Annotated in this window: 54 protein-coding genes and 1 other RNA gene (1 of these 55 only partly in view); 26 read left to right on the top strand and 29 right to left on the bottom strand. The window is 43.3% G+C overall.

The annotated features are described in order from the left end of the window. Positions 1 to 243: 243 nt before the first annotated feature. From L4D20_RS15385 to recR, 6 genes are all read left to right on the top strand, one after another. On the top strand, positions 244 to 1,347 hold the full coding sequence (locus L4D20_RS15385; RefSeq protein ID WP_428802485.1) for a response regulator: 1,104 nt from the start codon (positions 244 to 246) through the stop codon (positions 1,345 to 1,347). 374 nt (positions 1,348 to 1,721) lie between these two features. Continuing rightward, the gene (locus tag L4D20_RS15380) at positions 1,722 to 2,129 is read left to right on the top strand and encodes a YbaN family protein (protein WP_428802538.1); all 408 of its coding nucleotides are present in this window, start codon (positions 1,722 to 1,724) and stop codon (positions 2,127 to 2,129) included. Between the two features lie 269 nt (positions 2,130 to 2,398). Further along, the gene (gene apt / locus L4D20_RS15375; RefSeq protein WP_428802484.1) at positions 2,399 to 2,944 is read left to right on the top strand and encodes an adenine phosphoribosyltransferase; all 546 of its coding nucleotides are present in this window, start codon (positions 2,399 to 2,401) and stop codon (positions 2,942 to 2,944) included. A 56-nt stretch (positions 2,945 to 3,000) separates the two neighbouring features. Beyond that, the gene (gene dnaX, locus L4D20_RS15370) at positions 3,001 to 5,328 is read left to right on the top strand and encodes a DNA polymerase III subunit gamma/tau (protein WP_428802483.1); all 2,328 of its coding nucleotides are present in this window, start codon (positions 3,001 to 3,003) and stop codon (positions 5,326 to 5,328) included. A gap of 146 nt (positions 5,329 to 5,474) precedes the next feature. Further along, positions 5,475 to 5,804, top strand: a complete 330-nt coding sequence (locus L4D20_RS15365; RefSeq protein ID WP_295895826.1) for a YbaB/EbfC family nucleoid-associated protein — start codon at positions 5,475 to 5,477, stop codon at positions 5,802 to 5,804. Between the two features lie 49 nt (positions 5,805 to 5,853). After that, positions 5,854 to 6,453 (top strand): recombination mediator RecR, encoded by a 600-nt coding sequence (recR, locus tag L4D20_RS15360; RefSeq protein WP_428802482.1) that lies wholly within the window; start codon positions 5,854 to 5,856, stop codon positions 6,451 to 6,453. 79 nt (positions 6,454 to 6,532) lie between these two features. Here the strand turns inward: recR and L4D20_RS15355 are convergent, their stop codons facing one another. Together L4D20_RS15355 and L4D20_RS15350 are read right to left on the bottom strand one after the other, a co-directional pair. Further along, on the bottom strand, positions 6,533 to 7,186 hold the full coding sequence (locus tag L4D20_RS15355) for an outer membrane protein (RefSeq protein ID WP_428802481.1): 654 nt from the start codon (positions 7,184 to 7,186) through the stop codon (positions 6,533 to 6,535). Between the two features lie 191 nt (positions 7,187 to 7,377). Further along, positions 7,378 to 8,445, bottom strand: coding sequence for a PLP-dependent cysteine synthase family protein (locus L4D20_RS15350; RefSeq protein ID WP_428802480.1), 1,068 nt, complete (start codon positions 8,443 to 8,445; stop codon positions 7,378 to 7,380). Positions 8,446 to 8,570: 125 nt separating this feature from the next. Between L4D20_RS15350 and L4D20_RS15345 the strand changes: the two genes are divergently transcribed. Continuing rightward, on the top strand, positions 8,571 to 9,029 hold the full coding sequence (locus L4D20_RS15345; RefSeq protein WP_428802479.1) for an Lrp/AsnC family transcriptional regulator: 459 nt from the start codon (positions 8,571 to 8,573) through the stop codon (positions 9,027 to 9,029). A 73-nt stretch (positions 9,030 to 9,102) separates the two neighbouring features. On the opposite strand, the gene tesB is transcribed toward L4D20_RS15345, so the two are convergent. Further along, a complete protein-coding gene (tesB, locus tag L4D20_RS15340) occupies positions 9,103 to 9,963 on the bottom strand; it encodes an acyl-CoA thioesterase II (RefSeq protein WP_428802478.1) in 861 nt (286 codons plus the stop codon). Positions 9,964 to 10,127: 164 nt separating this feature from the next. Between tesB and L4D20_RS15335 the strand changes: the two genes are divergently transcribed. Next, positions 10,128 to 10,556 (top strand): YbaY family lipoprotein, encoded by a 429-nt coding sequence (locus L4D20_RS15335; RefSeq protein ID WP_428802477.1) that lies wholly within the window; start codon positions 10,128 to 10,130, stop codon positions 10,554 to 10,556. Between the two features lie 69 nt (positions 10,557 to 10,625). On the opposite strand, the gene L4D20_RS15330 is transcribed toward L4D20_RS15335, so the two are convergent. Further along, positions 10,626 to 10,928, bottom strand: a complete 303-nt coding sequence (locus tag L4D20_RS15330; RefSeq protein WP_428802476.1) for an MGMT family protein — start codon at positions 10,926 to 10,928, stop codon at positions 10,626 to 10,628. Positions 10,929 to 10,979: 51 nt separating this feature from the next. On the opposite strand from L4D20_RS15330, the gene L4D20_RS15325 reads away from it, so the two are divergent. The 3 genes from L4D20_RS15325 (at position 10,980) to ffs (ending at position 14,149) form a co-directional block, all read left to right on the top strand. Continuing rightward, positions 10,980 to 11,720 (top strand): VP0952 family biofilm-associated protein, encoded by a 741-nt coding sequence (locus L4D20_RS15325; RefSeq protein ID WP_428802475.1) that lies wholly within the window; start codon positions 10,980 to 10,982, stop codon positions 11,718 to 11,720. A gap of 128 nt (positions 11,721 to 11,848) precedes the next feature. Continuing rightward, on the top strand, positions 11,849 to 13,858 hold the full coding sequence (locus L4D20_RS15320; protein WP_428802474.1) for a GGDEF domain-containing protein: 2,010 nt from the start codon (positions 11,849 to 11,851) through the stop codon (positions 13,856 to 13,858). 194 nt (positions 13,859 to 14,052) lie between these two features. Further along, positions 14,053 to 14,149, top strand: an RNA gene (gene ffs / locus L4D20_RS15315) — signal recognition particle sRNA small type. A gap of 81 nt (positions 14,150 to 14,230) precedes the next feature. On the opposite strand, the gene L4D20_RS15310 is transcribed toward ffs, so the two are convergent. After that, the gene (locus L4D20_RS15310; RefSeq protein ID WP_428802473.1) at positions 14,231 to 15,166 is read right to left on the bottom strand and encodes a universal stress protein; all 936 of its coding nucleotides are present in this window, start codon (positions 15,164 to 15,166) and stop codon (positions 14,231 to 14,233) included. 520 nt (positions 15,167 to 15,686) lie between these two features. Further along, the gene (locus L4D20_RS15305; protein WP_428802472.1) at positions 15,687 to 16,595 is read right to left on the bottom strand and encodes a LysR substrate-binding domain-containing protein; all 909 of its coding nucleotides are present in this window, start codon (positions 16,593 to 16,595) and stop codon (positions 15,687 to 15,689) included. Between the two features lie 388 nt (positions 16,596 to 16,983). Here L4D20_RS15305 and L4D20_RS15300 point away from each other — a divergent pair, with 388 nt between their 5' ends. The 3 genes from L4D20_RS15300 to L4D20_RS15290 all read left to right on the top strand — a co-directional run bounded on the left by L4D20_RS15300 (position 16,984) and on the right by L4D20_RS15290 (position 19,947). After that, positions 16,984 to 17,523: a CBS domain-containing protein gene (locus tag L4D20_RS15300; RefSeq protein ID WP_428802471.1), complete on the top strand. Its 540-nt coding sequence runs from the start codon at positions 16,984 to 16,986 to the stop codon at positions 17,521 to 17,523. Positions 17,524 to 17,631: 108 nt separating this feature from the next. Further along, positions 17,632 to 19,161: a hypothetical protein gene (locus L4D20_RS15295; RefSeq protein ID WP_428802470.1), complete on the top strand. Its 1,530-nt coding sequence runs from the start codon at positions 17,632 to 17,634 to the stop codon at positions 19,159 to 19,161. Between the two features lie 231 nt (positions 19,162 to 19,392). Then, a complete protein-coding gene (locus tag L4D20_RS15290) occupies positions 19,393 to 19,947 on the top strand; it encodes a putative adhesin (RefSeq protein ID WP_428802469.1) in 555 nt (184 codons plus the stop codon). 86 nt (positions 19,948 to 20,033) lie between these two features. On the opposite strand, the gene L4D20_RS15285 is transcribed toward L4D20_RS15290, so the two are convergent. Then, on the bottom strand, positions 20,034 to 21,428 hold the full coding sequence (locus L4D20_RS15285; protein ID WP_428802468.1) for an MATE family efflux transporter: 1,395 nt from the start codon (positions 21,426 to 21,428) through the stop codon (positions 20,034 to 20,036). 52 nt (positions 21,429 to 21,480) lie between these two features. On the opposite strand from L4D20_RS15285, the gene L4D20_RS15280 reads away from it, so the two are divergent. Further along, complete coding sequence (locus tag L4D20_RS15280; RefSeq protein ID WP_428802467.1) at positions 21,481 to 22,371, top strand: AraC family transcriptional regulator; 891 nt, start codon at positions 21,481 to 21,483, stop codon at positions 22,369 to 22,371. Between the two features lie 8 nt (positions 22,372 to 22,379). On the opposite strand, the gene L4D20_RS15275 is transcribed toward L4D20_RS15280, so the two are convergent. From L4D20_RS15275 to L4D20_RS15250, 6 genes are all read right to left on the bottom strand, one after another. Then, positions 22,380 to 23,042 carry an HAD family hydrolase gene (locus L4D20_RS15275; protein ID WP_428802466.1) on the bottom strand — a complete coding sequence of 221 codons (663 nt, stop codon included), beginning with the start codon at positions 23,040 to 23,042 and terminating at the stop codon, positions 22,380 to 22,382. Positions 23,043 to 23,108: 66 nt separating this feature from the next. Next, entirely contained in the window at positions 23,109 to 24,128 is a 1,020-nt protein-coding gene (locus L4D20_RS15270) for an ABC transporter ATP-binding protein (protein WP_428802465.1), read from the bottom strand. Beyond that, the gene (locus L4D20_RS15265) at positions 24,125 to 24,946 is read right to left on the bottom strand and encodes an ABC transporter permease (RefSeq protein WP_428802464.1); all 822 of its coding nucleotides are present in this window, start codon (positions 24,944 to 24,946) and stop codon (positions 24,125 to 24,127) included. The genes L4D20_RS15270 and L4D20_RS15265 overlap by 4 nt, the downstream gene beginning before the upstream one ends. Beyond that, on the bottom strand, positions 24,933 to 25,841 hold the full coding sequence (locus tag L4D20_RS15260; RefSeq protein ID WP_428802463.1) for an ABC transporter permease: 909 nt from the start codon (positions 25,839 to 25,841) through the stop codon (positions 24,933 to 24,935). The genes L4D20_RS15265 and L4D20_RS15260 overlap by 14 nt, the downstream gene beginning before the upstream one ends. Next, entirely contained in the window at positions 25,838 to 26,644 is an 807-nt protein-coding gene (locus L4D20_RS15255) for an alkaline phosphatase family protein (RefSeq protein ID WP_428802462.1), read from the bottom strand. The genes L4D20_RS15260 and L4D20_RS15255 overlap by 4 nt, the downstream gene beginning before the upstream one ends. Before the next feature lie 9 nt (positions 26,645 to 26,653). Further along, positions 26,654 to 27,718, bottom strand: coding sequence for an ABC transporter substrate-binding protein (locus L4D20_RS15250; RefSeq protein WP_428802461.1), 1,065 nt, complete (start codon positions 27,716 to 27,718; stop codon positions 26,654 to 26,656). Positions 27,719 to 27,918: 200 nt separating this feature from the next. Here L4D20_RS15250 and L4D20_RS15245 point away from each other — a divergent pair, with 200 nt between their 5' ends. Further along, positions 27,919 to 28,662 carry a UTRA domain-containing protein gene (locus L4D20_RS15245; protein WP_428802460.1) on the top strand — a complete coding sequence of 248 codons (744 nt, stop codon included), beginning with the start codon at positions 27,919 to 27,921 and terminating at the stop codon, positions 28,660 to 28,662. A gap of 72 nt (positions 28,663 to 28,734) precedes the next feature. Here the strand turns inward: L4D20_RS15245 and L4D20_RS15240 are convergent, their stop codons facing one another. From L4D20_RS15240 to L4D20_RS15220, 5 genes are read right to left on the bottom strand one after another with little or no spacing between them, the layout of a single operon-like run. After that, positions 28,735 to 29,706 (bottom strand): substrate-binding domain-containing protein, encoded by a 972-nt coding sequence (locus tag L4D20_RS15240; protein WP_428802459.1) that lies wholly within the window; start codon positions 29,704 to 29,706, stop codon positions 28,735 to 28,737. A 26-nt stretch (positions 29,707 to 29,732) separates the two neighbouring features. Beyond that, positions 29,733 to 30,731: an ABC transporter permease gene (locus L4D20_RS15235; RefSeq protein ID WP_428802458.1), complete on the bottom strand. Its 999-nt coding sequence runs from the start codon at positions 30,729 to 30,731 to the stop codon at positions 29,733 to 29,735. Beyond that, positions 30,728 to 32,263 (bottom strand): sugar ABC transporter ATP-binding protein, encoded by a 1,536-nt coding sequence (locus tag L4D20_RS15230; protein ID WP_428802457.1) that lies wholly within the window; start codon positions 32,261 to 32,263, stop codon positions 30,728 to 30,730. Before L4D20_RS15230 ends, L4D20_RS15235 begins: the two co-directional genes overlap by 4 nt. After that, positions 32,260 to 33,396, bottom strand: a complete 1,137-nt coding sequence (locus L4D20_RS15225) for a Gfo/Idh/MocA family protein (protein WP_428802456.1) — start codon at positions 33,394 to 33,396, stop codon at positions 32,260 to 32,262. The genes L4D20_RS15230 and L4D20_RS15225 overlap by 4 nt, the downstream gene beginning before the upstream one ends. Then, entirely contained in the window at positions 33,393 to 34,451 is a 1,059-nt protein-coding gene (locus tag L4D20_RS15220; protein WP_428802455.1) for a sugar phosphate isomerase/epimerase family protein, read from the bottom strand. The genes L4D20_RS15225 and L4D20_RS15220 overlap by 4 nt, the downstream gene beginning before the upstream one ends. Positions 34,452 to 34,833: 382 nt before the next feature. On the opposite strand from L4D20_RS15220, the gene L4D20_RS15215 reads away from it, so the two are divergent. Beyond that, positions 34,834 to 35,889: a LacI family DNA-binding transcriptional regulator gene (locus L4D20_RS15215; RefSeq protein WP_428802454.1), complete on the top strand. Its 1,056-nt coding sequence runs from the start codon at positions 34,834 to 34,836 to the stop codon at positions 35,887 to 35,889. Between the two features lie 256 nt (positions 35,890 to 36,145). Beyond that, positions 36,146 to 38,344: a bifunctional 2',3'-cyclic-nucleotide 2'-phosphodiesterase/3'-nucleotidase gene (locus L4D20_RS15210; protein ID WP_428802453.1), complete on the top strand. Its 2,199-nt coding sequence runs from the start codon at positions 36,146 to 36,148 to the stop codon at positions 38,342 to 38,344. Positions 38,345 to 38,437: 93 nt separating this feature from the next. On the opposite strand, the gene L4D20_RS15205 is transcribed toward L4D20_RS15210, so the two are convergent. Continuing rightward, on the bottom strand, positions 38,438 to 39,604 hold the full coding sequence (locus tag L4D20_RS15205; protein ID WP_428802452.1) for an Acg family FMN-binding oxidoreductase: 1,167 nt from the start codon (positions 39,602 to 39,604) through the stop codon (positions 38,438 to 38,440). A gap of 121 nt (positions 39,605 to 39,725) precedes the next feature. Here L4D20_RS15205 and L4D20_RS15200 point away from each other — a divergent pair, with 121 nt between their 5' ends. After that, positions 39,726 to 40,187: a MarR family winged helix-turn-helix transcriptional regulator gene (locus tag L4D20_RS15200; RefSeq protein ID WP_428802451.1), complete on the top strand. Its 462-nt coding sequence runs from the start codon at positions 39,726 to 39,728 to the stop codon at positions 40,185 to 40,187. Positions 40,188 to 40,359: 172 nt separating this feature from the next. Further along, on the top strand, positions 40,360 to 41,466 hold the full coding sequence (locus L4D20_RS15195) for a protein kinase family protein (RefSeq protein WP_428802450.1): 1,107 nt from the start codon (positions 40,360 to 40,362) through the stop codon (positions 41,464 to 41,466). An 84-nt stretch (positions 41,467 to 41,550) separates the two neighbouring features. On the opposite strand, the gene L4D20_RS15190 is transcribed toward L4D20_RS15195, so the two are convergent. The 3 genes from L4D20_RS15190 to L4D20_RS15180 form a co-directional block, all read right to left on the bottom strand. Then, complete coding sequence (locus tag L4D20_RS15190; RefSeq protein ID WP_428802449.1) at positions 41,551 to 42,156, bottom strand: NAD(P)H-dependent oxidoreductase; 606 nt, start codon at positions 42,154 to 42,156, stop codon at positions 41,551 to 41,553. A gap of 145 nt (positions 42,157 to 42,301) precedes the next feature. Then, positions 42,302 to 42,601 (bottom strand): hypothetical protein, encoded by a 300-nt coding sequence (locus tag L4D20_RS15185; RefSeq protein ID WP_428802448.1) that lies wholly within the window; start codon positions 42,599 to 42,601, stop codon positions 42,302 to 42,304. 104 nt (positions 42,602 to 42,705) lie between these two features. Next, positions 42,706 to 44,244, bottom strand: a complete 1,539-nt coding sequence (locus tag L4D20_RS15180) for an alanine/glycine:cation symporter family protein (protein ID WP_428802447.1) — start codon at positions 44,242 to 44,244, stop codon at positions 42,706 to 42,708. Between the two features lie 493 nt (positions 44,245 to 44,737). Here L4D20_RS15180 and L4D20_RS15175 point away from each other — a divergent pair, with 493 nt between their 5' ends. The 3 genes from L4D20_RS15175 (at position 44,738) to L4D20_RS15165 (ending at position 47,238) form a co-directional block, all read left to right on the top strand. Then, positions 44,738 to 45,952, top strand: a complete 1,215-nt coding sequence (locus L4D20_RS15175) for an iron-containing alcohol dehydrogenase (RefSeq protein WP_428802446.1) — start codon at positions 44,738 to 44,740, stop codon at positions 45,950 to 45,952. Positions 45,953 to 46,152: 200 nt separating this feature from the next. After that, complete coding sequence (locus L4D20_RS15170) at positions 46,153 to 46,659, top strand: DUF3087 domain-containing protein (RefSeq protein ID WP_428802537.1); 507 nt, start codon at positions 46,153 to 46,155, stop codon at positions 46,657 to 46,659. A gap of 189 nt (positions 46,660 to 46,848) precedes the next feature. Next, positions 46,849 to 47,238 carry a VOC family protein gene (locus L4D20_RS15165; RefSeq protein ID WP_428802445.1) on the top strand — a complete coding sequence of 130 codons (390 nt, stop codon included), beginning with the start codon at positions 46,849 to 46,851 and terminating at the stop codon, positions 47,236 to 47,238. 149 nt (positions 47,239 to 47,387) lie between these two features. Here L4D20_RS15165 and mpaA read toward each other — a convergent pair whose 3' ends face one another. After that, complete coding sequence (gene mpaA / locus L4D20_RS15160) at positions 47,388 to 48,098, bottom strand: murein tripeptide amidase MpaA (protein WP_428802444.1); 711 nt, start codon at positions 48,096 to 48,098, stop codon at positions 47,388 to 47,390. Positions 48,099 to 48,242: 144 nt separating this feature from the next. Between mpaA and L4D20_RS15155 the strand changes: the two genes are divergently transcribed. Further along, positions 48,243 to 49,865, top strand: coding sequence for an ABC transporter substrate-binding protein (locus L4D20_RS15155; RefSeq protein ID WP_428802443.1), 1,623 nt, complete (start codon positions 48,243 to 48,245; stop codon positions 49,863 to 49,865). Between the two features lie 140 nt (positions 49,866 to 50,005). Here L4D20_RS15155 and L4D20_RS15150 read toward each other — a convergent pair whose 3' ends face one another. Further along, complete coding sequence (locus tag L4D20_RS15150) at positions 50,006 to 51,130, bottom strand: M14 family metallopeptidase (protein WP_428802442.1); 1,125 nt, start codon at positions 51,128 to 51,130, stop codon at positions 50,006 to 50,008. Positions 51,131 to 51,336: 206 nt separating this feature from the next. On the opposite strand from L4D20_RS15150, the gene L4D20_RS15145 reads away from it, so the two are divergent. Beyond that, positions 51,337 to 51,756 carry a VOC family protein gene (locus tag L4D20_RS15145; RefSeq protein WP_428802441.1) on the top strand — a complete coding sequence of 140 codons (420 nt, stop codon included), beginning with the start codon at positions 51,337 to 51,339 and terminating at the stop codon, positions 51,754 to 51,756. A gap of 80 nt (positions 51,757 to 51,836) precedes the next feature. Here the strand turns inward: L4D20_RS15145 and L4D20_RS15140 are convergent, their stop codons facing one another. The 4 genes from L4D20_RS15140 to L4D20_RS15125 form a co-directional block, all read right to left on the bottom strand. Beyond that, positions 51,837 to 52,586: a VP0952 family biofilm-associated protein gene (locus tag L4D20_RS15140; RefSeq protein ID WP_428802440.1), complete on the bottom strand. Its 750-nt coding sequence runs from the start codon at positions 52,584 to 52,586 to the stop codon at positions 51,837 to 51,839. A gap of 241 nt (positions 52,587 to 52,827) precedes the next feature. Continuing rightward, positions 52,828 to 54,357 (bottom strand): hypothetical protein, encoded by a 1,530-nt coding sequence (locus tag L4D20_RS15135; RefSeq protein ID WP_428802439.1) that lies wholly within the window; start codon positions 54,355 to 54,357, stop codon positions 52,828 to 52,830. Between the two features lie 260 nt (positions 54,358 to 54,617). Next, complete coding sequence (locus L4D20_RS15130; RefSeq protein ID WP_428802438.1) at positions 54,618 to 55,556, bottom strand: patatin-like phospholipase family protein; 939 nt, start codon at positions 55,554 to 55,556, stop codon at positions 54,618 to 54,620. 176 nt (positions 55,557 to 55,732) lie between these two features. Continuing rightward, complete coding sequence (locus L4D20_RS15125) at positions 55,733 to 57,010, bottom strand: hypothetical protein (RefSeq protein WP_428802437.1); 1,278 nt, start codon at positions 57,008 to 57,010, stop codon at positions 55,733 to 55,735. A gap of 132 nt (positions 57,011 to 57,142) precedes the next feature. Here L4D20_RS15125 and L4D20_RS15120 point away from each other — a divergent pair, with 132 nt between their 5' ends. Continuing rightward, positions 57,143 to 57,319, top strand: a complete 177-nt coding sequence (locus tag L4D20_RS15120; RefSeq protein WP_428802436.1) for a hypothetical protein — start codon at positions 57,143 to 57,145, stop codon at positions 57,317 to 57,319. Between the two features lie 127 nt (positions 57,320 to 57,446). Here the strand turns inward: L4D20_RS15120 and L4D20_RS15115 are convergent, their stop codons facing one another. Continuing rightward, positions 57,447 to 57,671, bottom strand: the end of a protein-coding gene (locus L4D20_RS15115) for an ABC transporter permease (RefSeq protein WP_428802435.1). 909 nt of this gene lie beyond the right edge of the window; only the last 225 of its 1,134 coding nucleotides appear in the window; the start codon falls outside the window, past its right edge; its stop codon occupies positions 57,447 to 57,449.

Here is a 57,671-nt window from a genome sequence, read left to right as displayed (position 1 = left end):
TAGGCCACACAATTTTGCAAGTAAAGATAATCTATACGCTAATCAATCACTAAAGTTTGAGACACGTCAACAAGTGTCGCGAAATGTGATATTGGTACATATAGTATGCAACTCTGCTGAAAAGTGGAAGATTTGTATAAATCGCCTTTCAGAGCTACTTTTTATAGAGTGATGTGTATAGCTAACAAAAATAACAATAGCAATGATGACGTTAGTTTATTTGGAGATATGAGGCGAAAGCTTATGTACAAAAGTCATAATACGGCTACGGTGCATTCGGCATACCCGGCACCTAATAAGAAACTTATTTTACTCGTGGATGACGATCCTATTTTTCGTCGGATCACGAGTGGGTATCTTGAGAGCCAAGGGTACGACATCGTAGAAGCCGAAAACGGACTCGAAGGGCTGCAAAAGCTTCGAGTAGATGAACCAGATTTGATTATTTGCGATCTTGCGATGCCAATTTTAAATGGTATTGAATTTGCGGAAGAGGTGAGCCTAGAGTATCCCTCATTACCATTGATTGTGGTCTCTGCCACCGACGATATGTCGGATGTCGCTAAAGCACTTAAATTTGGTATTAAAGATTTTCTACCAAAACCAATGACCAATTTTGAGCACTTAGGTAGTGCCATTGAAAGTACGATGGAAGACAGTTCTGATCATATGTCGGATATGCGGGATTTCTCAACCCAGTGGTTTCAGGTCGATGGCGGCGGTGATATGCCAGAAGAGCAAGAGTTACACTGGCATTTAGAATACTTACAAGAGAACCCTAGTGCGGCGCGAGATCTATTGCATGCATTGCTTCCAGATAAAGATACCTCTCAAGGAATTTGGAAGTGTAATTACCGGCTACTTCAATCAACCGATGTTATGCCGTTGGTCTTTGATTATGCATGGTTAATGAACGGGCAGTTTGTTTTCTATCTGGTAGATGCATCGTCCAGTGAAGAGCACGGCGCTGCTACGACGCTTTTGGTTCGTGCGCTATTTCATGATTATCTGCGTAATCTGAAGTGCTTTAATGCCGATCTAAAAGATTTGAGTGCGATAATCGAGAAGGGCATAGAGTGCTCTGAGTGTGCAAAACCAGTCAATGCGTTATTTGGTATTGCTGACCTGTCTGAGGGCTCACTGACTATCCTGCCTGCGGGCTTAGAAGGGCAGTGGTCAAACGGTTATATATCTCAGCATATCTCTGGGGGAGTAAAGTTAGGCGAAAGTTGCAATAAGAACTTCATGACCTCTGACCTATCCATTAACAGTGCGTGTCAGCTTTCGTTAAGTAAGCTTGGCGTTAGTAGCTTCACGCTAGATATCTATCAGGGAGCAAATGCATAGAGGGAAGGTAGCCTATTTATATATCTAGTGAAGACATATGATTTTAATGAAAGCTTAAATACCAACAAATAACCCCAACGTTTGTTGGTATTTGTCTTTGTGGTGATGAGCTATAGTGCGCGAACAACAATAATGACTCAATTATTTAGCAACTATTTAACTTGTAGCGAGGGTCGAGTCATAAAGTCAACTTTCAACACTAGAGCAGCAAAATCATGGCAGACAATAACTTTAAAGAACCTTATAATATCTTCTACTTTTTGGGATTCCTTCTGGTCTTTCTAATTCCATTAACCCCTATGTTGATTACCCTGTGTCGTGTTTTATAGAGTTGTTTCTAGCTCTTATAGTAAAGCAGCACTATTAGGTTAAGTATTTCGGAGTTCACCATCAATATTCGACACATTTTCTTCAATATTGTTGGTGGCTTAAGTTTACTGCTAGGTTTACTTGGCGTGATCGTTCCTCTTCTGCCTACCACACCATTTATTATACTGGCTAGCGCGTGTTTTATGCGCAGCAGTCCAAGATTCCATCAATGGTTACATCAGCATCCTACCTTAGGCCCTATCCTGATTAATTGGCACCAACATCGTGGTGTATCTTTGAAAGTTAAGCAGCGTGGTGCGGTCATGATTATCCTTAGTTTTTCGTTCTCTATTTGGGTCATTCCCCATGTTTGGTTAAATGCCGCTCTATTGATATTCATGTTTGTCTTGTTAGCGTGGTTTATCCGTTTACCTGTGATAGAGTCGCTTGAAGGCACTAACGAAAGCCACTAAAATTACTAATACCCTTCGTTCTTGAAGCTGCAGCTTTGTAAACGACGCTTATTCGCCCCAATCACATAGGCGAGCTATGCTCATGAGGCCTCATTCACTTGTTGCCTTGCTGCAGCCCCAATTACGTTGGGTATATGCCTACTCAATGAGTGGGCGTTTGTATTTTCTATAGCAACTGGTTACGCCATTTGTTGCATTGTAATCAACGCCGATAAGCCCCTGAGATAAAATGATCTGGGTGAATTGGCCAATCCAAAGTAAGTTGAATTATGACTACCGAAACAATTTCATTGATTAAATCTAGTATCAAAAGCATCCCTGATTACCCAAAGAAAGGCATTTTATTTCGTGACGTAACCAGCCTAATGGAAGATGCACAGGCATACCGAGCGACAATCCAACTGCTTGTAGAAAAATACAAAGATATGGGTTTCACTAAGATTGTCGGTACTGAAGCTCGCGGTTTCCTTTTCGGCGCACCACTAGCGTTAGAGCTTGGCGTGGCATTTATTCCAGTACGTAAACCTGGAAAGCTACCACGTGCAACCATTGCTCAATCTTATGAGCTTGAGTACGGCACAGATACGTTAGAAATCCACACAGATGCCATTGTTGAAGGCGATAAAGTATTGATGGTGGATGACTTACTAGCTACTGGCGGCACAATCGAAGCGACAACGATATTAATTCGTCGTTTAGGTGGTGTTGTTGAACATGCTGCATTTGTGATTAACCTACCTGAAATTGGTGGTGATAAGCGTTTAGCCGACTTAGATTTAGACGTTTACAGCATTTGTGACTTCGAAGGCCACTAATTAGCTTGTTTGACTCAGTGGGCTAACCTCACTGAGTTGATTATTTGGAAATATTGATGAGTTATCTTGCTTTAGCACGAAAATGGCGTCCGACGAAGTTTAACGAAGTCGTAGGCCAGTCCCATGTATTAACCGCATTAGAAAATGCGTTGGCACAGAACCGATTGCATCACGCTTATTTATTGAGCGGAACCCGAGGTGTGGGCAAAACGTCGATTGGGCGTCTGTTTGCAAAAGGGCTAAATTGTGAGACGGGCATTACAGCAACACCTTGTGGTGAGTGTGATACATGTAAAGAGATCGACGAAGGTCGATTTGTTGATCTGCTTGAAATTGATGCGGCTTCCCGCACTAAAGTAGAGGACACTCGTGATCTGCTTGATAACGTTCAATACAAACCTGCGCGTGGTCGCTTTAAAATCTATCTGATTGATGAAGTACACATGTTGTCTCGTCATAGCTTCAATGCGTTGCTTAAAACGCTTGAAGAGCCGCCAGAGTACGTTAAGTTCATCTTAGCGACGACTGATCCACAGAAACTTCCAGTGACGATTTTGTCGCGCTGTCTACAGTTTCACTTAAAGCCAATCAGCGTTGATGTTATTCATCAGCAACTTGATCATATTTTAGAGCAAGAGAGCGTGACGTCAGAAGCAAGGGCGTTGGGTATGATTTCCCACGCGGCTGATGGCAGTATGCGTGATGCACTAAGTTTGACTGACCAAGCCATCGCATTGGGTAACGGTAACGTAGAAACAACGCTTGTTGCGCATATGCTGGGTACTTTAGATACTGATCATGCGATTCATTTATTAGATGCGATTAGCCACAAGCAACCTAAAGTTGCGATGGCGTGCATTGAACAGCTAGCGGTTAATGGCGTTGAATGGGATGGTTTACTTCAGCAGCTAGCAGCTCAGTTACACCGTATGGCGATGTACCAAGCGTTGCCTGCGACACTTGATAAAGCGCAGCCAGACGCCGAAAAGATTGAGCTGTTATGTCAGTCGTTATCTCCGCAAGATATTCAGCTGTACTATCAGATCATTTTAAAAGGTCGCAGTGACCTAGCCCAAGCACCGAGTGCACGTATGGGGCTTGAGATGATAGTGCTGCGTATGTTGGCATTTCGTCCTGCTGAAGTTGTGGGTGCAAATAGTATTTCGACGCAGGTGAGCGAGGGCGTTGCTCCTGTAGCTCCTGTGACAACTCAACCTCAGGTACAAGTTCAAGCTCAAGCACCAGCTTCACCTCAAGCGGCTTCTAACGTAGTGGCACAGCAGCCTATTTCTAGGCCACAGCCCGTTTCGAAGCCTGAAGCACAGGTAACGGCTCAAGCTAATACTCCACAAGTGACTCAGCCAACTGAAAATGAGATGAACCCTCCGGCATACAATCAGTATGATTCAATGCCGCATGCTGATATGCCAGCAGAAGAAGCACCATATATCCCCCAACATCAGCAGAAGCCTGTTCAGCCGTCAGTAGCTCCACAAACGCCGACTCATCAAGATCAGAGCCAGCAAGTTCTTACTCAAGAAGAGCAACAAGCTGAACCAGTTAAACCGGCTGCGCCATTAAGTGGTTTACGACACCAGTTACGTTCGCAGCGTCAGGGATTAAAGTCTACTCAAGACTCTGCACCTCAACAGCTAACTAGACCGGTACAACAAGCTACGCCAAGCAGTCATACTCCATCTAGCAATCATGCACCGCAAGGCTTGGATTCTCGTCCAAAAAAGCCTAGAGCGGCATCCGCAAAATCAGAATCTGTTCTTGAACGTGTTGCTAAAAAACATTCTGGATCAGCGCCGGTGTCGCTAAGTTCTCATGCATCATTGATAGAAAACGGGACTCAACCAGAAGAGAGTGGTGATGAGCCCTATCAATGGAAAGCGACAAAGCCTGTCGTAAAGAAACAGAGCAATGGGCTAACACCATCACAAATTAAAGCCGCTTTAGAACATATCAAAACACCAGAGATGATGGATAGGTTAGTCGCAGAATCAAACGAACAAAGCGAATGGTCTGCACTGATCCAAAAGCTTGAAACAGCCAAGTTGGTTGAGCAGCTCGCATTAAACTCGTTTTATCAACATAACGGTAATGCGGTGAACTTGACATTAAGAAGCTCTCAAGCACACCTTAATACCGACAGAGCGTGTCAAGAGTTGCAACAAGCTCTGAATCAGGTGCTTGATAGCCCGTGTCAACTTGTGGTTGAGATTGGTGAAACAGGGGAAACCCCGCTAGAGTTACGAGAGAAGCTTTATCAGACTAAATTGCAGAAGGCTTTCGATAGTTTAGAGTCGGACAAAAATGTTCAGTTCATCGAAAATCGATTTGCTGCTAATCTCGATCGAGACAGCGTTAGACCGATTTAACGAGTCTCTATTTTTCAAAAGAATTGCAAAGAAAATTACGCTAAACGAACTGAATTCGTACATAGCTAATTTACTATCCGAGGGGTTGAATTTAAACAACGTTAACCCCATAAATAACGAAACACCCAATAACCAGAGAGACGCGAATGTTTGGTAAAGGCGGTATGGGCAACATGATGAAGCAAGCCCAGCAAATGCAAGAACGCATGCAAAAGCTTCAAGAAGAAATCGCAAATATGGAAGTAACCGGCGAAGCTGGTGCTGGCCTTGTTAAAGTCACTATTACGGGTAGCCACAGCACTCGTCGTGTAGAAATTGACGAGAGCCTAATGGAAGACGACAAAGAGATGCTTGAAGATCTTATCGCAGCGGCATTTAACGATGCAGCTCGTCGTGTTGAAGAGACTCAAAAAGAAAAAATGGCTGGCGTAACTGGCGGTATGCAATTACCACCAGGTATGAAAATGCCGTTTTAAAGCGCAAGCTTATTTCAATTAGCTTTAGAACTAAGTAAGCGAATTATAGATGCGTACCAGTCATATGCTGGAGCATTTGATGGAGGCCTTACGTTGTCTACCTGGGGTTGGCCCCAAGTCGGCACAGCGTATGGCCTTTCATTTGTTACAGCGCGATAGAAAAGGCGGCTTACAGCTTGCCGAAGCACTGAGTCAGGCTATGACTGAAATTGGCCACTGTACAGAATGTCGAACATTTACAGAAGAAGATGTTTGCCATATATGCAGTAACCCAAAACGTCAAACCAATGGTCAACTTTGTGTCGTTGAAAGTCCAGCAGATATTGCTGCGGTTGAAGCAACAGGTCAATTCTCTGGTCGATACTTTGTATTGATGGGGCACTTGTCTCCACTTGATGGCATTGGCCCAAGCGATATCGGTTTGGATATGCTCGATTTCCGTCTTCGTCAGGGTGACGTGACCGAAGTGATTCTAGCGACAAACCCAACGGTTGAAGGCGAAGCAACAGCGCAATATATTGCTGATCTTTCTCGAGAGCATGAAGTAGCAGCAAGTCGTATTGCTCATGGTGTTCCTGTTGGCGGTGAGCTTGAGTTAGTCGATGGCACCACTTTGTCTCACTCTTTATTGGGTAGACACAAGCTATAAAGTGCAAATAGATCAGTTCGAATGTGAAAAAGCCGCTATTGAAAAATAGCGGCTTTTTATTTGGCTTGAACTCTAGGCGTTAGAAGCGGAAATCGATGTTGAATGTGATTTCGCTGTATTCAGGGATTTTGAAATACACTTCGCCACCTTGGTTGCCTATTACAGCCAACTTCTCTGAAGAAGAAGACATGTAGCGATACTGAAGGTCAGCAGAAATAGTTGGAGTTAACTTATATTGAACACCACCTTGCGCGCCATAAACAAAGTCCTGCTCTGAACCGGACATGCTTACAGTGAGAGGTCCGGTATTAGAAGCTGTTGCTTTAGCATGGATTTTATTTTTTACTAAACCGACAGTAGCACCACCAAAAAGAGAGAATTTGTCATTTATGTCGTGTATGTAATCATACGATACAAGAAATTCGTTTTGTTCAAATGAAATATCGCCATAAGCTGTTTCACCATCCTGTATTGGCTCACTTGTGCCGTATAGATGGCCCTCACCAACAAAGTTAGCAGTCGCTGTAATACGATGGTTTTCTAGAATGTAAGCGCCAGCACGAACGCTGTATGAAACTGTATTATCCTTTAACTCGTTTCGCCCGTTATCGCTATCTTCAATGATTGCGCCTGCAGTGTGGTAGCCAACGCCTGCGCCTACGAAGTATTCAGTCGCCATAGCAGCTGGTGAAAGTAACGTTGCGATTGATGTTGCGAGTATTAGTTTTTTCATGGTTTACCTAAGAATGTATTGGTTAAAGGAATAGGATGGGCGTAGTTTGCCACTCGCTAATTTCCTTTCCCAATTCATATTAGGAAGATCGACTATGCCAAAAGTTTGTGTCTGTCATAAAGGAAGGGTTGCTCTAAATGTGAAAAAGCCGCTGAGTCAGCGGCTTTGATACTTGATTAAAATTCTAGTGGTTATTCTAGATGACCTGTCGCAGAGAATGTCTCTAGTTTGTCTAGGTAAGGTTTTAGGTCACCTATGTTCTCTTTAACCCAGTTCTCGTCGTAATAGCTGTCTAGGTAGCGCTCGCCACTGTCACAAAGCAAAGTAACGATAGAGCCTGTTTCACCGCGTTTTTTCATTTCGCTAGCAAGCTGAAGTACGCCGTATAAGTTAGTACCTGTGGATGCACCGGCTTTACGACCTAAGATGTTCTCTAGCCAGTGAACCGTAGCAACACTTGCTGCGTCAGGAATCGTACGCATTTCATCAACCACACCTGGAATAAAGCTAGGCTCTACTCTTGGGCGACCAATACCCTCAATCTTACTACCGCAGTCACCGGTTAGGTTAACATCGCCAGTTTTAAAGTAGTCGTGGAACACAGAGTTTTCAGGGTCAACGACTAACAGCTTAGTGTTGTGCTGCTGGTAGCGAATAAAGCGACCAATGGTTGCAGACGTACCGCCAGTACCAGGGCTCATCACAACCCAATCAGGAACAGGGTGATCTTCTAATTCCATCTGGCTAAAGATAGAGTTAGCAATATTGTTATTACCACGCCAGTCTGTTGCGCGTTCAGCGTAGGTAAATTGGTCCATATAGTGACCGTCTAATTCTTCTGCTAAGCGGTATGACTCTGCATAGATTTGGTCAGAGCGATCGACTAAGTGAGCTTTACCGCCGTAATGTTCAATAAGCTCAATTTTCTTTGCGGCAGTGCTTTTTGGCATAACAGCGATGAACGGCAAGCCAAGAAGGCGAGCAAAATACGCTTCAGAAACCGCAGTGCTTCCAGAAGATGATTCGATGATGGTCGTTTTAGGGCCAACCCAACCATTACAAATCGCGTATAAGAAAAGAGAACGAGCCAAACGGTGTTTTAACGAACCCGTAGGGTGTGTACTTTCATCTTTTAGATAGACATCGATACCTTCAATACTTGGCAGTTCAAGCTTAATTAGGTGCGTATCAGCAGAGCGTTGAAAATCAGCTTCTATCTTACGAATCGCGTTGTTCATCCAGTTATGATCAGTACACATAGGGGTAACTCCTTAAAATTGTTATGCTTATAATTTAACTATAAACGAAGAGAAAAACTTTGCTTATTTACCTGTCAAAACTGATAATTAGAGAAATATTTTCTCCATATTGAGTTGTGCGTAACATGAAGATAGATGATATTGATAAGCGGCTACTAAGACAGCTACAACTTGACGGCACGCTATCTCTGAATGATTTAGCAGAGTCAGTAAACTTGACCTCAACACCATGTTGGAAACGGCTAAAAAAGTTAGAGGAGGCTGGTGTAATAGAGAAGCGGGTAGCGCTTCTTAACCCTGAGAGTTTGGGTTTGTCGTTTACTGCTTTTGTAATGGTGAAGACTAGCGATCACTCGCATGAGTGGTATAGCCATTTTGTCGAGACAGCAAGTGAGTTTCCCGAAGTGATGGAGTTTTATAGAATGGCTGGCGAATACGATTACATGCTGAAAGTGCTGGTTAAGGACATGAAGTGTTTTGATGAGTTTTATAAGAAGCTCGTTAATAGTGTCGATGGCATATCGAATGTCACATCAACGTTTGCAATGGAACCTCTTAAGTACACGACAGCTCTGCCAATTTAAAGGTTTCAGCATAGAAAATTTAGCCCTACGATTGAAATTGATAGGGCCAAATTTTATCTAGTTTTATTTAATACTACTTAGTAAAACGCATAACGCCTTCTTGCACAGCACTGGCCACTAAGTGACCTTCACGGTTGTAAATCTCACCGCGGACCAAGCCTCGGGTGTTACTCGCTGTAGGGCTATCAATAACATATAACAGCCACTCATCTGTCTTAAATGGGCGATGGAACCATATTGAGTGATCAATGGTTGCTACTTGAAAGTTCGGTGTCATCAAAGAGACTTCATGAGGGTGCAGTGCCGTCACCAAAAAGCCCCAGTCAGACGCATAAGCAAGCAAGTATTGATGAATCAATTGGCTGTCGGGCATCTCGCCATTAGTTCGCATCCAAAGATACTGTTTGGGCTCTTCTTTGGTGGGTTTTAATGGATTGACTACCGTAACAGGGCGCATTTCGATCGCTTTATCACCGCAGAAAATCTTTTTCAGCTTTTCAGGAAGAAGGTGAGCGACGCTTGCTGCCAATTCTGATTCTGAGCGGAAATTTTCAGGGCCCGGAACATCAGGCATGGTGTTCTGGTGTTCGAATCCGGGTTGGTCGCCATGGTAAGAAGCTGTCAAATAAAAAATAGGGCGACCATTTTGAATCGCTTTTACACGTCGTGTGCTGAAGCTTTTACCATCTCGAAGATTTTCGACATCATAAATAATTGGCTTCTCAGGATCTCCAGGGTAGAGAAAGTAGCTATGGAAAGAGTGAACCGTTCTGTCAGACTCGACGGTATAACGTGAAGCAGAAAGCGCTTGGCCAATAACCTGACCGCCATAAACTTGAGGTAAACCAAGGTTTTCACTTTGTCCGCGAAATAGCCCTTCCTCTAGTTTCTCTAATTGAAGCAGGCTTAATAGCTCTTTTAAGGCGTTACTCATTTCTCTTTGACCTTATTCATTTTTTATACTAAACATTTAGCATAGGGTGACAGTATTTTAACAGAGTCAAAATATTGTCAACATATTGATTGTTAGGGTGACAGGTTACCAAACCAAGCATACAATTGCTGTGATTTTACTATTTTAGAGTTTAGAGAGGCTTTATGAAAAAGGCACTATTGCTTGTCATGTCAGTGGTTTTCGGGTCAGTTTTATTTGGCTGTCAATCTTCAGAAAAATCGGCTGATATGAGTCATGTTGAGTCAATTACAGGCACCGTGGCCTATCGTGAACGTATAGCTTTGCCAGAGAATGCGCTGGTTACAGTGACACTTCAAGATGTATCTTTAGCGGATGCGCCTTCTGTTGTGATCGCCAAACATCGCTTTGAAACCAATGGGGCTCAAATCCCATTCAATTTTGATCTTGCTTACGACACAAACAAAATTAAAACGAATCATCGTTACAGTGTGAGTGCACGTATTGAAGTGGATGGTAAGTTACGATTCATCACGGATACTAACTATTCAGTCATTACCGATCAAAACGAAACAAAGCATGTTGATTTACGCTTGATTGGTGTTCGTGGCTAATTGAACAAAATCAACTAAAGAAACATAATGATGTAAAGGTCAGTGGTAGCCAATAACGGCTAGTTATAGCTAGGGTTGCCACTGATAAACGCTTAGTTTTACCTTCCCGCTCGCACTCACTTCAATCCCGTCTTCCATTAGCTTTACCTTCTGTCTTTGTAAAGAATCCCCTTTTAGGGATATTTGTCCTTGGCTATTCATCACTCTATACCAAGGTAAGCGGGTATCTTTAGGCAAATTCGAAAGCACTTTTCCAACTTGTCTAGCATAGCCAGGGTATCCTGCCAATTTTGCGATAGCACCGTAACTTGTTACTTTTCCTTGTGGAATTTGGTGAATTACTGCAAAGATTTGAACTGAAAATTGATCCATACTGAAAGTATCCTAGAGTTAAATTACCACGGATTGGTAAAAGGAGAGAGCATGATATTTTCAACATTTCAGTTCTTAATTACAACACTATTGGCTGCGGTTTGTGCTCGAGCGCTTAGCTTGAGTGATGGGGAAGTCCCATTGATAGCGCTTGTCATTCCCGCACTTTGGATTCTACCGCAAGGTGGCGTTGCAGGTTTAGTCCTGTTAACTGCTATGACTAGTTACGGGTTAACCCTTTCGAGTCAACCCTTTGCACTGTCTGTGAGTGTATGGATGCTGTTGCCGCTGCTTATGGTCATATTTTCAAGACGAAGTAGCTTAACGGTGATATTGACCACATCACTCATCGTCATTGCGCTTCAAGTGGGCATCATGCTGACTCAGTCTTCAGGGAAGTTAGGTGGTTCGGCGTTACTGACAACAGTTCAGTTAATTTCGATAGTTGCTATATGGTGGTCTGCTAACCATTGGAAAGCGTCAGACAAACACAGTTGGTGGGTGTTGGCCTTTATTCTTCCTTTATGGATTGCTGGTTCATCTTACGCTGTCTTAATTGCACTGAGTATTACAGGCATTATAGCTTCGCTAGAAAGCTTGAATCGACTCAAGACGTTTAAGTGGAATAAACTGCTGTGTTGGTCGTTACCGAGTGTTGGCTTTGCCGCTTTGATGATTTCACCGAACGTAGACGTACCAAAGCCAGTCTTTGTCGTGTGGATTTGTTTACTTGCGACAGCTTGGATGACTGACTATATGTTGCGTAGTTTTGAAGAGTCGCAACAGCTGTAACTTTGTCTCAAATAAGAATCAGTAAGACAAAGCGCAAAGTTTCGAATTGACCTTGTTGCATATATATAATAAATACCTATGTTTCTTATATATACGGTTAATATAGTAATGCAACTTATGGCGAAGAGATGAACACGCAAATTCGAATCCAGATTGTTCAATTAATCCTTATTTTACTGAGCTCACTCTTCGGCTCAGTGTCTGCGTTTGAAAATAAGACTCACTATAAAGTGTCAACTGAAGCTGATGATATTGTCACGCGAGTTTTATTTGATGCAATTGGCCAGAATTTTGGAACCTCGTTTGAGTACGTTGATCAGCCCAACTTTGATGCTATTTTAAACTCAATTGAGAATGGAGATAGTGACTTCGCTGCGAATATTACTTATACCGATGAGCGATCTAAACGTTTCGCTTTCTCTCAGCCAACCAATATTGAATATACTTACCTCTATAGCTTTCAGAATGTAGAACTATCAGAAGTCTCTGTACTTGGTGTTCCTGAGGGGACTATTTACTCAGAACTGATTTCTATTAACTATCCGTCCATCGAGCTTGTGCTTTACAACGGCCACGATCAAGCCGTTCAGCTTTTGGACTCAGGAGAAGTTGATGCGGTCATTGATGCCATTAATCAACTAAAGCCAATGCTACTAAAAGGCTTTAACGCTCAACTTCTTAATGACCACTTATCGATTCAGCCAGTATCCATAGTTACCCCAACGGGGCGTCATCAAGAGCTATTACCTAAGATGGTCGATTTTGTTCACTCAGCTCAATTTCAAAAGCAGTTACGAGAGTCGATTGAAAAATATCAGTTAGAAATACGGACTCAAGCGTTAAGGCAATCAATCATTGATAGCGATCTTATTTTGTCACGTACATTACGAGTAAAACTGCAAAATATCAGCCCGTATGCTTTTTATACGGGTAGTGGTCATGTGCATGGTATTGGTGCTGAGTTGATTAAACGAAGTTGTGAAATACTGATGTTTGATTGTGAAATAGTGAGTACTAAAGGTGAAAGCTGGGAAAGCATGTACAGCGACCTCATGGATAAGGAGATTGATATACTCGCGCCAGTCGTAATCTCAGAGCAAAGAAAGGCGTTGATGAACTTTACTGATATGCATTATCAATCAAATGCGGTCTTGCTCAAGCGAGAAGGGTACAAAGAGAATGTGTATCGAAATGTCTCGGAACTGGTTGTTGAACGAATTGGTGTTATAAAGAATGGCTTTGTTCATGAGTTATTTAGTCAACTACTACCGAACAAAGAATTTACTTTTTATGAAAGTCGCCAAGCGAAATTAAAAGGTCTACTTGATGGTGACGTTGATTATATCGTAATGAGTTCAACCGATTTCAATCGAGAGCTACTTAAAACTAAGCATCTACTCCCTATAGAAAAAGATATCCTGATTGGTGATTTCTACACTGCTGATATCGCGTTTGCTTTTCCTAAAAACGAGTTTGGCAAACAGCTAGTTCCTTTGTTTAATCAAGCAATAAAAATGATTGATATAAAAATGATTCTCGCAAAATATGATTTACAACCAGATTGGAAATCTACTTTACTAGCTGAGAAACGGTTTGCTCGTCGAGCTCAATGGTTATTTACGCTCGTGATTGCGTTTATGGCGATCGTGAGTATGTACCTCCATGCTCAATCTAATACTGATAACTTAACCCGCTTAAAAAATCGTCGAGCGCTGCATCGTAAATACAGAACAGGTATAGGTGCCAACTTTACGTTGATTTACCTTGATATAAATGACTTTAAAGCCATCAATGATACCTATGGGCATGAAGTGGGAGATGATGTGTTAGTACAAGTATCTCAACAGATTAAAAAAGTGTGGCGAGGTGGCTGTTATAGAATAGGAGGTGATGAGTTTATATTAGTCGGCGATATTCAAGACAAACATCTTTCCGCGACAATCAGTAGGTTAAGTAGAGTGACCTATCACAATATAAAGCAAAGACTAACGTTAGATGTTTATGTCGCTATTGGAATATCAACAAAAAGACAGCACTTTATGTCTTTAGAAAGTGCAATGGATAGGGCTGATAAAGAGATGTATCGGCATAAACATAGTAACGTCTGTCAGGGTGAGTTTATGTTTCATCAAAGCTGAAAGATGTTTCAAATACCAAAATGCCCCATTCATTCCTAACGGGAAAAAGAAGCAGATTCGAACAAATTGCTCAAAGCCTAAACACTTGGTTCTGATGTGGAGCAAATAACGAATATACGGCTTGCAATGCCATCATGTATGACTGATAATCCATCTCGCTCTTAGGTAACACTAAGAAAAAGAATCTATGGAGGCCCTGGTCCTCCCGCAACACTAACTCGTGAACTCGGTCAGATCCGGAAGGAAGCAGCCGCAGCGAGTGACGTGTGTGCCGGGATGTGGCTGGGGTCTCCGCCCATATAAAAAGCCGCTTTTATTAGCGGCTTTTTGCTATCTGCAATATCAAAATACACTTCTTAAATTATGCTGTTTTTAGCGGATTGGTGATACAAAGCTATTTGGTTTCAAAGCAACTAAAGAGCAGTTAACCGATTGAAGAATATTTTCGGCCGTATTACCGATTACTACACCTGGGATGCCCGTTCTAGCGATTGTTCCCATTACTAACACATCGATACCCAGATCAAGGACGGTGCGTGGAATTTCATCATCAGCGACCCCCTGTAAGTGATGGACAATATTCTCTCCTGATAGACCTGACTCTTCTATGATTGAATCTAATTTGGTTCGATGTTCTACACGAGCTTGTTCAATATTGTCCTTAAGTTCCGCTTCTTCCATTTTTATCCAAGCTTGATTGTCCAAGTAATGCTGTAACTGATATACCCAACAAGAGATGATGTGGAGTCGGCTATCGGAACTGTCTGCAATAGATCGTGCAAGTGACAGTAACTGGACGTTGAGTTCTTTTTGTTCGGCGTTCGTGATGTCTGGATCAATGGCAACGGCAACTCGTCTTTTTACTAGTGGCTTATTGGTTGGACGATTTAGCCAAACAGGCGCAGGGCATTGGCGTAGTAAAGCCATATCAATCGCTTTAAAACCTTCACTATTAACGTCGATAGGTTCTGCGTCTTTAATAACAAGATCAACATCTTGACTCTGTATGTAGCGAATAATACGCACAGCAGGCTTATCACCGCCTTGTAGACTAATTGGGAAGTTATCGGGATTTTTGTCGAGGCTGTTATGTTCAATAACGTTACAAATATTATTACGCAGTCCGTCACGTAACGACTGTTCGTATGTTTCTGTATAGCCAGTCATATTTTCAGGCAGGGAAGGGCATACTATCAATCCCTGTAAATTCGCGTTGTTATGTGTGGCGATCATAATTGCTTGGCCAAGTGAGGCTTGATCGTCGGTTAGCCCTTGGCTTACAAAAAGTACATTAGTAAATTTTTTCATACCCACCCCTATTAATTGCAACCCAGATGCTAGTGTTATGTCACTCAGTGTCGATTACGAATAAAAGTATGTTAGTAATCTTTTTAACCATGATGGCTATGTATTCTATGGATCTATAACACCAGATTATTGTTTTGTTCTTGTATTAGTTGTTATTTATATGCTATCGGAGTTGCCGATAATTCGAGCTGATTTCAATCAAAATATCGCTGAGGTTTTCTGGAAATGAGCCTTTGTGGTCAAACTGGAATTGAAAGCCACTGGTTAGATTAGCAAAGAATAGGCGTTTTATACGCTTATCAACATTTCTGATTTATTCCGAATTAATAACAGTGATTATCTACAGAGTACGAACCTTCTATTTTATTGATAATCAGATTTAGTTTTATTAATAGGGGGTTAGTTTTGCTATTTTCTCACTTTTACAAAATTAAAAAAGCCAGAGTTATTTGCTAACTCTGGCTCTATGGGTGCATTAACTAGTTTGAGCAGAAAAGATATTGCAAAATGATGGCTCAGCCTAGTTATTGACTATTTTGCTATTTTTAATCATACGGTGTGCTTCGCGTTTTAAGCATTCAAGAAGTGGATGATCACCAACGTCTGCTCGCCAAATAAATGAAATTGCACGATCCATTTTTAATTCTGGCACATTCAGAGCTGCCAACTCACCGCGTTCGATGTTAGGTGCAACATCTAAATACGGTAAACATGATAGATATTGACCATTAGCGACCAGAGTGCGAATAACTGGAACATAAGAGTGTTCACGCCATACATCAAGATCGGGAATTAACGGGACCATTGCACTTTCGAAAATCTCACGAGTACCTGCGCCACCTTCACGTAGAACCCATTGGGCTTGCTCTAGCTGTGAAAGGCTAACACGTTTATGCTTAGCGTAAGGGTGATGGGCAGAACTGACGACAACTAAGTGATCTCGACACCACTCTTCTTGGTGAGTACGGTTATCATCACAGCGACCTTCAATAATGCCAATATCATATTGATAATTTAGAACGCCTTGTATAATACGATTCGTACTGCGAACTTCTAGCCCTGTTCTAATCTCGGGAAAGTCACTATCAATTTTACTGATAAGCTCAGGTACCAAGTGCTCAGCGGGAGTTTGGCTTGCACCAATGTTAATACTGCCACTAAATAGGTGCTGATCGTAAAAGCCAATTTCAATTTGTTCAGCATCTTGCAACAAACGTTTTGCTTTTGGTCGTAACCAATTACCCCAGTGGCTCAAGCGCATATCTTTGCCTTGGCGAACAAAAAGGTCTCGGCCTAACAGTTTTTCTAGTTGGCTTAGCGACATGCTAGCTGCTGACTGGGTTACAGATAGCCGCTCTGCGGCTTGGCTGACACTTCCTAGTTCAGCTACAGCATCAAATACTGCTAATTGTTTTAACGAATATCGCACTCATACTCCTTTTACCTACAGTAAGTAGGGTACACACGACTGAATGTGTAATTATCAATCAGTTTGTGAATCAAATTTTTAAATCAACACTAACTATAGTATCAATTTTTATTGTCTTTGTACCTTTCTATTAACCTCATATCAAATCCATCTAACTCAGTCATTTAGACCATCAAATCAGTTTTTCTTATGCTGTTACATCTTAATACATCAATTGCATTTCATTGACTTCTGCATCAATAAAACTGATACTCTTTATGATTAAAATAAATTTTACTAATTCAAATAAGCTGAGTAACATTCTCCTCAGCAGTTCACCAGAGACTGTTAATTCAATGAGTTTTAATGAGTTATCAATGCGGTGTTGGTTTAAATTTAGGAGAATGTTATGAGTGCTTTACTTACTGTAAGAGATATTGTGAATCCACAAGCGGTTAGCTTGAATACAGACATGAAATTGTCATCAGCGATCGATTTGTTGTCTGAAAATTCTATTAATGGTGCGCCTGTTTGTAATGCAAATGGCGATTTAGTCGGTTTCCTTTCTGCTCACGATGTAATGGTCGAGATGTGGTGTCAGAACTACATTCCTGAAAATGACGTAACAGTCGCTGATTTGATGAAAACAGATCTAGTAACAATGGATATCAATGATCAGCTTACTGATGTTTTAGAGTACTTAGCACTAGATAAAGACCAGCTATACCCAACCAGCGCGATGGGTTATGCAACACAATTAACTACGTTGTCAGTTGAAGAGCGTGCGAAAGAAATCAAAGTAAATAAACCACAGATTTTGCCGGTTATTGATAACGGTCGATACGTTGGTGTGGTTTCTCGCCAAGAAGTACTGAAAGGCCTTCGCACACTGTTTAACGATGCCGCACGTCCTGTTGTTGAAGAAGTAATTTCCGCAAACGTAGCGTAAGAATTTAATTTGACTCATTAGAGCTATAGCTATTTAAAAAGGAATAAATGCAAGGGAAGCATATTTGGCTCTAGTGAGTTGTTCGTATAGTTTTATTTTGGAGTTCTAATGGAACATATTTCCGTTCTATCTGCTGTTAACCATTACTTTCTTGCACTTGTTGCTTTGACGATAATGGTTTTAGTTTCACGTACCATTGTTGCGGGTACTAAGTATTCGTCGTTATTGGTGATTGTTGTTTTTGGTCTTGGTTTAGGCGCACTACTGGTTAAAAGTGGTATGGCTGCACCAGGTTTAGGCGAGTTCCCAGTTGTTGTTTTGATGAGTCAAACAACAGTAATAGCACTAATTGCATCATTCTTTGTAGGTGGACAAGAGATTAAGCGTCTACTGTCAAAGCAGAACTTTGATGATGAAGGTTACTTTATTGCATCAAGCAAAGAGATGATTGTTGGTACAACCAGCACGCAGCTAACATTTATTGTTCGCGCGTTCTTATTGCTTATCGGTATTCAAACGGCTGACGTTCTGATTTCAGGTCGTGGTGCGAGTTTCCCTCTAGGCGAATCTTTCCTATTACTGTCATACATCTCTTTAGCTGTTGCCTTTATCTTCATTGATAACAAAGCAAAAATCACTAACAAGCAGCAGTACCTTCGTAAAGGTCTCGTTGAGATGGTTGCGCTAATTGTTGTTCTTAATGCCTCTCTATGGATTTCGAACCTAGTCGCTCAGTTCATCGGTTTACCACAGATTTTCTTTGCAATGATTTTGTCTTCAGGCTTAGGCATGATGATGCCAAAGTGGAAACTTGGTCCAACAATGAATGCTCTACTGTTTGCTGGTATCCCACTGGTTCTTGCAGGTAGCTTCTTAGTTGGTGGTTCGCACATGATTGAAGCGTTTGCGATTCCGGGTCTAAGCAATGTCATTATCTATGGTTTCTCTGGTCAGATTTTCTGGATGTTTGGTGGTTTGGCGCTACTTATTTTCTTAGGCAAAGCGAACAATCTACGTAACCTAGCACCAGGCATGGCAGGTGGTTTGTCGCACTCTGGTTTAACTGGCGCTTGTACCGCGGGTGATTTTGGTAAGACAGCATCATCACGTGCACCTATCATGATTAACATTCCATTCGCTGGTCACATCTTTGTATTTACCATTTTGGCTGCAAGTGCGGAGCGTGATGCACTGATGGTTGAATGGACAATTCCATTGATCTTAGTTGGTGCAGCATTTGTCGCGCTTTCTTTGAAGAACCTACGTAACTCAAATGGTTGTGAAGGTACGGAAGTGAAAGGCTTAATGCAGTTCTCTTTAGGCTGGCAGATCATGGCTGTATTCGGAAGCTTTACGATTCTAAGTTTAGCGGGCATGTCATTAGAGCATGCATCAATGGCAGCCGCTTCAGGTCTTTCTCACTTCGGATTATTTGCAGCCGTTCAAGAAGGCATGTTTGGCGCAACAGCCGCGAGCTTAATTACCTTTACGTTCGCAATGACATTCCTAGTACATCCACTTGTATTTGGTATGTTTGGTAAAGCTGCCGAGAATGGTGGCGTGATGGCGAAAAAAGCAGTACTCGTCCTGTCGAGCTTAGGCTTCATCGGTGTCGCGTATTCAGCGCTGACTATTTAAGAAACAATAAACAAAATGGTTATGTTGAAAGAGCGGCTAATTTAGCCGCTCTTTTTTTGTCTATGCAATCCCTAATACAACTACGCTTGTGTCCTTTGCTTAATTCTAACCTCCGACTTTCTTCTGCGGCAGAAAGAATGTAAACAGAATCATGGCGTTGACACTAAATTAATATATGCTAACGTTTTCTAACGATTACTCTAGTTTATTAACATATTAGGGGTTGTAATAATGGCTTATGATATTTTTATTTCTGCGCACGGTGGGCGTGGAGACGGGACATCAAAAGGAACTTATGTGGTTCCTGCTGGTGTAAGGATCCATGTATTTACCGGTGATGATGTGTTGCTAAAAGGTGCAGCTGGCATGAACATGGAGGATATGTTGACTCTACCCGGTTATGATTTAGGTAAAGTAAAGGCATCTGTTTCGAAAGTATACGAGGAGTATGAGACGGTACCTAACTATACTGCGACGGGTTCCTATTCCGGAGATCCTGCATTTCAGTTTGATACTGGTGTTTATTATGTTGGCTCTCAGAAACACGGTGCACCCGCTCTTCCAATGGGTAATGGCCAGAATATTAGGCTAGGCGATATTATTTCCCTCTTTAGGAAAACGTTCCCCGGTTTAGTCGATGTCTATTGGCTTTGTTGTCGTGCAGCACCGCAAAATTCGAATAATAATACTTACGAATCTGTAGATTCATTTGGAATCGTTCAAAGACCAAAATCAATGGGGTTAACGCCTAGTGAAGTGGTGAAGCGCGGTGGTAAGTGGCGTTAGAGATTCTGCAGATCTGATTAGTAATTAAAATACCTGATCGAATCTAAATTCGGTCAGGTATTTTTTATAGGTTCAATAAGGGTCTGTTATGCACTAATCGTCAAATTATTCACCCAAGTACGCTGCATGTAACGATGGAAGCATAAAGCAAACTTCACGAACTCTTCTACCAGCATTAAGGCAAACACATAGGCAAATGGGAGGTTAAAAACAAACGCACCAACTGCAGTAAGAGGTATGCCAACCATCCACATCGAAATAAAGTCCATTCTTAGGCAAAATTGGTTTTCACCACCGGCACGTAAAATTCCGTTGATGATCACCATGTTGAGCATTCTTAGCCAAATGATCATAGCAAAAAGACCAATCGCAGGAGATGCAAGAGCATGTAATGCCGGGTCATCAAGGTTAAGCCAAATGATCACTTGCTCTTTACCTAAGGTAATGGCCAAGCTAACCGCTATTCCAACGCTGAGTACGAACTTAATAAAAAAGTGTGTCATTGCGATAGCTTGGGCGAAATCATCGCGACCAAGACTTTGCCCTAATAAAACAGAACACGCTGTTGAGATACCAAAGAAAGCAGAGTAACAAAGTAGTTCAAATGGCCCAATCATACTAAATACGGCAAGCTCAGTTGTACCCATGTGACCAAAGATCATTTGGTAGCTTAGTGTTCCCATTGCCCACAATACCGCGTTGTACATAGTTGGGACGGCAAGAGATTTAAAAGAATTCATCAGTCTTGCACTGCATTCCAATGTTGCTGCCGAAAATAGCCAATGACGTCGGCGATACAAAATAATCGCAAATAATCCGACTTGCAGTGCACGAGAAATACTGGTCGCTAATGCTGCCCCGGCAACGCCCATTTCCGGAATTCCCCAATCAGCAGTAATGGCAAAACCATTAATGAGTACATAGTTGAGCGCAATATTAATTGCGATGGTGATTGCAGCCAATATCAGTGGCAGAACAGCGTTACCACTTGAGCGTAAGCTTGATTCGATCACAATGATGATATGAGTCAGCAATAGCACAGGCAATGCATACCATAAATATTGCGATCCCAATTCAATTACGCTGGCATCGCTAGTCTGCAATAACATTATATAACTAGAGAAAATTGTAATAACAGCAGTGGCTGGTAATATCAGTTTTACACCGTATTTCAGAGCCATAACGGTCACGGTTTTGGCAGAGCTCCGATCCGCTCTTCCCCAGTATTGAGCAACTAGAATACCATTTGCAGAGCCGACTCCCGCTGCAATCATAATAGCGACGAACAGCCATTTTGAGGCAATTCCCACAGCAGCCGTTGCTTCCATACCTAGTTCGCTGACCATTAATACGTCAGCTAGAGACAAAACAGCGACCAACGCACTCTGGATTGCTACCGGGAACGCAAGTTTCGCCATCGTAGATAGCATGTTGTTTGGCAACGAAGTAGAGTGGTTTTTTGCTGTTATGGTATGGTTCATAGATATTCCTCATTCTGAGTGAGAAATATACATATTTAGAGGAGGTTTAAACATGTTAGAAAGTAAGCAAAACCTGTTTGAATCCGTCATTGATCTAGATCACACTAAAAGCAGTTGGCAAGATCAGGTCTATCTATCTGAACAATGTAGAGAACGATTCTTGGGCCTCTCTGAGATTCCTGAGTTTGAATCAATGGGTTTCTATATGGCGGGAATGGCCGATTTGGTGGACGGCTACATCGTTGAACGTGAATCGGTTGGGGTACACACCGTATTGTTCACGCTAAAAGGTGAAGGGCTACTTACCCTTGCCAATCAACGTCAAACTATTCCGGCGAACTCTTTGGTTATTTTGCCTGCTGACATGCCGTTTCGCTTTGAGTTAGGAAAAAGTGACAATAAGTGGAAAATGGCGTGGATGCTTTTGTCTCCCAGTGATAAATGGCACCCACTGATTGAACACGGCCAAAGTGTTATCCAGTTTCATCAGTGCGAGCAGGTATGGTCTCTACTGAGTTTGTTACATCATGAAATCGCGGGAAGAGCGACCTATAGAAAACTACTCAGTAGTGAAATATCGCGCTTACTGAGTAAAGTAGAAGCGTCCCCATCAAACTCTTCAATGAGAGTGCAAAGTGTCTGGAATTTAATTGAATCCCAACTTCACTTGCCTTGGAGTGTCAAACAGATCGCTAAACAGTGCTTTTTAAGTGAAGAGCAGCTCAATAGGTTATCAAAGTCACTGTTTGGACAAACGCCTCAAGAACGACTAATTCACTTGCGAATGGAAAAAGCCGCTGAATTACTCCACCATCAAGAGTGGAGCGTTACTATGATAGCGCAGCGACTTGGTTACAAAGATCCTTACGCATTTAGTCATCGCTTTAAGCGTTACTTTGGTAACTCGCCTAGAGGATATCGAAAGCAGTTACTCGAAAGATAACCTTATGCTCAGAGTGCCCAGTTCAATACTTGCCAGTTTGGTCTATGAGAAAGCTGAGCCAATTTATCGCAAGGGTTTACCAAATACGCAGCATCTGCACGTTCGCACAAAGGAAGGTCGTTGATTGAATCGGTGTAAAAGTGAATCGAATCGTATTGCTTATCTTGTTGAGATAGCCACTGCTCTAAGCGAGCCACTTTCCCCTCTCGGTAAGTTGGAATACCTTCAATGGTGGCCGTGTATCGATTCTCCTCAATCACTAAGTCGATGCCCATAGCAGCATCAATACCGATGCGTTTTGCTACCGCTGCGACAATAAAGTTCACCGTGGCAGAAATAATAACGGTATCAATATTATCGCGCTTAAGCTGGGCAAGCAGAGTTTGAGCTTGCGGATAATAATACGGCATGATCTTATCGCTGATACAGCGTTCAACCAATTGATCGACCTCTTCTTTGGGGATGTGGTTTAAAGGGGACATGGCGAACGTTAGATAGTCTTCCATATCCATCTTTCCGGCGCTATAGAGGCCCATCAGGCGCTTGTCTTCTTCAAGAAAGCCCGCTGATGTTGCGATCCCTTCTTCAGCTAAAAACTCATTCCACAGCACCGAACAATCGGCCGAAAACAGCGTTTCATCCATATCGAAGACATAAAGTGGTTGAGACATGGTTAGATCCTTATAAGTAATTCTAAATTCTAGGCTTTTAATTCTAGGGCTTAATTTCTAGTTAAGCTAAGCGCTAACGGCTTGAATTTCATTGAGATTGAAGAGTAGTTCCAATTGGCTGCCATCGGCCAATAATCGCTCAGAAGACCGGTTAAGTAAGTCTACCGTCAATTCACAATGGTTAATGCCGACCTGATAGCGAATTACGTTGCCAAGCAATTGATGATTTTTAACCGTTGCGAGTTGTGGCGCAGAAATATGCGACTCGTAATGACGACCTTGTTCTTTGACATAAATCGACTCAGGGCGAATCGCCACTTTTGAAGCAACATCAAGATCAAACAAGCTTTTGGCTGTTGCAGCATCAACGAGGTTGTAATGGCCCATAAAACCCGCAACAAACTCGTTAGCAGGTTGTGTATAGATGGACTCCGGTGCGCCTTGTTGAACAATCTGACCTTGGTTCATTAAGAAAATTCGGTCTGACATGATCATCGCTTCTTCCTGATCATGGGTGACAAAAACCGTGGTTAAATTGAGCTCTTTTTGAATGTCTCTAATTTGCTGTCTTAAATGTTTTCGAATTTTTGCATCCAACGCTGATAGCGGCTCATCCAGTAGTAATATTCTTGGTTTAACCACAAGAGCTCTTGCGAGGGCAACACGTTGACGTTGACCACCAGACAATTGATGCGGGTACTGTTTCTCTTTGCCTGTTAAAGCGACCAGATCAATCACCTTCGCGACTTCTCTGCTGATCTCTGCTTTGGACAAGTTTTTCATCTTTAAGCCAAAGGCGATATTTCCTTCCACCGTCATATTGGGAAACAGCGCGTAGGATTGAAATACCATACCAATGCCGCGCTGTTGAGGCGCCGTATGGGTAATGTCTTGTCCATCAACCCAAATCTGACCGCCTTCAGTCGGGTTAAGCCCTGCTAAGCTGCGTAATAGGGTTGATTTACCACAACCACTAGGCCCAAGCAGAGTAATGAATTCACCTTTCTCGATGTTAAAATCGATGTTTTCAAAAACGGTATTATCACCAAATCGTTTTGTCAGGTGCTTAACGTCAACATAGCTCATGATTTTGCCTCGTTGTTGGATCTGCTCAAACGGCTTGCGAGCCATGTCAGTAAGAAAATGAAAGAGAAGTAAGTCATCACTAACGCTGAGGTGAAGTGACCACTGGTTTGTCGCATGTTGTATAAATAGATTTGCAGTGTTTCAAAGCGTGTACCCACCAACATATTGGCGAAGACAAACTCACCCAATAAGAATGAGAAAGAGAGAAACAACGATGCAAGTAACCCTTTCTTAAGGTTCGGAATGATGATGTAGAAAAAGGCTTGAGTGGTACTCGCGCCAAGCAGGTGAGCCGCATCCATCAGATCATTGAGGTTGATGGCTTCAAAGCTATTGGCAATAGAGCGGTACATAAATGGCAGTGCGATAGTGAAGTATGTTCCGATGAGAATCCACGGCGTACCAACAATAGGGATGCTGCTATCGGCGTATAACTGCAATAGCCCAACGGATGAGACGACGGGAGGAACGGCAAACGGCAGTAGGATCAACACGCTCATTAGTTGGTCGAGTTTTGGGAAATAGTAGAACACGACAAAGATAGTCGGCAGAACGAGTACAACACTGAGCGCCAACGCAGCAATGCAGACCAGCAGTGAGCGGCCGAAAGCGGCGAGAAACCGGGGATCGGAGACCAGTTGAATGTACCAATCGAAGGTGAAACCATCAGGTAAAATGGTTGCTCCCCAAGTGGATGACAACGAATAGACTAACGTTGCCAAAATGGGGATGAGCATAATGCCAACAATCGAATAAACGATGCTCTTATGGTAGAGCGCTGATTTATCGTTGAGGGGATGGGTGCTATTTGTTTGCATGGTAGCTCCTAGAGAGTAGCCACTGGTTAATAATGGTAATGAACGCCAATATTCCAATTAAGATGACCGAGATAGCTGCCGCTAAATTTGGTTCAAGGAACAGGTCGCCAGAAACCAAGCTCGCTATGCGAATTGTGATGACGTTGTAGTTTCCACCCGTTAGTGCATAAACGCTGGCGTACGCCCCCATGGCATTGGCGATAAGAATAATTAAGGTTCCCAATAGAGCAGGTGAGAGCACTGGTAAGGCGATTTGCGTCCAATACTGCCAAGTCTTAGCGCCGAGCAGGGCAGATGCGGCTTGCCAATCATCACTTAACGCATCAAAGGCGGGATAAAGTAGCAATACGGCCAGTGGAATTTGGAAGTAGATATAGATGGTTAGCAGCCCCCATTTTCCATAGAGGTTGAAGTCATCGATGATTCCATACTGCTTGAGCAGCAACGTGACTGCGCCATTGACCCCTAAAATAATGATGAAAGCAAACGCCAATGGTACGCCTGAAAAGTTACTGCTCATGTTGGTAAACGCGATGACACCATCACGAAGCTTGGTGTCTACACGCCTAAGAGATGAGACGAGAACCGCGGCAATGGCGAGGCCAAAAACGCTTGACCAAATAGAGAGCCAAATACTGTTTCTAAACGCCTGCATCATAAAGCTAGAATCGAAGACTTCTAAGTAGTTCTCTAGACTAAATAACCCATCATAAAGAAAGCTGTTGATCAGAACCCAAAGCATCGGCGCGAGCTGAAATAGATAGAAAAACAGCATGAAAGGCACTAGCCACAAGGCAGGTTTAAGCTTTTTCCATCGATGGTTTTTTTGGCTTTTGTCGGTATTTGACGGTGAAGCGCCAATTTCTGGCAGGTTCGTTGAAGCTGAATCGCTCATAGTGCTAATACTTCCGCGGAGTAAGGCTTGAAGTGGTCTAAACCCAGCAGCTCACAGCACACACCGCAAAGTTCGGTCTGCTTAATGGCGGTTGGCTGATGAGAGAACTGATTACCAATGACAAACAAAGGAACCTCACGCTCCTCAGGTAATATCCCACCGTGAGATAAATCGTTATTCATACCGTGATCAGCCGTAATGATGATTTGGTATCCGTCATCAATCCAAGACTCGATATAGTTGGAAAGGTATGAATCGGCAGCTCGTGCACAATTTCGATATTCTTTAGAACTAAGACCGAATTTATGTCCCATGTCGTCGATGTTCATCGGGTGAATGAGCAGAAAATCAGGGTGATGATTTAGCCTTAATGATTCAGCATCAAGAAATAGCGCCTCATCAGGGTAGTGATCCCAATGATAGAAACGTCCGTGCTGAATGTTGAGTGTTTCATTTTCTGTATAGCGATCGCGAACTGCTTCAAACGGCGTGCGGTTGTAGAGTTCGCTCACCCAGTGATAGGCCGCTGCGGCGGTGATTCGACCTTGAGATCTCGCTAGGCTAAAGACTGACTCTTGATTCGATAGCCGTGAGATACCGTTGTTAACAATCCCGCTGATAACTGGTGGAACGCCCGTCAGAATACACTCATACAATGGCCTTGAGAGGGAAGGCAGTTCGCATTGCAATGGGTAAAGCGTTGCTTTTCGTTGTTCTATTAAACCGTTCAAGTAGCCCATGCATTCACGGGCTACTTGATAATTCAGTCCATCTAGAACAACAAGGATAACCTTATTGCTCATAGAGACCTCTTACTGCTGGTGGATTAGGACGTTTTCTTGCCATTGACGAGGAAGTTTGCGTGCTGATTTTTCCCACGCTTTGAAATCCGTAACAGGGTGAACATTGCCGTATTGGTCGTTAGCGATAAGCTTCGCTTGAACAGACTCTGGCAGGGTGACAGAAGTACGGATAGGGCGAGCATAACCTTCAGCTAGGTTGATTTGCCCTTTGTCACTAAAGATGTGTTCGCGCGCGAGTTTCGCAGCATTAGGGTTTTTCGCGAACTTGTTGATGATGGTGGTGTAGCCAGAAATCACTGAACCATCTTGTGGAATGTTGACAGAAAAACGGTCACGGTTGATTTGGTCACGGTAGTTAAGTGCGTTGAAGTCCCACAAGATAGCGACTTCCACTTCACCCTTTTCCAAGTTAGCAATACTTGGATTGGTGAATGATAATCGACCTTGCTTTGCCAGTTTCGCGAAGAACTCAATCGCTGGGTCTAAGTCGGCTTCACTGCCGCCATTAGCAAATGCTGCCGCCAGTACGGCGTTATTTGCTTGTGCAGCGACACCTACGTCACCAACCGTGACTTTGTAGTCGCCTTTTAAGATGTCATCCCAAGAGGTTGGAGCATTCTTAACAAGGTTATTGTTCGAGATAAACGAGATGGTGCCCGTGTAAGCTAGTGCCCAGTGACCATCTTCATCTTTCGCCCAATCAGGAATATCGTTCCATGTAGTTGGTTTATAAGGCTGAGTCACTCCTTTTTGAACCGCAACACGAGCAAAAGCGAAACCAACATCACCGATATCAGCGGTCGCATTCTTGCGTTCAGCAGCGAATTTCGCGATCTCTTGCGCTGAGCTCATGTCTGTATCTTGATGCTTCAAGCCGTAATTGGTTTTGATGTCTTTCCAAGTATCTTTCCAGTTTGCCCAACTGTCAGGCATACCCACACTGTATACCGCACCTTCTTTCTTAGCGGCTTCGATGAGTTGTTTCACATCGGTCTCTTTAGCAAAGACAGGCGTACAAAGTACGGATGTGGTAAGAGCGGCTGCTAATGTAGCAGTGGTCAACTTTGTGTTCATTGTCGCTATCCTTCTGGACTAGGTCAGTAAGTTCGTTTTTTATACTAGGCAGCGAATGTTACAAATCATGTCAGTTAAAAAGACATTTTTATTGAGTTTCCATGACGGTTTGGTTTCAAGTGAGCGAATTGGTCGGTGTCATTAAACTGTTACTTCCTTGTTCTAACGTATCTTTCTAAAACTAATGGACTAGGTCAGTAATGCCACATTCGACGACTCAATCGAAAACCCTGAAAGTAAAAACCCAGCTATCTAAGATCAAAACCAGTATTCGGCAGCAGATAGAGAGCAAAGTCCTTACTTCGGGGAAAAAGTTACCGTCTGAGCGCGAGATGAGTGAACTGTTTTCCACTACGCGTATTACCATTAAAGACGCGCTGACGTCTTTGGAAACCGAAGGGCTGATTTATCGAGAAGAGCGCCGAGGGTGGTTTGTTTCTGGTGAACGCATTCGATACAACCCGCTGTCGCGTTGTCACTTTCATCGCCTGATTCAAGATCAAAACCGAGTTGCTGAAACGCAGCTGTTAAACGTTCGAAGCGAGTTGGCCAGTGGTGAATATTCCAATGCGCTCTCTATCGACAAAATAACGCCTGTTCATGTGTTTGAACGGCTGCGCTTTATTGATGGAAGGGTGGTGTTGTACGTTGAAAACTGCCTGATTAGCGAGCTGTTTCCTAACATACTTGAAGAGAACCTGACTCAGTCACTGACGGGTCTTTATCAATCAAAGTACGGGTACGAGACGCTGCGATCACGATTTGATGTGATTCCTACCTCTGCGCCGCTTCATGTGGCTAAAGCGTTAAACCTTTCCGAGGGTCAACCCGTGCTTAAAATCTGCCGAGTGAACTACAAACAAGATGGGAAAGTGATGGATTGCGAGTTGGAATATTGGCGGCCAGATACCGTGATGATCTGTATTGATAGTGATTTGCTGTAAGTGACTAGAATAAGGAAATTGAAAATGCTGACAATTGAAACAGCCCCATGAAGGGGCTGTATATAGGTTGAATTAATAGGCTGCTTTAGGTTGATAGTAGGTCTCAGCGTTTTGCTCAGTGATCAGCTCTGCAGCAAGTACGACACGTGAAGGAATACCGTGGTACATGTTACCAAGCGATTCACCTCGTAGGCCGTGTACAGCAAGTGCCATTCCAGACGCGATCATTGAAGGTGGGTAAGTGACGGTGCCTCTAACGATCGGGTCACCATTTTTAACCAGTTTTATGACCTCTTTTGAGCCTCCGCCGCCGACAACAAGCTTAATGTCGCTACGACCAGACTCTTGAATTGCCTTCATTGCCGCTTTCAGCATATCGTCATCACCCGCCCATACCGCATCGATCTGCTTATGTTTGCGAAGCATGTTTTCCATAACACTCAGCGCTTTTTGTGGGTTCCAATCAGCCGGTTGAGAGTCAAGAATTTCAATATTTTTGTACTTCGCCATTTCTGCTTCGAAAGCGTCAACACGTTGGTCGTTGATTGGGATTGGCATGCCTTCTAGTACGACAATATTGCCCTTACCATTCATCTCTTTCGCCATGTATTTTGCTGCTTCTTCGCCCATTCCTGGGTTATCACCAGCTAAGAACACATTTTGCGTCGGTACTTCTAATTCACGGTCAACCACAACCGTATAAACACCCTCGTTATACGCTTCAGCGATAGCGCGTTGTAGTGTCGCTGGGTTGTGGGGAAGAATAACCAAAGCGTCGATGCCTTTTACTAATAAGTCTTCGACATCAGCAACTTGCTTGGTTCCGGAGTTTGCAGCGACCACGAAATATTCAGTGTCGTCGTATTTGCTTTCAAGATCTGCGGCTGCTTTGTTGGCCCACCAGAGTAAACCTGCAGTCCAACCATGGTCAGCTGATGGAACGCTGACGCCGATCTTCATCGTTGCCGCTTGTGCAGTGGCAGTTAGGCCGATGGTTACAGCCGCAATGATAGATAATCTTCTCAGTTTCGTTAGTAGTTTCACGTACATGTCCCTCTGTTGTTCAACGTTTATTTGTTGTTTTTGTATTGCAGTAGTACTGCAATCAGAATGACTAGACCTTTCACCAACCCTTGTAGGTAGGCGGAAACGTCAAGCATATTAAGCATGTTATTTATGATGCCGAGGATCAGAGCGCCGATAACGGTGCCGACAATTGTTCCGCGTCCTCCGGCTAAACTGGTACCGCCAATGACCACGGCTGCAATAGCGTCGAGTTCAAAAAATGCGCCCATATCGCCCGGCGAGACTGAATTTAGCCGAGAGCTCAGTAATACGGCTGATACCCCCACGCAAAAGCCTGCAATGACGAAAGTAAAGAAAGTGATTCGGGATACATTAATAGCGGAGTAACGCGCAACATTTTGATTCGACCCAACCGCACAAACGTGTCGGCCAAATGCGGTGTAACGCAATAATATGTGGGCAGCGATAGCCAGAATGAAGAACACCCAGACCGGATAAGGAATAGATAAGAAATAACCGCCGCCGATTTCTGGATAAAGATTATTGCGACTAATGACTTCGCCTGCATCTGACAGGTAAAGTGCCATCGAACGAAAAATCGACATGGTAGCGAGAGTGACGATAAAAGCGGTTACCCTGCCTTTGGTTACAATGAACCCATTTAGTGCTCCTAGTAGCGATCCAAATACTATTGCGACCGAGATGCCGGTAAGGACGCCGCTTATTTCACCTGCGACCGAGTTCATTGCGTAAATGGCGACTACGCCAACGAGTGCGACCATAGAGCCGACAGACAAATCGATACCGGCTGCGATAATGACAAAGGTCGCACCAATAGCGATGATGCCTGTGTAGCTCACCTGACGCATAATATTAGTGATATTACGTGTGCTTAAAAAATACTCGCTGGCAAAACTGGAAACAATGAACAAGACAATCAAAGCAATAAGGGGCGCGTAACTTGCGAAATCAATACGTTCAAATAGGCTGCGCTTATCATTGGCTTTCGTACTGGCTTTTTGTAGAGTAATAGGGGTGCTCATACTGCAACTCCTGACTGTGTAGCAATGGATGGGGCGTTGGTTTGAACACCCGCGGCATGAAACATGATGCTTTGCTCATTAATATCATCATTTGAAAGTTCAGCTTTCTGCTGACCATCACGCATGACAATAACTCGATGACTTAGCCCTATGATCTCCTCTAACTCAGAAGAGATGAGGATCACGGCAATGCCTTTTTGAGTGAGAGAATGGACGAAGTGATAAATCTCTTTTTTTGCGTTGACGTCGATACCGCGAGTTGGTTCATCCAAAATCAAGACATCAGGCGCGGTATCCATCAGTTTGGCAAGGTAAACCTTTTGTTGATTCCCACCACTTAAACGGCCCACTTCCATTTTTATGTCATCTGACTTGATCGAGAATTCTTGTCGGTATTGCTCTGTGACTTGGTAAGTCTGTTTGTGATCAATAATGCCAGACGTGTATTTGGGTAAAGAGACGAGAGTGATGTTCTCTGCGAGGTTAAAGTTCATCACCAACCCATTGCCTTGACGGTCTTCGGATAGCAGAGCGATGTTAAGTTCGAACGCTTCTTTGGGCTCATTGATAGAAATAGGTCTTCCATATTTTTCGAAGCGTGCCATTCGGCAAGATCTCAGGCCGAAAAGACACTCTGCGATTTCAGTGCGTCCTGAACCAATCAAACCCGCTAGACCAAGAACCTCTCCTTTATGGACCTCAAGCGCTATATTGCTAATGACACCATCGTCGTCGTAAAGCCCTTCAACTGTTAAGGCCACCTCGCCAACTTTCGAGTTTTTATTTGGGTAGATTTGGTTTAACTCACGACCGACCATCTTTACCGCCATGTCGTGCTCACTTAAATTAGATACTTGGTCAAGGTAGACAGGGTCGCCATCACGAAGAATCAATAGCCTGTCACATAACTGTTTTATCTCTTTTAGTTTGTGAGAAATAAACAGCAGAGTGACGCCTTTTTTCTTTAGCGTTTCAATCACACGAAATAAGACCGCAACTTCGTTATCAGTTAATACGGTGGTTGGCTCATCCATGATCACGATGCTTGCATCAAAGATAAGTACCTTGGCCACTTCTACCATCTGCTTTTGAGCTACGCTCAGTTTTTCAATGGTTGTATCAGGGTCTAAATCGACTTCGAGCTCTTTCAATACATCTGCAGTCTTACTACGCATCTGTTTTTTATCTAATAGACAGCTAATAGGGCGTCGAATCTCTTGGCCCAAAAAGACATTTTCAAACACTGAGAGTGTTGGTATTAAATTGAATTCTTGAGGGATCATCGCGACGCCATTTGCTTTAGCAAGCTCTGGAGTAACTTTTGAAAAGGTTCGCCCTTCGATAACAACGCTACCTTGATTTGCCTTATAGACGCCGCTGATGATTTTCAGTAGCGTGGATTTACCAGCGCCATTTTCACCCAAGATACCCAGCACTTCGCCTCGAGTGAGTTCGAAAGAGATGTTTTTGAGCACGACATTAGAGCCAAATGACTTCTGTATATTTTTCAGAATGAGGGGAGACTGATTCATGCTAATGCCTCCACGTCTATTCGTGCACCGTTTCTGTTATTTGACAATATGGCACTTTCTATAAATTGAAGACCCTGTAAGCCTGTAGCCGCATTCGGTAGCCAGTGTGCATATTCATTATTGCCTCGTATAACGGAAGCAAATTGGCAATAAAGGTTTCCAAATGCTTCTAAATAGCCTTCGGGGTGACCACCTGGGGTACGTGTGTTACTTGCAGCAAATGGATTTAAAAAATCTGCTCGTCGAGTGATGCGTTGACGAGGGGCGTTGTAAGGGGTGAACCATAGTTCGTTGGGGGACTCTTGAGCCCATTCGATACTTGCTTTGGTACCAATAACTCGAATGCGTAGCGCGTTTTCGTGCCCGGCCGCTGTTTGGCTAGCCCAGAGTTGCCCTTGGAGATTTCCTTCAAGAGTTAGGGAAGCTTGTACATTGTCATCGACAAGCCGCCCTTCAATAAAACGGTTAAGATTCGCGCTGATGGATGTCAATGAACGACCTGTTACATAGCTTGCTAATTGGAACGCATGAGTACCTATATCGCCCAGACATCCTGCTGCACCGGCTAGTTCAGGGTTAAGCCGCCATACCGCTTGACGATTATCTGACTCTGGTTTTTCAGTTAACCACTCTTGAAGGTATTCTACGGAAAAAGAGACAATATCGCCCAGTTTGCCTTGCTCTATTCGCGCTTTGGCTTCCTGCACTAGAGGATAACCACAGTATGTATGGGTGAGTAGGAATGGAACATTTGCGTGTTTCTCAAGATCGTGTAGCTCTTTTGCTTGAGCAAATGATAGTGTCATCGGCTTTTCACAAATGACGGCTAAACCTACTTCTAATGCCGCCTTCGCTGCGTCAAAATGAAGGTGGTTTGGCGTGACAATGATGACCGCTTCAATCCCATCTTCTCGTAGACGTTCTTGCTCGAACATCAGATGATAATTTGAATAACAACGACTTGATTCAATATGAAGTTGTTTAGCACTTTCGGTGTTATTCGCTTCATTGTGACTAAACACACCGGAAACGAGCTGATACTGATCGTCTAGTCGAGCTGCGATTCGGTGTATTGGTCCTATGAACGCGCCAAGGCCACCGCCAATCATGCCTATTCTAATTCTCTTGCTCATTGACGTATCCCCAATAAACGAAGATTCATTTGGTGATCGGTTTCTACAGCAGCAAAGTCGTCGAATGATTTATCTGTAACTTGAATGATGTGGTCTTGGACAAATAGTGCGCCTTCTTTGGCACCTTGCTCTGGATCTTTGAGTGAGCATTCCCACTCCACGACCGCCCAACCTTCAAAGTCATATTGGGTAAGCTTTGAGAAGATGGCGTTGAAATTGATCTGCCCATCGCCTAATGAACGGAAGCGTCCAGCGCGATCAGCCCAAGACTCAAAGCCTCCGTATACACCTTGCAGTGCACTTGAATTGAATTCGGCATCTTTAACATGGAACATTTTGATTCGGTCATGGAACTTGTCGATGAACCCCAGATAATCGAGTTGCTGCAATAGAAAATGAGACGGATCGTAAAGAATGTTAGCGCGGGGGTGACCATCGACTGCGTCTAGAAATCGTTGAAAAGTAGCGCCATCATGAAGATCTTCACCGGGGTGAATTTCATAACAAAGATCGACGCCTGCGTCGTTAAATGCTTCCAATATGGGTAACCAGCGACTGGCCAGTTCGTTAAATCCACAATCAATTAAGCCTGACGGGCGCTGAGGCCATGGGTATAAATACGGCCATAGGAGAGAGCCTGAGAATGTAGCATGTGCTTTCAAACCAAGGTTTTGGCTTGCCTTTGCGGCGAGAAACAGCTGTTCAACGGCCCAATCTTGGCGCGCTTTAGGATTGCCTTGTACCGATTTTGGAGCGAACGCATCGAATAGTTCGTCATAGGCCGGGTGGACAGCAATAAGTTGTCCTTGCAAGTGCGTCGATAGTTCACTGATCTCAAGATCAAACTCGTTAAGGGTAGCCTGTAGGTAATCGCAATATTCAAGGTCATTGGCTGCACGTTCTAAATCGAAAAATCGAGTATCGTTGGTGGGCATTTGTAGTGCCTTATAACCGAGGCTTTGCGCCCACTGACAAATGCTTCTAAGCGAATTAAACGGGGCTTCATCAGAAATAAACTGAGCCAAAAACAGTGCTGGTCCCTTAATTGTTTTCATAAACTATTTTCCTTTCCCTGTCAGATAAACCAGTATCGAGCCAAATTGATTTATCAATGTAATGGGTTACATTAAAGATCCGTAATCATGGATCGTCAAGGATCGAGTCTTTGTTTATTAACAAAATTGTTACATAGGGCTCATTTTTAGTTGTATCGTCTCTAAATGTTACTATTTCTCTGCTTTGTAGTGATTGTTTAGCGGGAATTAGCGAGATATTAGTCAGGATCTACCTATTAAATACGTATCCATTGGTATGTTAACGTAAGATATATTGGAGTATAGAGTTGCACTATTTTATGTAACGCATTACATTTAATTGGCGAATCGGTGCGTTATTGAACAGGTAGTCCAATACCTTGGAAAGGAATCTTGTGTTAACATGACATTCACGAATTTAAAGCAATCAATGAAATCAAACGACAAGCCCATGGCAACGATAAAAGATGTAGCTAAAGCAGCTGGAGTCTCAACCGCGACCGTTTCAAGAGCGCTTTTTGATTCAGAAAAAGTGACGGAATCTACACGAGAAAAAGTAGCAAAAGCGGTGGCTGACATTGGGTATTCCCCAAATGTTGCGGCGCGTCATTTGAGACGTCGTGAAACCAATAGCATCATGGTGATACTCCCTGATATCTCAAACTCATTTTTCTCTGATGTTATTTCAGGTGTTGAAAAGGTTGCGAGAACAGCTGGGTATAAAGTGTTGCTTGGGGATTTGTCACATGACACCAATAGAGCAAAAGACTTTTTTGATTTAGTGCCTACCAATCAATCCGATGGGCTCATTTTACTGACTTCCGATATTGAGCATGCCTTACTGAAAGATCGCCAGATAGGTTCTGGTTTTCCAGTGGTTATGGCGTGTGAATACGTAGAAGATATGTCGCTGCCAACGGTTCGAATTGATAATCAATCTGCAGCAGGTAAAGCTATTGAGTATTTGATCTCTTTAGGGCATCAAAATATCGCGACAGTTACAGGGCCGATGCAAAACCCCATCTGTCGAGACCGTCAGGAAGGACTTCTTGAACAACTGAAAAAAAATGGGTTGCCATTTCAGTATTCTAATATGAGGGAAGGTGATTTTAGTTTTGCTTCGGGGTATGAGCATGGCCGAACTCTACTAGAACAGCAAGACAGGCCCACTGCGATATTTTGTCATAATGATGAGATGGCGATAGGTGTGATCAAAGCGGCTCGAGACCTTGATATTATAGTGCCTGCGGAGTTATCCGTTATTGGTTTTGATAACATTGCTTTTGGTGAATATTGCGAACCTGAGCTAACGACGGTCAATCAACCGAGAGAAGATATTGGCAAGCAAGCGATGAAAACTTTGCTTAATATATTGGGTGATAAAGACGCTTCTCTCTTACATACACCAAGAACCGATCTGATCGTTCGCGGTAGTACCGGTATTTGTCCTAAGCGTTAGCCGACTGAAATTTAAATTTTCTATGCCGACGAGGTTGGTTTACAACAGTAGTCGGCGGTTTTCTGTTCATTTACAACCGCTTAATCTTATCTTAATGAATCTTTCATGTAATTGATTACACCCTTTTCCAGTCTACTTCTATGTGACACGTGGCACACCACTAAAGTGGTATCTCTAACTTATTGTAACCAAATCGTCATCTATGATTCCTACATTACGAGCCAATTAAATCACTAACTCTTGGTAAGTAATGAACATGACGAACAATAAAAAGGCCTTATTGGCAGTGTCGATAGTCACAGCATTGGCGGGCTGCAATATTAAAAGTTCCAAAGATCCAGTAACGATGCAAGTGCGTTTAATGGAAACGACTGATCTGCACAACAACATGCTGCCGTATAACTACTTTGCTTCTGAAGAGGCGAATACGACACCGCAAGAATATGGCTTGTCGCGCACCGCCATCATCATCGAAGAAGCGCGAGCTGAAGTATTTAACTCATTGCTGTTTGACAATGGCGACCTAATACAAGGCAGCCCAATGGGCGATTACATGGCGAGCAAGGGAGTAGAGCATTTAGAAGAGAACCTTCACCCGGTTTACAAAGCCATGAATTACTTGCAATACGATGCAGCAAACATCGGAAATCACGAGTTTAACTATGGGTTAGACTTCATGAATGCAGCAATTGAAGGGGCTAACTTTCCTTACGTAAATGCGAACGTCTTTGCGTTTGAAGAGAGTGCGCTGACGGGTTCTTACGCGTTCGATGAAGGGGAGTGTGCGTTTACTCCTGACGATCATTTTGTCGGTAACACCACCGAGTTCTTTGAAACCTACCAACCCAACTTCACTCCTTATGTTGTGTTAGAGCGTAACTTTATCGCGAGTAATGGTAAGAGCTACCCAATAAACGTGGGCGTGATTGGCTTTACACCGCCTAATATTATGAACTGGGATAAGCGCCATCTTGAGTGTGAAGTGATGATTGCTGATATTAAAGCCGCGGCTGAATATTACGTTCCATTGATGAAAGCAGGGAGCGATGAGTACCCAGCTGCAGACATCGTTGTAGCAGTTCCCCACTCGGGGATTACCAACAGTGATAACGGACGTGATTACAATGATAACGCGACATGGGAACTGGCACGTGTTGAGGGTGTAGATGCGATTATGTTCGGCCATGACCACAATAACTTCCCAACCGATGGCAATGCCTATGATGGTATGGAAGGTGTTGACGCCGCCAACGGTAAGATCTTCGGTGTTCCAGCGGTCATGCCCGGCTTCTGGGGCAATCACCTAGGTGTGATTGATTTAGCACTAGAGTTTGACGCAACTAATGAAAGTTGGTCAATTATCGGTAGTTCAGCAACACTCAAAGAGTTGAATGAAGATCCACTCAAGCAAGATGCGATCATTGCTGACCTTGTTGAAGAAGAACACCGTGCGACGATGGAGTTTATGAACGAGGAGATAGGTACGATTGATGAACCTATCAACAGCTACTTCTCCGCGATTGTTTCTGATATCTCAGTGCAGATTGTGAATGAAGCACAACTCGCGGCCGCTGAGCAGTGGCAGCTAGATGGTTTATTGGAAAACGAAGACCAATTGGTTCTGTCTGTTTCTGCACCGTTTAAAGGTGGCCGTGGTGGTAACACCGACTATACAAGTATCGCAACAGGCCCGCTGACACGCGCAAGTGTTGCTGACCTATACGTGTTTGATAACAACACGCCTTCAGTGTTAGAGCTTACCTTCGCAGATATTAAAGAGTGGATTGAGGTTACTGCGTCACAACAGTACAAAACAGTGGCAGAAGATGGCGACGCGTTATTGCATCAAAACTTCCGCAGCTACAACTTTGATGTGTTCTTTGGTGGGTTTGGTTGGGAAGGCACGGGCAATGATGAATCTCGTTTGACCTACACAATAGATGTGTCACAAGAAGCGTATTTTGAAACAGATTCTCGTGGTGAGTTAGTAGAAGATAGCAATGGAAACTTTATCCGCACCGGTTCTTCTCGATTAACGAGCCTGATGTTTGATGGTGAAGAAGTGACGGATGTTTCTGAAATTAATGATGAGACCATGGTTTACGTAGTGACGAATAACTACCGCGCTTCAAATTCATGGATGCCAGGTGTATCCGAGTCTGAAATTGTGTTTGCCGATGAATCAGAAACTAACCGCGATCTAGTGTATGACTACCTAATGGAACGTGCGGAGGATGCAGAAGATAATAACGATGGAATCATCGAGTTTGTTAACGCGGATAACTTCAATTTAGCAGGCCCAACAGGGAAAACGGTTGAATTCCTTTCGTCTATTGACGATGCAGCACAAACCTTTGTTGATGACTATTTAACACCAATGATTGGCAATACTGACCGTTTTGGTAGCGTTGATGACAACGATAACTATCGAGTTTATGAAGTGACGTTCAACTAACGTTCGGATTAACTAACCATAATCTAAGCCACTCACTCGAGTGGCTTTTTTAGTGCTGTGAGGTTTTTTTAATGTCTAACGATTGCGCTTTAGTTAGGCAGTAATTAACTGAGAAACGACCCGTCTTGGTCCGTGCGGCGTTTTCTTTGCTTTACCTAAACGAAACAGCATCTGTACCGTGTCATTGTCACTAATACCAAATGCTTTTTTAAACTCGGCTTGTAGCGGCAACATGTCTGAATACTCTTGTAATACCTGACTCATCGGGTGCTGTGCGAGCCCCATTGCTGTGGTTTTTAGGTTCAGTCTGCAGTAATCACGCCCGACGATAACCTGATCTAGACGGCTGTTACCTGCACTGGTAATCCAGCCAAAGGTTTCGGTAGAAGCGACGGTTTTTTGCGTCATATCCACGGCTTGCTGATCAAACTCAGTAGGGTCTTTCTCGGTCTTCTCTCTAGAAAGGAAAAAGTTCTCGACCATGATCTTCTTAATGCCTGTTAAGCCGGCCTGTGAAACACCAAACCCATCTCGGTATTTGTTCACTTCGTCTTGATCAAAGCGGAACATGGCGATGGTTTCGTGGCTACGATCATTATCACTAACTTCAATTTGCATCGCATCGGTTAGAACCTTTTCCAATTTCAGCTTTTCTTCTGTTGAGTCAGCTATGGATAACGGGTAGCTACCATGCTGCTCGGTAAAGTTTTGCAGAGTATCAAGCTCCACCTGAGTCAGCTTGTAATTGCTATATTCACGCTTATTTGAGTGGCGAGTTAGCAGATGCCCAAACAGTGGATCCGGGGAGATCAGCGATTGTTTAACAAGATTGATAGAGGCGACAGGCTTGTCGAGTAGCTCGGTATTGCCATACATGCCTTGAGGAAAGTAATCAATCTGCGCCTCGTAACCCAACCCTGTTGCAGCAATGGCTAGCGTTTCCAAAAATGTTCCCTGACTGATATGAATTTGTCTGTAAATAGGATCCGTTTCGGGAAGAAGCCGTTCGGAGTCGACATATAGATCGAAACTTTCAGAACCTGTCATCTTGATTGTCCAAGGCTGAATGTTGTGTGCATTGGGACAAAGAATGGCGTAGGAGAGCACCTGCATACGAATATCCTTTTCGCTTGAGTCTGGGCCATTCCAACCAAAGTTATCGCTTGGATTTGATGAGCTGCTGCAGCTTACAACAGCGCCGCTTAACGCGACTGACCCAACACCTAGACCTACTACTTTAATGAAATTACGTCGATTCATAATGCTCTCCTTAAAATGAGTAGAAATCACTTTTGATTCCTTGGAATGTATATTATATTCCAAGGAATGATTTATCAAGTGTTTATTTTTCACACTAATTGTTTTGTCGGAGTTAATCGTCATGGATATAAGAAAACAGACAGAAGCCAAATTGATTGTTCAACTCGGTATAGTCAGGCAATTAATGGCAACCAGAGAAGCGACCCTTTTCGCATCGATGCCGCTTAACCCTTCACAATTCGGCGTGTTGAACCACTTTACGCATAATCCTAAGCGCAGTTGGACGGTAACAGAATTAGCCGATGTGATGGAGATGAATCAACCTGGTATCACCAAAATTATCTCGGTATTGCACGAAAAAGGTTTGTTGGAATCTGTGTCGGACATTGAGGATAAAAGACGCCGCCATTTAAAAATAACAGACCAAGGCCTCAAATTAAGTGGTGAAATAATGAATTCGTTAATGCCTGATATTTCGCATCTGTTTTCAGAGTGGGAAGACGATGACCTTGCTCAAATGCAGCAGCATATGAATAAGTTGATGCGTTGGTTAGACGAGCATCGTGATGACTTTGCAAAGTAGATATGAGCCTTGCCCGATACACCTAGCAATTGCTGCGTTCTGATCGACATTATGTGTACTCTCGTTTTGTTTATCTAATGCTACGTTTATCTAAAGCTTAAAGGCCGTCACGGTATGTAGTTGCTGGGTCTCGATATATTGATGAGATCAATGATTGAGGTGGGCTATATTTGTGAATTTAGAACAGCAGCGTCGCGCTAGCCAGCTAGCATTTGAAAAAACTAATGACAATATTGTCGTTGGTAACCTAGAGCCAATACCACTAACTCTAGAGCAATTAAAAGCCACAACGTCGGACTCTCCTAATGTCGTGACGGCTTATGAATCGGGCTTAACAGCGGTGGTTTATCACATTCAGGTTGAAGGTAAAGACTGGACATTAAAATGCCAACGAGCAGAGAGTCTTGTTAAGAATGTAGACGGGCAAACTTCGTTTTTAAATGAGGTTCAAAGACGGCGTGATTTATCGATATTGAAGGTTAGCAAGCCGCGAGCCTTTCGCTATATCGTCGATACTCAATTCGCTTCGTACCGAGATGGCATTATCCTCTCGCCATGGATAAATGGAGACTCTATTGAGCGTTTAGATCGTGATTTATTCGAGCAAGTTTTTGAGGCGATTATAAATCTAGAGCTTAGTGGCTTGTTTGAATGGGATTTCTGCCCCGGTAACATTTTGTGTAATACCGATGATGAAATTCGTTTATTTGATTTCGGATACATGTATCGATTTGATCCCCTGATGCACTTTAATAGCAACGGAACAGACTCGCCTTTATTTCATGGTATTGAGCGATTTGAAACACGCTTCTTTTTTGACTATCTGCTTAAGAATAAACAGGGGCTGAGCGATGAGCAGCAGTTCGAATTATATCGGCTGGAAAAAACCTGTGCGCTAGAGGCGTATCAACGGAAACTGTTGAAGCTAACGGAGTTGGGGGCGATGCCCAACGTTATAAAAAGACATACCGATATGATTAATACTTGGGAAGAGGCGCTTAATAATGACGAAGACTTACAAGAGTTGCGTCTAATTGAGTCCTTTCGTTCCAATGTATTAGATTTACTGGATGATGTTCACGGCCAGTCATGTACACCCTATACGGTTAAGAAAGCGGACTTTATTCTTAATATGCTCGTTCAACATTTTGAATTATTGAGCGATACGAATGGGCTTTTCTTTGGTGATGAGCTCTTAGGGAAAGAACAACTTCGAGAAAAGTATTTGGCGCTAAAGCACAGGGCTATGGAATTTCAACTAGAAAAGGCAGCGTCATAGCTGATCAAATCTGTAGCGACTAGCTATCATCCTTACCAATAATGGCTCCTTGTAATTGAGCCATTATTTTCAATGTCTTATAACCTAAATATTGTCTTGTTTAAGACCAAACTCTTTACACAGATGAGTAAGATACTCAGCTTTATGTTTTTCAAACTGTGGCACTTTCATCACATCATTAGCGGTAAAAGTAGTCGCCGGTTTCATACCTAAAAACTGAAACGTTTTGTGAAACTGCATCATCGCTTGATCAATGTCTGCACCTTCAAATAAGCCATCTTTTTCTGAATCAGAAAATGCACTTTCAGGGGCATTCATGACCATAGTCAACATGTACTTAGTTGATGTTTTAATGCCACCAGAACCGTACAGTTTTCCTTGGTCACTACGAGTTCTGCCGTCGTTTTGGAATAGAATGCCGTGCCCTGCGGTAAAAACATCGTCCATGTATTTTTTAAAAGTCCATGGAAGGCCCATCCACCAAAGTGGGGTGTGTGAAATGATTAAGTCTGCTTTATCGAGTTTTGTCAGTTCAGCTTCTACATCATACCCTTGTTCAATCGTTGTACTCTCAACGTTCCATCCATTTTGGATAAATAGGTCATGAGCAGCTTCAAATAAACCATTCGTGTATTCTCCTTGAGAGTGGCCAAAAGGTTGTTTTGCATTGATCAGTAGTATGTTGTTCATCTGCTTACTCTTAATATTAGATACGATTCTGATTGTTGGTATATACATTAAACAGCAGGCTGGCAACTAGAATTCGATTTATCAAGCAATCATTAATTCTATTATAAGTATTGGTGATAAGTAGACGTAAAAATAGAGATGTTGGCTATTGAAATTGAGATAATAATGGTTCAATGAGAGGCCAACCTTGGCTATAGCGCCAATCTTCCTCCCACCAAGAACAGGTTGCTTTGTAATCGTGAGCGAACAGGGTTTGCCACTTTTCTGCCTGTGATTGGTAGCGATCATGTTGAGATATATTACGTAATACGTCTATGGCGTCAGCTTGAGTATTCTCGTTTTCTTCTTCCCACAGAACAAGATTACTCAGATCGGAAAAAAGAGCGCGGACTTCTCGTTCTGGTAAGCCACTGGGCGCTCTGAAATAGTCTTCTTCGTATCCCATCAATGTACCTTAATCAGCTATTCATCTACGTTAAGTGTAGGCTGACAATAAAAAAACAGCAGGTGGTTAGTCTGCTGTTTTCAATTGTGTCTCAATTTTATGTATTAAGAAGACTGCTTAGCCGTTTCCGTTACATTGTAGACTTTGCCTGCTTTGTGACGAGCAAGGTAATCAGCTAGGTCACGTTTGACTTCAGGAACCAAGATGTACAGGCCGATAATGTTAACCAGTGCCATAGAGAAGATCATTGCATCTGAGAAATCGATAACTGGGCCTAGGTTCATTGCAGAACCGATTACGACGAAAATACAGAACTTAACTTTGAAGATGATTTCAGCTGTTTTGCTCTCGCCGAATAGGTAAGTCCAAGCTTTAAGACCGTAGTAAGACCATGAGATCATCGTAGAAAATGCAAACAGAACAACCGCAATAGCTAGGATGTATGGGAACCAGCTGATAGAACTACCAAATGCAGCCGATGTCAGTTCTACACCCGCAAGGCCAGAGCCATTATCTAGGTAACCAGTAATGATGATAACCAGTGCTGTCATGGTACAGATAACAACCGTGTCGATGAAAGGTTCTAGTAGTGATACGAAACCTTCAGACATTGGCTCTTTTGTTTTAACGGCTGCGTGAGCAATCGCTGCAGAGCCAACACCCGCTTCGTTCGAGAACGCTGCACGTTTGAAACCTTGGATAAGAACACCAATAACGCCACCAGCAATACCATCACCAGTGAATGCGCCGTTAAAGATAGCTGCAAATGCATCGTCAATACGGTCAAAGTTCATTAAGATGATGATTAGCGCAGCACCAACGTAAATAGCCGCCATGAAAGGAACAACTTTCTCTGTTACTTTCGCGATTGATTTAATACCGCCAATGATTACGATACCAACAATAACAGCCAGTACGATACCAAATAGCCAGCCTTTATCGGCTAGGAATGAAGCATCACCACCCGTTACACCAACAACTTGCTTAAACGCTTGGTTAGCTTGGAACATGTTACCGCCACCAAGTGCGCCACCAATAGCGAATACAGAGAACAGTACCGCAAGTGTACGGCCAAGAGCTGCATTACCACGTTTAGCTAGACCTTTGCTTAGGTAATACATTGGACCGCCTGATACGGTGCCATCTTCATTAGTGTTACGGTATTTAACACCCAGCGCACACTCTACAAACTTGCTCGACATACCAAGTAAGCCTGCAAGAATCATCCAAAATGTAGCACCAGCACCACCTATAGAGACAGCAACCGCTACCCCTGCGATGTTACCAAGACCAACAGTGCCTGAAAGAGCAGTAGTCAGAGCCTGAAAATGAGTGACTTCACCATCTTCTTTGGCCTTTGGATTGCTAAATTTACCTGAAACCAATTCTAGTGCGTGCTTAAAACCACGAACGTTAATGAAACCAAGGTATACGGTAAAGAATATTGCGGCTACGACTAACCACAAAACAATCCAAGGCACCTGTACGTCTGTAAAAGGGAAAGGAATAGTCGAGAAGATCATTCCTACAAATGGGTTGACGATAGGTGCGACGACTTCGTTTATCTTGTCATCTAAACCAGCGGCGGCGGCACTTCCGGTCGCTGTACTGCCAATTAAGGCCAGCATTATATTTTTGTGCATCATTTTTCCTGTCTGAATATCTGTTGTTATAACCGTTTTAGTTATAACGGTGATTATGGTTATTATTTTTATATTGATTTTGGTGTTAACTGTTACAAATTATTAACGGTTGCTATTATTTCGATCTAAAACTGAGTCGCAACATTTTTGTCTGTTTCTTTGAGCTAGGACTTGTTTTGTTATTTTGAACAAAAAATGAATTGATTTGAGTTGATAATTTGATTAATAGGCTGCTTGGCACTGTGCAATAAGGGATTGAGTGAGTAATTATTCCAAGTTATATGATTTTTTATGCGATATGTTTTACTGCTCATGAAAATGTTATCGGGATATTATCCTGTTTCGTGTCTGTTTTTTATACAGTCTTTGATTTCAAGTTGATGGAATAATGTGAATATATTTTGTAAAGGTTGAAAAGTGTGCACTCTAGACTAGAGATAACTTATTGTATTGCCTAGGCTAGAGGTATCAGGCGACCAAACAGAGACTTACAATGGAACAAAGGCTCTACTACTTACTCCATAAGATCTACATGAGGGTGCTTAAAATAGCAGCCAAGATCCTTCCTATCACTAAACCAACGCTCTTCCTTGGTAAAGACTCTTTGACACAGCTATGCCATAGCGTTTCGATAATGGGTGTCGATAAGGTGTTAGTCGTGACAGACGAGGGGATAAAAAAGTTAGGCTTTGTAAAAAAACTGGCTTTTGAATTCGAACGGGTAGGGGTTCAGTGTGAGGTCTATAGTGACGTGCTTCCAGACCCAACCTACGATCAAGTCGAAGCGGGTTTGTCAAAATACCAAGCGAATAAGTGTAATGGTATTGTCGCGATAGGGGGAGGCTCTCCTATCGATTGTGCAAAAGTGATTGCAGCCTGTGCGACGAACAAAAAACCGATTTCAAAGCTGGTGGGCTTACTTAGAGTCTGGAAAGCACCTGCTCCCTTATTTGTATTGCCGACCACATCTGGCACGGGATCTGAAGTTACGGTTGCTGCGGTTGTCTCTGATCCGAAAACACATAAAAAAACACCGTTGATGGATCCTAAACTCGTGCCCATTGCAGCCGCATTAGATCCGAACCTAATGCTAGCTCTACCGTCCCATATCACCGCTCAAACCGGTATGGATGCTCTAACTCATGCCGTTGAAGCGTACATCTCTTGCAATGCGACTATTGAAACCGACCGATACGCCATTGCGGCCGTTAAACTCATTGATGAAAACTTAGATAAAGCAGTGAAGTTTGGTCAAAACTCTATCGCCAGACAGAAGATGGCGCTTGCGTCATACTACGGAGGTCTCGCTTTCACCAAAGCCAGTTTGGGTTACGCTCATGCTATTGCTCATGCCGTTGGTGCGAAATATGGCATCCCTCATGGTTTAGCCAATGCGGTCGCGTTACCACACGTTTTAGAGTATTCAAAAATAGAAGCAAGAGAACGGTTGGCTCAGCTAGCAGATGCGATAGGGATCTCTGATCGACGCGCCAGTGATAAGGTGAGGGCTGACGCTTTTATTGAGTACATTAAATCGTTACAAACGAAGTTGGGTTTGCCTGCTCACTTTGATGCGTTACTTGATGAACATATTGAAGAGCTAGCTAAAGAGTCGCTGCATGAAGCGCAATGGAATTACCCTGTCCCTCGTTATATGCAGCAAGAAGAGTGTGAAAAGCTGCTGTTTGGTATGACGGCTTCTAAGTAGTCGGATAATCAAACAAACAATCGAACAACCAACCAGAAGAGATAACGCTGGTTGGTTGTGACTAGAAAGTCTCGTATTAAAATCATCACTAGGTATAATCTTCGCTTGAATCGATGACGAGAGATTCCTTGAAAAGGGAGTGCCAAGTCTTTAAAAACCAATCAAAAATATGATTGGTTAGCTGTTAGATTGGAGCAATGATGCAGTTACAAAATATCGACAAACAATTATATCGTTCACGTTTAAACATTGTCATTGTTGGCTGTATCGCGAGTTTAGCGATCTCAAGTCTGGCGATCTCTCAGACACTCATACAGCTTTTTCCTTCCGGCACTGGCTCGCATTTCCACTGGAACTTATTGGGCGTGGTAGTGAGTGCGATAGCCTTGGCTACGATACTGATTAAACTTAAGACTCATCCAAAGATGCGAGAAGTCGCATATGTATGGGATCTGAAACAAGCTCTGAACCTTGTCTCTCGTAAGAATAGAAAGCTCCTTGCTGCAGCGAAGGAGGGCAATGCCGACGCAATGTTAGCCCTTCAGTTTAGTTACGCTGGTTCGCGCCAGCTATGGCAGTTAGACGATAACACCATCACACTCGACACGCTTAATGAGTCGCAGCTTCGACTTGATAACTGGGCTGAAGAGTTCGATGTAACGTTGGACATTGCAAACTATCATTCCGATCTTCTGCAAGGTTTTTAGCTGCCGTTCAAGTTAATAGTGAGCCTGACTACTGTTAGGCTCTGACCCTTTCCAAGTATTTACGAATTCTTCTTCTAGCTCCCTCCAAAGCTGTAAAAGTCTATTGTTCTATTCATTCTAAATGACTAATTCAGAATGACGTATTCAGTCCTATACTTTCGTTGTTATTCATCTAAAGGAAATTGAAATATGAATGAATCTTTCAAAAAGCATGGTGCATTTAGTTGGTCGGAATTACTGGTTGATGACGTTGAGTCTGCACTGAAGTTTTATACCGAAGTGATTGGTTGGGATGTCGACGAAATGGAGATGCCCGAAGGTAAGTACTATGTTTTGAACTGCCAAGGAGACCCTGTTGGTGGCGTGATGAAAAAGCCAGAAGAGATTGGAAACGTGCCAAATCATTGGGGAACATATATTACCGTTAACGATGTTGATGAGGTCTTGGCTAAAGCAGAGGCCGCGGGTGGAAAAGCAGTTTATCCACCCATGAACGTTCCAGGCGTGGGTCGAATGTGCGCGATATTGGATAACAATAATGCGGTAGTTTCTGTTATCACTTATGACGACAACGCATAGGCTTATCGGTTGTTCAAGCGTTGCCAAATTATATAAACCTATGAAAAGTATTTGTCCTTATTCGAGTCAGCGAAATACCAGCTGACTTTTTTCTTTGTTGAGTTTCAAGCTGTATTTAAAGACATTGGGATGACAGAACCTTTCGTTAATTAAACCTGTGGCTCATGTTCTAGCAACGAGATAAAAGCAGACAGATATAGATCTATCGTGTGGTCTGCAGAGACGGCGGGCAACTCAACAGTAATACATGGCAGTTCTTTTTCTATACACCAAGAACCAAACGATCCCGGCGTCTCGTAGTCCACATCTTCAACAATGGGCAGGCTGAACTGCTTTCCAAGCCATTTGGCGAGCTTGGATTTAGTTGGATCGTCAATCAAGGCGAGTGGTTCGTGAAATGAGACTACAAATTTCGGCTCGCGCAGTTCAAGCAAGTCTATCAACGCGCTAACTTCGGGTTCGAGTTGTTCTGCTTGCCCAGTCCCCACTTTGACATCCCTAACGGTTGTGCGTGAGCTCCACCGATAAACCGTACCATGCGGAGTCCAATTCTTGGCTGGGAACGCTCGATTTAGATCGATTTGATTAGCGTTGGCGCGAGTTCCTAGTTGGTTGCCGTCAGGGTTGATAGACAGTATGACATCATGCCGTAGCCTTTGTGCCGGTAGGCTTCGTAGCGCACAGGACAAACCCGCAATAGAGGCCGTTTCATCCCCATGTGTCCCTGCTAAAATCAATCCACGAGACTCACTTTCTATCTGAGCAGGAAAGTAAAGTAATGGCGCACCAAGGACCGAACTTCCATAGCTTAGTGGCTTTATTGAAAATGTAGCTCTTTCTGTCCTTGGAATTAAACTCACCCTATTCTCCTAATGAATCAAGTACTATCAATGCTCAACTGATTACATAATTTAATCACATAAACCCATCAGTTAAAATTCGTCAACAGTTGTATCGCTAATTGTGGTGCGATGTTCAGAGATTGGCTAGGAGAACGACAAAATATGGACTTTAAAAAACACTCGACGGCTTTACTTATTTCCTCTTTATTAACCCCGTTAATATCGGCATCGGCCGCTGCTGAATCACCAGAAGGTATGTCACTCGCACCTGAACAACACTTAGTTCGAGCGAACGATGCTGAAGCTGCGACATTAGATCCGGCAAAGGCGGAAGGTTTACCAGAAATGCACATCTTGCGTGACCTGTTTGAAGGGTTAGTGATCCAAGATCTTGATGGCAATATCATTCCAGGCGTTGCTAAGTCGTGGGAAACTGAAGACAACCAAACGTTTGTCTTTCACTTGCGCAAAGATGCGAAATGGTCAAACGGTGATCCTGTAACTGCTGACGATTTCGTGTATGCGATAAGACGTGCGGTTGACCCTCAATTGGCATCGCCGAATGTTTGGTATCTCAAAATGACCAAAATTAAAAATATTGCCGATGTTGCCGAAGGTAAAAAGCCAGTCCATGATTTGGGGGTTTCAGCCGTCGATAAGTACACGTTACGTTTCGAACTCGATAGTAAAATCCCTTACTTTGTTGCAATGACGGGTCATACTGCGATGATGCCAGTGCACAAGGCGACAGTAGAGAAAAGTGATAAGCCGTGGAGTGACCCGAAACAGTTTGTTGGTAACGGTGCATTTGTTCTGGATGAATGGGTCGTCAACGAGCGAACTGAGTTAAAGAAAAACCCAAATTATTGGAACAGCGAAGAGACTCACCTATCCCAAGTAACTTATATTCCATTTGAAAATCAAAATGCCTCAATCAACCGCTATGTGGCGGGTGAAGTGGATATCACTTCTGATGTACCCACGCATATGGCTCAAAAGCTCAAAACAGATTATGAGTCAGCCTACACGGCAGTGCCTTTACTGTGTACTTACTACTACGCATTTAATACCACACGTCCACCGTTCGATGATGCGCGAGTTCGTCAGGCCTTCTCTTACTCCATCATGCGCGACGTGATTACTAATGGTGTTACTCAAGTCGGGAACTTACCTGCTTATACGTTCGCTCACCAGTACACAGCAGGTTTTGATGCCACACAACCAGAGTACAGCCACTGGACACAGAAACAACGTGATGAAAAAGCAGAGAAACTGCTGAAAGAGGCAGGCTACGGCAAAGACAACCCATTAGATTTCACGTTGCTTTACAATACCAGTGAATCAAACAAGTCTATAGCGGTGGCGATTGCCTCTATGCTGAAGGCAAACCTCGGAGCAAAAGTTGAGCTGGAAAACCAAGAGTGGAAATCCTACTTAGTGTCACGCCGACAAGGTGATTTTGATGTGATGCGCGCTTCGTGGTGTGGAGACTACAATGAAGCATCGACTTTCTTAAGCCTTGTACGTTCCGATTCTTCAGGGAATTTTGCACGCTATAACAATGACAAATACGACCAAGCGATGGATAACGCTTTGGCTGCCGTCAACGAGAAAGAGCGTCAGACCTTTTACGATCAAGCAGAGCAGTTATTGGCTGTGGACATGCCGATAGCGCCAATTTACTACTATATGCAGGCTCGTTTGGTTCGACCGAGCGTTGGTGGCTTTGCTAAAAACAATGTTGAAGGGCGTATTTATTCTAAAGATCTCTATATTAAAGAATAATGCCATCAAGACAAGGGGGCTTCAGCCCTAAATGAGAAAAGCCCGGTGCAGAGTGAATTAATCACATAAAGTGCACCGGGCTTTGTTATTTCAATAGAGGACCAGATCATTAGTCTTTCATTGATAATAAACGAAGTTGTTTACAGTTCACCAACGGTAGACCAAACGGCCGCAAGCATATCGTGGCCGAAGGCAGAGCTGCGTTCCGGAGACCAGCCATAAAGCTCATCAGCGTGGCTGATGTGATCTTTAAATGGCATCTCAACTGTGTACGCCAAACACTTGAACTGCTCGCCGATCCAGTTTGTACCGACCGTCATATTCGCTTTGCCTGGCTCGTCTTTATCGTAACCAAATTCATCTTGGAACTCTGGCGTGATCGTCAGCAATGCTTGCTTGAAGTGGGTTTCCAGTTTCGCGATGCGCTCGTTGTATGAAGGTGTGCCTTCGCTACCTGCAACAAAGTTATATGGAATCGCTTCGTCGCCGTGAATGTCTAGACACAGATCAACGCCAGTTTCTAGCATACGTTCACGTACAAGGAATACCTCTGGGCTGCGTTCCATAGACGGTGACTGCCATTCACGGTTAAGGTTTACGCCAATAGCGTTGGTGCGTAGGTGACCACGGATGCTGCCGTCTGGGTTCATGTTAGGGACAACGTGAATCACAACGTTGTCGAGTAGTGAACGACCTACCGTATCGGTTTCGTCTAGCAAGCGTAGTAACAAGCCTTCGATAAACCACTCAGCCATCGTTTCACCTGGGTGTTGACGACCGATGACCCAAATATTTTTTTTCTCTGGGCTTGGCTCACCAATCGTTAATAGGCTGATGTCGTTGTTGTCTAGCGTGTGTCCGAGAGTTTCTAATTTACACGCAGGGTGTGTTTGCGCACTGTGTAAAAGATCTTGATGGCGATCGTATGAGTACGGTGCGAAGTAAGCAAAGTACATTGAATCATGCTCAGGAATGATGTTAAACGTCAGTGTATTGTCATCAAACTTAGCAGGAATGCGGAACCACTCTTCACGATCATAAGAAGCAACGACATCGTAATCCTCCCAACCTTTAGGGTAAGCCGACGTTGCTAGTTCATTGATGGTAAACTGGTGCGGTTGGTTCGCTTCACTTTCAAGGCGAAAGTGGAACCATTGTGAAATTTCTGTTTGGTTATCCGCAGGGATAGTTAGTTGAATGTTTTGTGGTGACTCTGCTGAAACGACGTGAATGTTGCCGCTTTCAAAATTGCTGAAAATTCTCATTGTATTGTTTTCTTGTAGTTGAGTTGCCGTAAGGTTAGCACACTTTATTTTCGATAAAAGGACTTACTTTTCTAGCTATTTTAATACGTCAAAAAAGACATCTCCTCACGTTTTACTACTTTATGAAAATAAATGCTTTACCTAAACTTAAGTTAAGGTATTAGCATGATTAACATTGCTTATAAATACACGTTAAGGAGAGACAAATGATTCAATTAGAGCATGTAAATTTAGTGGTAAATGATATCCCGAAAATGTTGGAATTTTACCAAGCGGCGTTTCCTCATTGGTCTGTTCGTGATGAAGGGAAAGGAGAGTGGTCCGGAAAACCACGTAATTGGCTGCATTTTGGAGATGAGTATCAGTACATCGCTTTGAGTGATCACGGCGAAGGAAAAAATAGAGACTTGGCCGGACACCAAGTTGGGCTAGCCCATTTTGCTTATGTGACTCATAACATCGATGTAGTGATAGAAAGGCTTGTCCAAGCCGGATTTGAGATTGCCAAACCGGGAGCAGAGGAACCGTATCGTAAAAATGTCTACTTCGTTGACCCAGCTGGGTTTGAAGTTGAGTTTGTTGAGTATCTGAGTGACGACCCAAAACAGCGTAACAGCACGAGTTAATCAAGAGTGTCGTTTAACTCTCTGTGCTGGCAGAGCTAAGTTCATGCATTGCGCTGCCTGCAAGAGAGGTTAATCGCTCTCTATTTAGAGCCAATAGCGTCTTGTTCTTTCTCGATACTACGAAGAATATAGTCGGTCATCCAAGCTGTGCCTAATAAACACATCCAAACCACAATAACGGAATGTGGAACCTCAATATTTGGAGAAACGACGATGGCAGCAAAACCGACCGTTGGGACTGTCCAGCAGATAAGCTTACTCCAATTGAACTTTTTCAGGCGAGATAAGCTTTCTAATGAAGAAATAATACCAGTAATCGATATGGCGACTAATATTGCGTGAAAGAAGCCAGCAAACCATAGCGGAACGAGTAACCCAAGCGCCCACCAGCTTTGTTTGTTCGATGTGCTTTTGTGCTTCGCCGCCCACCAAATGACCAATACCGACAGCATTTGAACCAGCGTGATCATAGGCATGCCTTCTAATGAGCCTATTGCCTGACTGATCATGACGCCTGCTTGCAGAGTTAAAACGATTGATGCGGTGATATATCGAACTTTTTTGCTACTTCGTCTAGAAAAGACCACCATGAGTAAGGGAAAAAGAATCCATTGAGTGACCGACAGGGCAATAGATTGATGTGGCAAGGTCAAGCCATAGGCCAACATGCCTGCAACTAGAAATAGGCCTTTTATACCTTTCTGTGGTAACACCCAAAGAGCGGGTATCAATAGCGCGAGCGCCGAAAATTCATTTTGATTGAGGCCCATTGATTGAGCGCAGACAATGGCCAAAAGTGTGGCAACTACAAAGTGTAACGTTATAAACATCTAACCCCTTACTCAATTTCAAAGCCATAGGACATGACGTATTAGATAAACACATAACTCAAACTAATAGATTTAGAACTTGCTTAAATGTAGGTAGATCAATATTGGGCGGATAAATGAAAGGTACTTGTCAAAAATGAGGTACCGCGAATGAACTAGGTTTGATATACCCAAATAGCCTCAACATGAACTTAGTGGATCAGAGCATTTCGAGGTTATTTGGGCATAAAGCTATAAATGATTAGATTGTTAACGCAGAGTAGAGTACGCCTAATGTACCAAGAGCGAAGATGAACATTACCGCTTTGGTCGACATCTCGCCGCCATTTTCCGTTGCCTTACCAAATAGCCCAAAGACTAACGGGTGAACTAAGAATGGTGTGGCGAAAATGAAGGTAATCATACTCGCTGCTGATTCACCGAACATGCCGCCCTGAGTCGCTGCGAACAGGCCGAAGTGAGACAGGCCTGACGCTGCAGCCATCGAAGCGTGCTCAATTGGCATTCCTGCAAAGTGCAATATAGTGAAGCTGCCGAATACCGCGACGATTTGCCAGCCAAACGAGAACTGCATTAAGCCTTTTACTTCTTTTGCATCGTCACCGTGTGCTTGGCGAAGGTTCTTACTTGCTAGGTAAACGAACCCAAGACCTAACAGAACCAGTGGCAATGTCCATTCAACCAATAGAACGCCACGCTCGGCACTTGCAGCAAGGATAGTGAATACGAAAATATGTCCGATAAACGGAATGTTAATCATGATTGGAGCACGCGCTGCAGCCGTCCCACCAAAATCACCTGCGGTACATGCACCTGTTAGACCTGAGTGAGATAGACCACCCGCCATACCCGGTGCTAAGTTACGAACGTGGTTCGATTTTGCTAGGAAGATGAGGATAGTCAAACCACCAAACATCCAGAACATTTGTCCTGCAAAGCCATAGACGATGACGCTTTGTAGCCCTGGAATCGTGAAGGCTTCTAGCATGTGAGAGCCGCCAACCAAGAAAGTACCGGTTAGCAGGACAGGAATACCCGCGAACAGTAGCGAGTTCAGTGTTGGCCCGGCTTTCCATTTCGGCATTGCCATACCTAGTCCAGACGAGACCACCATCGCGAAGAAGATTTGCGGTAGACCAATCACGCTAGCAACAAGGTGCGACAGCCTTAGCGAGATCATCAAAATACCAATGATCACTAAGATCTCGACTAAGCCCTTAAATAGGTAAGCACGCTTGTCAGAAATTTTGGCTTTGCTATCAATGAAAATCAGCGCGATACCCAAGCTTAGGTACGACAGTGCTAGGTATGACTCACCAAGAGGGTGACCCGCACTGCGACCTGTTAGCAGAGCAGACGCCATTTCGATACCCATCAATAGTACAAAGGCACGAATGACAAAAACAAGCTGAGTACTTGTCGTTCCGACAAACGCTTCATGCTTTGCGGCGACCACTAAGCTTTCTGCTTTATCAAATTGCTTGGAGAGCAATTTACGGATCTCTTGTCCACCAACGAAGAAGGTCGCGATTAAGGCGATAACAGTCGTTTGGCTTAATAAGACGATCGCTGGAAATTCTTGAAGCCCCGGCTGCGCCAAACCTGTTTTCACAAATAGCGTACCCATTAGCAAGCCAAGAACAACGATCACGAGAACGGCTGAGTATTTGGTATTCGCGACGATGGCACGAGAAAGTAATACCATGATGACCACTGCCACCATAGAGAATGAAAGATGGTTGAAAGCAACCAAATAAGAGAGGTTTTCCATTAAAACACCAGCTAAAACGGTATAAGCAACAACGTTTATAAACCAACGTTGACGTGCTAGAAAATTTAGGGCGCGATATTATAAAAATTCAATGGAGTGAGGTAGTTTAAAAGTGTAACCGTTGAAATGTTTTATGATGCGAATTAACGGTTTTTACGAATTAAATTTTTCACTGTGATTATATAAACTCAGTTAAAACAATAACTAGGTGGTATTGGCTGCATTTGCTTTCTGTTCCCGTTTCGGGTTTCACGAATAGATCACTCGATATAATGGTCGTTTGTTGAACTGATAAGCGCCAAGATTTGTGGAAGATTTTCTATCGTCGCTTGATAACCCGCTTCTATTGCTTCGTTTTTATCACCGAAGCTGATCTCGCTTTCAGGCTCGTAATCTGGGCGAATGAGCACATCGGCACTTTGCATTTCAGGCTCTGACAATTTGCAGGTCAGCATGCGAAGAGTGTTAATGGCAACGTGTCGTCTTGAGTTCTTAACGTCAGGCTCGGCATCACAGTGGATGTCTACACCAATGACAACATCAGCCCCCATGGATCGAGCGTAATTCACCGGTACAACGGTGAGTAATGCACCATCAACTAATAAATTCCCTTTGTTCTCTACTGGGACAAAAGCGGCCGGAACGGAGGACGATGTTTGTACCGCTTCGCCCGGGTTACCATCGAGAATAAGCACCGACTCTTTATGGGTGAGGTCGGTGGCGGTAATGCCGATTGGAATTGGCATTTGGTTTAAGTTCTCTTGCGGCACCGATTCATTAATCCACTTTGCGAGCTTTTGTCCATTGACTAATCCCTTACGAGAAATCACGATATCGGCCAGTTGGAACTCACTGACTTCATGGACGATTTCCTCAATCTCACTGTAAGGCAACCCTGAAGCGTACAAGCTAGCGGCGATAGAACCTGCTGACGATCCCGTCACTATATCGGCTTTAATACCATTCTCTTCCAGCGCTTTAATTACCCCTAAATGAACAAAACCACGTACGCCACCACCACCAAAGGCGATACCTAGAGTCTGTGAGCCCTCAGCCTGTTTGTAGTCATCGACCTGAATTGGAATCTCATACTCTGACAGTGTGTTGAGGTTCGGATAATCATTACTTGTCGCGCAACCGGCTAAGGTGAAAGTAAGGATGAGTAATAGAGCTTTATTTATAATTAGAGCGTTGTTCATGAATCCAGTCTCTTTGTTCAACGGGGAAGGGTGGGCTGGGCGAAAGTGTTCACTTTAATTGTCACAGTGTGCCATAAATACACATTACACACCTTAATGTTCAAATAAAAAATCCCTTGATCTGATCAAGGGATTTGATGATTAAAACCTGTATTTATGTTTCATTTGTAGCGAGACTAGTTAGCAATGAACTCAGGGTAAGTCACTTGCCCTTTCTTCACCAGAACAGAGTCTAGAGAGCTGTAAATTTCAAAACTGGCACCTTCTTCTGTGTCATTTTGAGCGCTACAGCTGTAACCAAGGGTATAGGTGCCGGCTTTTACATTGTTAAAGCCAAAGTAGGCGATCTGTTCGTCAATGCCTTCGGCAAACGTTGTAGAAACCATGGAGTGGTTAAGCGGGCGCTTTTCTCCTTCGACACCAGCTCCAATACTATGGTAACCAAGCATTTGATCTTGACGCGTGTTGTATGGGTAGAGGTATACCGCTTCAAGCGCCAAATCGTCTTGCATCTTACACTCTTGTTGGATTGACTCTATATCCACTGAGCCGATGATTTGTCCATAGTTGCTATCTATTTGAACGATCTCAAAGTCTTTCTGGCCTAAAAAGCGCCAGCCTTGGTTTCGGTTATAGCGCAGTGTCTCTTCTAAATTGAACTTAAACGCTAGGTTGTTTTCACCGCGTTGAACTTGGAAAGTTTGGCTGACTAGGCGGCCAGAAGGGCGAGCATCTTTAGGTGGCTTTGCTCCTGCACATGAGCCTTGTGATGGGGTAGATAGGTAGTCCACATTACCATTGTGTTCGATAACATGGGAATCATAGTAGGTGTCAACCTGCCCACCATTTTCATGCTTACCATTGATGTATAAACACATCTGGTAGTAGCCCGGCTTAACCATCATACCGTCAAACAGGGGGCCAGCATCGCTTCCGTTTGCTGCTTTTACTTCGATCATGCGCAGTTCGTCTTCCTGATCCTCAAAGTAATTATGGTATTGCTCGCACTGACCAGTTTGGTCACAAGTCTCTTCTTCACCTGGGAGTGAAGCGACTTTCTTTAGGAATACATAATTAAAAGCGATGTTTACCTTATCTAGATCGGATAGGTCTTTATCGTGATTAGAGTTGCTATCAAGCTCGTAAGAATTGACGTCAGAAGAGTTGAGCTCGCTATCAAGTTGATTAATGACTGAGAAATTCAACGTTGCGGTTTCAGGCGATGTCGAGTTTTCGTCGCTACTGTCTGAACCACAGCCCACTAAAAGCGCCGCTAATACCAATGGCGTAAGTTTCATGTTCATGTTGTTTACCTGCTTAATGTATCGCTTACTCAATACGGCAAACGATGTGTAATTTGCGCGCAGGTTACCGAGGTTGTTCTGACGTAATGCTATTCTCAGGTGATTACCAAGTAAGGGGTAGGTCAATTCTTCTGATGGAGTGATGCTCATTTATGAAGCGTAACGTTTGCGAAGAGAGTAAATATTCAGTCGATGAAAGGGAAATGATCTATGAACTTGTGAATCTTCACTATACTTAGTTTGAATAGCATGATGACGTCGTCGTTGTCTCTGGGGGACAAAATGGAACTGCACAATAGAATGGGTGAAGTGGCGAGAATGGCCGATAATCTCACATTAAAAGAAGTCGCAGAGATGGGCTTTACTATCGATCTTTGTGATGAAGGGTTTGATCCAGCTGAGCACTGGACTGTTAATGCAACACCTAAAGGGGATAAGAAAGACTACCCACAAGAGTGATCCATTCGTTTATTTGACAATCAATATATTCGTTGAAACAAGTTTTAACTAGTTATTAAGCCGAACCTAATCATATTTCATCGTAGGGTTCGGCTTTTTATTGCGAACTTTAAGTCGCTCTCTTTTATTAATGGCGACGAGCACGGTGGAATAATGTAACTCCAAGAGCCCCCGCCCAGAATAAGACTAATAGCCATAAGTGAGTGAAATAAATAGAGACTTGTTGCCAGTTGGCACCCATTTGATTGAGGGATAGGAAGCCTTTAATCGACGCGGTACTTGGAATAAGGTTTGCAATCCAAAGTAATGCTGAAGGGATCATCTCTGGTGGCCATATAAAACCCGCCAAGAA

It is taken from the genome of Vibrio kyushuensis (assembly GCF_050337325.1).
Classification (GTDB): Bacteria; Pseudomonadota; Gammaproteobacteria; order Enterobacterales; family Vibrionaceae; genus Vibrio; species Vibrio kyushuensis.
The sequence above is the reverse complement of the archived record's forward strand: the minus strand, read 5'-3'. Positions and strand labels throughout refer to the sequence as shown.

Bases quoted from the DNA above. Each gene is read 5' to 3' on its own strand.
- L4D20_RS15320 (WP_428802474.1), top strand. From the start codon at position 11,849: ATGAACACGCAAATTCGAATCCAGATTGTTCAATTAATCCTTATTTTA.
- L4D20_RS15130 (WP_428802438.1), bottom strand. From the start codon at position 55,556: ATGAACAACGCTCTAATTATAAATAAAGCTCTATTACTCATCCTTACT.
- L4D20_RS15210 (WP_428802453.1), top strand. From the start codon at position 36,146: ATGACGAACAATAAAAAGGCCTTATTGGCAGTGTCGATAGTCACAGCA.
- L4D20_RS15155 (WP_428802443.1), top strand. From the start codon at position 48,243: ATGGACTTTAAAAAACACTCGACGGCTTTACTTATTTCCTCTTTATTA.
- L4D20_RS15365 (WP_295895826.1), top strand. From the start codon at position 5,475: ATGTTTGGTAAAGGCGGTATGGGCAACATGATGAAGCAAGCCCAGCAA.
- L4D20_RS15270 (WP_428802465.1), bottom strand. From the start codon at position 24,128: ATGAGCTATGTTGACGTTAAGCACCTGACAAAACGATTTGGTGATAAT.
- L4D20_RS15170 (WP_428802537.1), top strand. From the start codon at position 46,153: ATGCAGTTACAAAATATCGACAAACAATTATATCGTTCACGTTTAAAC.
- L4D20_RS15325 (WP_428802475.1), top strand. From the start codon at position 10,980: ATGATATTTTCAACATTTCAGTTCTTAATTACAACACTATTGGCTGCG.
- L4D20_RS15150 (WP_428802442.1), bottom strand. From the start codon at position 51,130: ATGAGAATTTTCAGCAATTTTGAAAGCGGCAACATTCACGTCGTTTCA.
- L4D20_RS15330 (WP_428802476.1), bottom strand. From the start codon at position 10,928: ATGGATCAATTTTCAGTTCAAATCTTTGCAGTAATTCACCAAATTCCA.
- L4D20_RS15285 (WP_428802468.1), bottom strand. From the start codon at position 21,428: ATGAACCATACCATAACAGCAAAAAACCACTCTACTTCGTTGCCAAAC.
- L4D20_RS15220 (WP_428802455.1), bottom strand. From the start codon at position 34,451: ATGAAAACAATTAAGGGACCAGCACTGTTTTTGGCTCAGTTTATTTCT.
- L4D20_RS15125 (WP_428802437.1), bottom strand. From the start codon at position 57,010: ATGAGCATCACTCCATCAGAAGAATTGACCTACCCCTTACTTGGTAAT.
- L4D20_RS15200 (WP_428802451.1), top strand. From the start codon at position 39,726: ATGGATATAAGAAAACAGACAGAAGCCAAATTGATTGTTCAACTCGGT.
- L4D20_RS15180 (WP_428802447.1), bottom strand. From the start codon at position 44,244: ATGCACAAAAATATAATGCTGGCCTTAATTGGCAGTACAGCGACCGGA.
- L4D20_RS15140 (WP_428802440.1), bottom strand. From the start codon at position 52,586: ATGTTTATAACGTTACACTTTGTAGTTGCCACACTTTTGGCCATTGTC.
- L4D20_RS15250 (WP_428802461.1), bottom strand. From the start codon at position 27,718: ATGAACACAAAGTTGACCACTGCTACATTAGCAGCCGCTCTTACCACA.
- L4D20_RS15205 (WP_428802452.1), bottom strand. From the start codon at position 39,604: ATGAATCGACGTAATTTCATTAAAGTAGTAGGTCTAGGTGTTGGGTCA.
- L4D20_RS15255 (WP_428802462.1), bottom strand. From the start codon at position 26,644: ATGAGCAATAAGGTTATCCTTGTTGTTCTAGATGGACTGAATTATCAA.
- L4D20_RS15335 (WP_428802477.1), top strand. From the start codon at position 10,128: ATGAAAAAGGCACTATTGCTTGTCATGTCAGTGGTTTTCGGGTCAGTT.
- L4D20_RS15310 (WP_428802473.1), bottom strand. From the start codon at position 15,166: ATGAAAAAATTTACTAATGTACTTTTTGTAAGCCAAGGGCTAACCGAC.
- L4D20_RS15275 (WP_428802466.1), bottom strand. From the start codon at position 23,042: ATGTCTCAACCACTTTATGTCTTCGATATGGATGAAACGCTGTTTTCG.
- L4D20_RS15230 (WP_428802457.1), bottom strand. From the start codon at position 32,263: ATGAATCAGTCTCCCCTCATTCTGAAAAATATACAGAAGTCATTTGGC.
- L4D20_RS15265 (WP_428802464.1), bottom strand. From the start codon at position 24,946: ATGCAAACAAATAGCACCCATCCCCTCAACGATAAATCAGCGCTCTAC.
- L4D20_RS15185 (WP_428802448.1), bottom strand. From the start codon at position 42,601: ATGGGATACGAAGAAGACTATTTCAGAGCGCCCAGTGGCTTACCAGAA.
- L4D20_RS15135 (WP_428802439.1), bottom strand. From the start codon at position 54,357: ATGGAAAACCTCTCTTATTTGGTTGCTTTCAACCATCTTTCATTCTCT.
- apt (WP_428802484.1), top strand. From the start codon at position 2,399: ATGACTACCGAAACAATTTCATTGATTAAATCTAGTATCAAAAGCATC.
- L4D20_RS15345 (WP_428802479.1), top strand. From the start codon at position 8,571: ATGAAGATAGATGATATTGATAAGCGGCTACTAAGACAGCTACAACTT.
- tesB (WP_428802478.1), bottom strand. From the start codon at position 9,963: ATGAGTAACGCCTTAAAAGAGCTATTAAGCCTGCTTCAATTAGAGAAA.
- L4D20_RS15175 (WP_428802446.1), top strand. From the start codon at position 44,738: ATGGAACAAAGGCTCTACTACTTACTCCATAAGATCTACATGAGGGTG.
- L4D20_RS15300 (WP_428802471.1), top strand. From the start codon at position 16,984: ATGAGTGCTTTACTTACTGTAAGAGATATTGTGAATCCACAAGCGGTT.
- L4D20_RS15145 (WP_428802441.1), top strand. From the start codon at position 51,337: ATGATTCAATTAGAGCATGTAAATTTAGTGGTAAATGATATCCCGAAA.
- L4D20_RS15225 (WP_428802456.1), bottom strand. From the start codon at position 33,396: ATGAGCAAGAGAATTAGAATAGGCATGATTGGCGGTGGCCTTGGCGCG.
- L4D20_RS15120 (WP_428802436.1), top strand. From the start codon at position 57,143: ATGGAACTGCACAATAGAATGGGTGAAGTGGCGAGAATGGCCGATAAT.
- dnaX (WP_428802483.1), top strand. From the start codon at position 3,001: ATGAGTTATCTTGCTTTAGCACGAAAATGGCGTCCGACGAAGTTTAAC.
- L4D20_RS15165 (WP_428802445.1), top strand. From the start codon at position 46,849: ATGAATGAATCTTTCAAAAAGCATGGTGCATTTAGTTGGTCGGAATTA.
- L4D20_RS15215 (WP_428802454.1), top strand. From the start codon at position 34,834: ATGACATTCACGAATTTAAAGCAATCAATGAAATCAAACGACAAGCCC.
- L4D20_RS15245 (WP_428802460.1), top strand. From the start codon at position 27,919: ATGCCACATTCGACGACTCAATCGAAAACCCTGAAAGTAAAAACCCAG.
- L4D20_RS15260 (WP_428802463.1), bottom strand. From the start codon at position 25,841: ATGAGCGATTCAGCTTCAACGAACCTGCCAGAAATTGGCGCTTCACCG.
- L4D20_RS15290 (WP_428802469.1), top strand. From the start codon at position 19,393: ATGGCTTATGATATTTTTATTTCTGCGCACGGTGGGCGTGGAGACGGG.
- L4D20_RS15355 (WP_428802481.1), bottom strand. From the start codon at position 7,186: ATGAAAAAACTAATACTCGCAACATCAATCGCAACGTTACTTTCACCA.
- L4D20_RS15280 (WP_428802467.1), top strand. From the start codon at position 21,481: ATGTTAGAAAGTAAGCAAAACCTGTTTGAATCCGTCATTGATCTAGAT.
- L4D20_RS15235 (WP_428802458.1), bottom strand. From the start codon at position 30,731: ATGAGCACCCCTATTACTCTACAAAAAGCCAGTACGAAAGCCAATGAT.
- L4D20_RS15350 (WP_428802480.1), bottom strand. From the start codon at position 8,445: ATGTGTACTGATCATAACTGGATGAACAACGCGATTCGTAAGATAGAA.
- L4D20_RS15295 (WP_428802470.1), top strand. From the start codon at position 17,632: ATGGAACATATTTCCGTTCTATCTGCTGTTAACCATTACTTTCTTGCA.
- L4D20_RS15385 (WP_428802485.1), top strand. From the start codon at position 244: ATGTACAAAAGTCATAATACGGCTACGGTGCATTCGGCATACCCGGCA.
- recR (WP_428802482.1), top strand. From the start codon at position 5,854: ATGCGTACCAGTCATATGCTGGAGCATTTGATGGAGGCCTTACGTTGT.
- L4D20_RS15190 (WP_428802449.1), bottom strand. From the start codon at position 42,156: ATGAACAACATACTACTGATCAATGCAAAACAACCTTTTGGCCACTCT.